The organism is Massilia sp. LXY-6 (assembly GCF_051233485.1).
Classification (GTDB): Bacteria; Pseudomonadota; Gammaproteobacteria; order Burkholderiales; family Burkholderiaceae_D; genus Telluria.
This window is the reverse complement of the sequence record NZ_JBKFGF010000009.1, coordinates 169,976-224,798: the sequence shown is the minus strand read 5'-3', so window position 1 is coordinate 224,798 and position 54,823 is coordinate 169,976. Positions and strand designations below refer to the sequence as shown.

The 54,823-nt window shown below is 66.3% G+C and carries 59 protein-coding genes (2 of these 59 cut by a window edge); 28 read left to right on the top strand and 31 right to left on the bottom strand.

Annotation, left to right across the window (positions count from 1 at the left end; genetic code table 11):
• The 18 genes from ACI48D_RS05430 to ACI48D_RS05345 all read left to right on the top strand — a co-directional run.
• On the top strand, positions 1-160 hold the 3' portion of the coding sequence (locus ACI48D_RS05430) for a hypothetical protein (protein WP_435570188.1). The gene continues 2 nt to the left of window position 1, outside the view; the window shows 160 of its 162 coding nt (coding positions 3-162); only part of the start codon is in view: it crosses the left edge, with 1 base visible at position 1; the stop codon is at positions 158-160.
• 60 nt (positions 161-220) lie between these two features.
• A complete protein-coding gene (locus ACI48D_RS05425) occupies positions 221-1,159 on the top strand; it encodes an ABC transporter permease (RefSeq protein WP_435570187.1) in 939 nt (312 codons plus the stop codon).
• A complete protein-coding gene (locus tag ACI48D_RS05420) occupies positions 1,156-2,172 on the top strand; it encodes an ABC transporter permease (RefSeq protein WP_435570186.1) in 1,017 nt (338 codons plus the stop codon). Before ACI48D_RS05425 ends, ACI48D_RS05420 begins: the two co-directional genes overlap by 4 nt.
• A gap of 7 nt (positions 2,173-2,179) precedes the next feature.
• On the top strand, positions 2,180-3,862 hold the full coding sequence (locus ACI48D_RS05415; RefSeq protein WP_435570185.1) for an ABC transporter ATP-binding protein: 1,683 nt from the start codon (positions 2,180-2,182) through the stop codon (positions 3,860-3,862).
• 137 nt (positions 3,863-3,999) lie between these two features.
• Complete coding sequence (locus tag ACI48D_RS05410; RefSeq protein ID WP_435570184.1) at positions 4,000-4,953, top strand: DedA family protein/thiosulfate sulfurtransferase GlpE; 954 nt, start codon at positions 4,000-4,002, stop codon at positions 4,951-4,953.
• A 146-nt stretch (positions 4,954-5,099) separates the two neighbouring features.
• Complete coding sequence (locus ACI48D_RS05405) at positions 5,100-6,152, top strand: glucokinase (RefSeq protein ID WP_435570183.1); 1,053 nt, start codon at positions 5,100-5,102, stop codon at positions 6,150-6,152.
• A 406-nt stretch (positions 6,153-6,558) separates the two neighbouring features.
• Positions 6,559-7,239 carry an SMC-Scp complex subunit ScpB gene (gene scpB, locus ACI48D_RS05400; protein ID WP_435570182.1) on the top strand — a complete coding sequence of 227 codons (681 nt, stop codon included), beginning with the start codon at positions 6,559-6,561 and terminating at the stop codon, positions 7,237-7,239.
• A gap of 34 nt (positions 7,240-7,273) precedes the next feature.
• Positions 7,274-9,361 (top strand): 23S rRNA pseudouridine(2605) synthase RluB, encoded by a 2,088-nt coding sequence (gene rluB, locus ACI48D_RS05395; protein WP_435570246.1) that lies wholly within the window; start codon positions 7,274-7,276, stop codon positions 9,359-9,361.
• A gap of 288 nt (positions 9,362-9,649) precedes the next feature.
• Complete coding sequence (gene rimP, locus ACI48D_RS05390; protein ID WP_435570181.1) at positions 9,650-10,138, top strand: ribosome maturation factor RimP; 489 nt, start codon at positions 9,650-9,652, stop codon at positions 10,136-10,138.
• Positions 10,135-11,700 (top strand): transcription termination factor NusA, encoded by a 1,566-nt coding sequence (gene nusA / locus ACI48D_RS05385; RefSeq protein ID WP_435570180.1) that lies wholly within the window; start codon positions 10,135-10,137, stop codon positions 11,698-11,700. The genes rimP and nusA overlap by 4 nt, the downstream gene beginning before the upstream one ends.
• A gap of 96 nt (positions 11,701-11,796) precedes the next feature.
• Positions 11,797-14,655, top strand: coding sequence for a translation initiation factor IF-2 (infB, locus tag ACI48D_RS05380; RefSeq protein WP_435570179.1), 2,859 nt, complete (start codon positions 11,797-11,799; stop codon positions 14,653-14,655).
• 93 nt (positions 14,656-14,748) lie between these two features.
• Positions 14,749-15,207 carry a 30S ribosome-binding factor RbfA gene (rbfA, locus tag ACI48D_RS05375; protein WP_435570178.1) on the top strand — a complete coding sequence of 153 codons (459 nt, stop codon included), beginning with the start codon at positions 14,749-14,751 and terminating at the stop codon, positions 15,205-15,207.
• Positions 15,204-16,124 carry a tRNA pseudouridine(55) synthase TruB gene (truB, locus tag ACI48D_RS05370; RefSeq protein ID WP_435570177.1) on the top strand — a complete coding sequence of 307 codons (921 nt, stop codon included), beginning with the start codon at positions 15,204-15,206 and terminating at the stop codon, positions 16,122-16,124. Before rbfA ends, truB begins: the two co-directional genes overlap by 4 nt.
• 231 nt (positions 16,125-16,355) lie before the next feature.
• Positions 16,356-18,191 carry a translational GTPase TypA gene (gene typA / locus ACI48D_RS05365; RefSeq protein WP_047824427.1) on the top strand — a complete coding sequence of 612 codons (1,836 nt, stop codon included), beginning with the start codon at positions 16,356-16,358 and terminating at the stop codon, positions 18,189-18,191.
• Between the two features lie 219 nt (positions 18,192-18,410).
• Positions 18,411-18,974: a DUF6160 family protein gene (locus ACI48D_RS05360; RefSeq protein ID WP_435570176.1), complete on the top strand. Its 564-nt coding sequence runs from the start codon at positions 18,411-18,413 to the stop codon at positions 18,972-18,974.
• Between the two features lie 76 nt (positions 18,975-19,050).
• Positions 19,051-19,848, top strand: coding sequence for a hypothetical protein (locus ACI48D_RS05355; protein ID WP_435570175.1), 798 nt, complete (start codon positions 19,051-19,053; stop codon positions 19,846-19,848).
• Entirely contained in the window at positions 19,848-20,702 is an 855-nt protein-coding gene (locus ACI48D_RS05350; protein ID WP_435570174.1) for a hypothetical protein, read from the top strand. Before ACI48D_RS05355 ends, ACI48D_RS05350 begins: the two co-directional genes overlap by 1 nt.
• Positions 20,699-21,154 carry a hypothetical protein gene (locus tag ACI48D_RS05345; protein WP_435570173.1) on the top strand — a complete coding sequence of 152 codons (456 nt, stop codon included), beginning with the start codon at positions 20,699-20,701 and terminating at the stop codon, positions 21,152-21,154. The genes ACI48D_RS05350 and ACI48D_RS05345 overlap by 4 nt, the downstream gene beginning before the upstream one ends.
• Here ACI48D_RS05345 and ACI48D_RS05340 read toward each other — a convergent pair.
• Both ACI48D_RS05340 and ACI48D_RS05335 read right to left on the bottom strand, forming a co-directional pair.
• Positions 21,099-22,160: an AraC family transcriptional regulator gene (locus ACI48D_RS05340; RefSeq protein WP_435570172.1), complete on the bottom strand. Its 1,062-nt coding sequence runs from the start codon at positions 22,158-22,160 to the stop codon at positions 21,099-21,101. The two genes, ACI48D_RS05345 and ACI48D_RS05340, sit on opposite strands and share 56 nt — an antisense overlap.
• A 117-nt stretch (positions 22,161-22,277) precedes the next feature.
• Positions 22,278-23,138 carry a helix-turn-helix domain-containing protein gene (locus tag ACI48D_RS05335; protein WP_435570171.1) on the bottom strand — a complete coding sequence of 287 codons (861 nt, stop codon included), beginning with the start codon at positions 23,136-23,138 and terminating at the stop codon, positions 22,278-22,280.
• Between the two features lie 127 nt (positions 23,139-23,265).
• Between ACI48D_RS05335 and ACI48D_RS05330 the strand changes: the two genes are divergently transcribed.
• From ACI48D_RS05330 to ACI48D_RS05310, 5 genes are read left to right on the top strand one after another with little or no spacing between them, the layout of a single operon-like run.
• Positions 23,266-24,027: a C39 family peptidase gene (locus ACI48D_RS05330; protein WP_435570170.1), complete on the top strand. Its 762-nt coding sequence runs from the start codon at positions 23,266-23,268 to the stop codon at positions 24,025-24,027.
• A gap of 25 nt (positions 24,028-24,052) precedes the next feature.
• A complete protein-coding gene (locus ACI48D_RS05325; protein WP_435570168.1) occupies positions 24,053-25,099 on the top strand; it encodes a transporter in 1,047 nt (348 codons plus the stop codon).
• Between the two features lie 8 nt (positions 25,100-25,107).
• Positions 25,108-26,718, top strand: a complete 1,611-nt coding sequence (locus ACI48D_RS05320) for an OmpP1/FadL family transporter (RefSeq protein WP_435570167.1) — start codon at positions 25,108-25,110, stop codon at positions 26,716-26,718.
• Between the two features lie 25 nt (positions 26,719-26,743).
• Positions 26,744-27,304, top strand: coding sequence for a DUF2059 domain-containing protein (locus ACI48D_RS05315; protein ID WP_435570166.1), 561 nt, complete (start codon positions 26,744-26,746; stop codon positions 27,302-27,304).
• Positions 27,305-27,320: 16 nt separating this feature from the next.
• A complete protein-coding gene (locus ACI48D_RS05310) occupies positions 27,321-28,085 on the top strand; it encodes a hypothetical protein (RefSeq protein ID WP_435570165.1) in 765 nt (254 codons plus the stop codon).
• Positions 28,086-28,094: 9 nt separating this feature from the next.
• Here the strand turns inward: ACI48D_RS05310 and ACI48D_RS05305 are convergent, their stop codons facing one another.
• From ACI48D_RS05305 to flgB, 12 genes are all read right to left on the bottom strand, one after another.
• Positions 28,095-29,135: a hypothetical protein gene (locus ACI48D_RS05305; protein WP_435570164.1), complete on the bottom strand. Its 1,041-nt coding sequence runs from the start codon at positions 29,133-29,135 to the stop codon at positions 28,095-28,097.
• Between the two features lie 5 nt (positions 29,136-29,140).
• A complete protein-coding gene (gene flgL / locus ACI48D_RS05300; protein ID WP_435570163.1) occupies positions 29,141-30,052 on the bottom strand; it encodes a flagellar hook-associated protein FlgL in 912 nt (303 codons plus the stop codon).
• Positions 30,053-30,068: 16 nt separating this feature from the next.
• Positions 30,069-31,439: a flagellar hook-associated protein FlgK gene (gene flgK / locus ACI48D_RS05295; RefSeq protein WP_435570162.1), complete on the bottom strand. Its 1,371-nt coding sequence runs from the start codon at positions 31,437-31,439 to the stop codon at positions 30,069-30,071.
• A gap of 53 nt (positions 31,440-31,492) precedes the next feature.
• Entirely contained in the window at positions 31,493-31,867 is a 375-nt protein-coding gene (locus tag ACI48D_RS05290) for a rod-binding protein (RefSeq protein WP_435570161.1), read from the bottom strand.
• Positions 31,867-32,919, bottom strand: a complete 1,053-nt coding sequence (locus tag ACI48D_RS05285) for a flagellar basal body P-ring protein FlgI (RefSeq protein ID WP_435570245.1) — start codon at positions 32,917-32,919, stop codon at positions 31,867-31,869. The genes ACI48D_RS05290 and ACI48D_RS05285 overlap by 1 nt, the downstream gene beginning before the upstream one ends.
• Before the next feature lie 155 nt (positions 32,920-33,074).
• Positions 33,075-33,743: a flagellar basal body L-ring protein FlgH gene (gene flgH / locus ACI48D_RS05280; protein WP_435570160.1), complete on the bottom strand. Its 669-nt coding sequence runs from the start codon at positions 33,741-33,743 to the stop codon at positions 33,075-33,077.
• 4 nt (positions 33,744-33,747) lie between these two features.
• Positions 33,748-34,533: a flagellar basal-body rod protein FlgG gene (gene flgG, locus ACI48D_RS05275; RefSeq protein WP_435570159.1), complete on the bottom strand. Its 786-nt coding sequence runs from the start codon at positions 34,531-34,533 to the stop codon at positions 33,748-33,750.
• Between the two features lie 28 nt (positions 34,534-34,561).
• Positions 34,562-35,287, bottom strand: coding sequence for a flagellar basal body rod protein FlgF (locus ACI48D_RS05270; RefSeq protein ID WP_435570158.1), 726 nt, complete (start codon positions 35,285-35,287; stop codon positions 34,562-34,564).
• On the bottom strand, positions 35,287-36,477 hold the full coding sequence (locus tag ACI48D_RS05265) for a flagellar hook protein FlgE (protein WP_435570157.1): 1,191 nt from the start codon (positions 36,475-36,477) through the stop codon (positions 35,287-35,289). Before ACI48D_RS05265 ends, ACI48D_RS05270 begins: the two co-directional genes overlap by 1 nt.
• Before the next feature lie 16 nt (positions 36,478-36,493).
• Positions 36,494-37,162 (bottom strand): flagellar hook capping FlgD N-terminal domain-containing protein, encoded by a 669-nt coding sequence (locus ACI48D_RS05260; RefSeq protein WP_435570156.1) that lies wholly within the window; start codon positions 37,160-37,162, stop codon positions 36,494-36,496.
• Positions 37,162-37,566, bottom strand: coding sequence for a flagellar basal body rod protein FlgC (flgC, locus tag ACI48D_RS05255; protein WP_435570155.1), 405 nt, complete (start codon positions 37,564-37,566; stop codon positions 37,162-37,164). The genes ACI48D_RS05260 and flgC overlap by 1 nt, the downstream gene beginning before the upstream one ends.
• 15 nt (positions 37,567-37,581) lie before the next feature.
• Complete coding sequence (flgB, locus tag ACI48D_RS05250) at positions 37,582-37,953, bottom strand: flagellar basal body rod protein FlgB (RefSeq protein WP_435570154.1); 372 nt, start codon at positions 37,951-37,953, stop codon at positions 37,582-37,584.
• Between the two features lie 160 nt (positions 37,954-38,113).
• Here flgB and flgA point away from each other — a divergent pair, with 160 nt between their 5' ends.
• The gene (gene flgA, locus ACI48D_RS05245; RefSeq protein WP_435570153.1) at positions 38,114-38,740 is read left to right on the top strand and encodes a flagellar basal body P-ring formation chaperone FlgA; all 627 of its coding nucleotides are present in this window, start codon (positions 38,114-38,116) and stop codon (positions 38,738-38,740) included.
• On the opposite strand, the gene ACI48D_RS05240 is transcribed toward flgA, so the two are convergent.
• From ACI48D_RS05240 to ACI48D_RS05160, 17 genes are read right to left on the bottom strand one after another with little or no spacing between them, the layout of a single operon-like run.
• Complete coding sequence (locus ACI48D_RS05240; protein ID WP_435570152.1) at positions 38,730-39,470, bottom strand: glycoside hydrolase family 73 protein; 741 nt, start codon at positions 39,468-39,470, stop codon at positions 38,730-38,732. The genes flgA and ACI48D_RS05240 overlap by 11 nt on opposite strands.
• Positions 39,457-39,885 (bottom strand): flagellar export chaperone FlgN, encoded by a 429-nt coding sequence (flgN, locus tag ACI48D_RS05235; protein ID WP_435570151.1) that lies wholly within the window; start codon positions 39,883-39,885, stop codon positions 39,457-39,459. The genes ACI48D_RS05240 and flgN overlap by 14 nt, the downstream gene beginning before the upstream one ends.
• 3 nt (positions 39,886-39,888) lie before the next feature.
• Entirely contained in the window at positions 39,889-40,158 is a 270-nt protein-coding gene (gene flgM / locus ACI48D_RS05230; protein WP_435570150.1) for a flagellar biosynthesis anti-sigma factor FlgM, read from the bottom strand.
• Positions 40,159-40,187: 29 nt separating this feature from the next.
• Positions 40,188-41,147: a flagellar motor protein MotB gene (locus ACI48D_RS05225; RefSeq protein WP_435570149.1), complete on the bottom strand. Its 960-nt coding sequence runs from the start codon at positions 41,145-41,147 to the stop codon at positions 40,188-40,190.
• 17 nt (positions 41,148-41,164) lie between these two features.
• Positions 41,165-42,058, bottom strand: a complete 894-nt coding sequence (gene motA, locus ACI48D_RS05220; protein WP_435570244.1) for a flagellar motor stator protein MotA — start codon at positions 42,056-42,058, stop codon at positions 41,165-41,167.
• Between the two features lie 14 nt (positions 42,059-42,072).
• On the bottom strand, positions 42,073-42,804 hold the full coding sequence (gene fliA, locus ACI48D_RS05215; RefSeq protein ID WP_435570243.1) for an RNA polymerase sigma factor FliA: 732 nt from the start codon (positions 42,802-42,804) through the stop codon (positions 42,073-42,075).
• A 23-nt stretch (positions 42,805-42,827) separates the two neighbouring features.
• Positions 42,828-43,286, bottom strand: coding sequence for a flagellar basal body-associated FliL family protein (locus tag ACI48D_RS05210; protein ID WP_435570148.1), 459 nt, complete (start codon positions 43,284-43,286; stop codon positions 42,828-42,830).
• Between the two features lie 21 nt (positions 43,287-43,307).
• The gene (locus tag ACI48D_RS05205; RefSeq protein ID WP_435570147.1) at positions 43,308-44,489 is read right to left on the bottom strand and encodes a flagellar hook-length control protein FliK; all 1,182 of its coding nucleotides are present in this window, start codon (positions 44,487-44,489) and stop codon (positions 43,308-43,310) included.
• Complete coding sequence (locus tag ACI48D_RS05200; RefSeq protein WP_435570146.1) at positions 44,486-44,803, bottom strand: hypothetical protein; 318 nt, start codon at positions 44,801-44,803, stop codon at positions 44,486-44,488. Before ACI48D_RS05200 ends, ACI48D_RS05205 begins: the two co-directional genes overlap by 4 nt.
• Positions 44,796-45,185, bottom strand: coding sequence for a flagellar export chaperone FliS (gene fliS / locus ACI48D_RS05195; protein WP_435570145.1), 390 nt, complete (start codon positions 45,183-45,185; stop codon positions 44,796-44,798). The genes ACI48D_RS05200 and fliS overlap by 8 nt, the downstream gene beginning before the upstream one ends.
• 11 nt (positions 45,186-45,196) lie before the next feature.
• Complete coding sequence (gene fliD, locus ACI48D_RS05190; RefSeq protein WP_435570144.1) at positions 45,197-46,582, bottom strand: flagellar filament capping protein FliD; 1,386 nt, start codon at positions 46,580-46,582, stop codon at positions 45,197-45,199.
• Positions 46,583-46,614: 32 nt separating this feature from the next.
• Positions 46,615-47,064: a flagellar FliJ family protein gene (locus ACI48D_RS05185; RefSeq protein WP_435570143.1), complete on the bottom strand. Its 450-nt coding sequence runs from the start codon at positions 47,062-47,064 to the stop codon at positions 46,615-46,617.
• Positions 47,061-48,377 (bottom strand): flagellar protein export ATPase FliI, encoded by a 1,317-nt coding sequence (gene fliI, locus ACI48D_RS05180; protein WP_435570142.1) that lies wholly within the window; start codon positions 48,375-48,377, stop codon positions 47,061-47,063. The genes ACI48D_RS05185 and fliI overlap by 4 nt, the downstream gene beginning before the upstream one ends.
• Complete coding sequence (gene fliH, locus ACI48D_RS05175) at positions 48,374-49,063, bottom strand: flagellar assembly protein FliH (protein ID WP_435570141.1); 690 nt, start codon at positions 49,061-49,063, stop codon at positions 48,374-48,376. The genes fliI and fliH overlap by 4 nt, the downstream gene beginning before the upstream one ends.
• Positions 49,060-50,082 carry a FliG C-terminal domain-containing protein gene (locus tag ACI48D_RS05170; RefSeq protein WP_435570140.1) on the bottom strand — a complete coding sequence of 341 codons (1,023 nt, stop codon included), beginning with the start codon at positions 50,080-50,082 and terminating at the stop codon, positions 49,060-49,062. The genes fliH and ACI48D_RS05170 overlap by 4 nt, the downstream gene beginning before the upstream one ends.
• Positions 50,063-51,823 (bottom strand): flagellar basal-body MS-ring/collar protein FliF, encoded by a 1,761-nt coding sequence (gene fliF / locus ACI48D_RS05165; RefSeq protein ID WP_435570139.1) that lies wholly within the window; start codon positions 51,821-51,823, stop codon positions 50,063-50,065. Before fliF ends, ACI48D_RS05170 begins: the two co-directional genes overlap by 20 nt.
• 17 nt (positions 51,824-51,840) lie before the next feature.
• Positions 51,841-52,185, bottom strand: a complete 345-nt coding sequence (locus ACI48D_RS05160) for a flagellar hook-basal body complex protein FliE (RefSeq protein WP_435570138.1) — start codon at positions 52,183-52,185, stop codon at positions 51,841-51,843.
• Positions 52,186-52,535: 350 nt separating this feature from the next.
• Between ACI48D_RS05160 and ACI48D_RS05155 the strand changes: the two genes are divergently transcribed.
• The 4 genes in view from ACI48D_RS05155 to fliQ are tightly spaced (at most 8 nt apart) and all read left to right on the top strand, a layout consistent with a single transcriptional unit that may run on beyond the window.
• On the top strand, positions 52,536-53,390 hold the full coding sequence (locus ACI48D_RS05155) for a FliM/FliN family flagellar motor switch protein (RefSeq protein ID WP_435570242.1): 855 nt from the start codon (positions 52,536-52,538) through the stop codon (positions 53,388-53,390).
• Entirely contained in the window at positions 53,391-53,756 is a 366-nt protein-coding gene (locus ACI48D_RS05150) for a FliM/FliN family flagellar motor switch protein (RefSeq protein ID WP_435570137.1), read from the top strand.
• Entirely contained in the window at positions 53,753-54,553 is an 801-nt protein-coding gene (fliP, locus tag ACI48D_RS05145) for a flagellar type III secretion system pore protein FliP (RefSeq protein ID WP_435570136.1), read from the top strand. The genes ACI48D_RS05150 and fliP overlap by 4 nt, the downstream gene beginning before the upstream one ends.
• Positions 54,554-54,561: 8 nt before the next feature.
• Positions 54,562-54,823: the 5' portion of a flagellar biosynthesis protein FliQ gene (gene fliQ / locus ACI48D_RS05140; RefSeq protein ID WP_435570135.1), read on the top strand. The gene runs 8 nt beyond the window's last position; only the first 262 of its 270 coding nucleotides appear in the window; it begins with the start codon at positions 54,562-54,564; its stop codon lies off the right edge, out of view.

Genomic DNA, 54,823 nt, shown 5'->3' with positions numbered 1-54,823 from the left:
GTCGCTTTTGCCCGGAAGAATATTGGTGTCAATGCTTGCCGAGCGAAGCAAGGCAGGTTTTGGTGGCGGCGCGCACTTGCAAAAAAATCGTATTCATGGCAAGACGCCGCTGCCGGCGGAAAGCGCGGATCGCCCGGCCCCCGCATCGAATATTTCATGAGGCAAGGCTTCGAAACTGGTCTATAGTTTCGTTTTGCCCCTGAGAATCACCAGAAATCCGATGTTTGCTTATATCCTTCGCCGCCTCTGGCAGATGCTGCCTACCATGGCGGGCGTCGTGGTGCTGGTCTTCGTGCTGTTCAACTGGGTAGGCGGCGATCCCTCCTACCTGCTGGCCGGGAAGATGGCGGATGCGCAGGCGATCGCCAGCATCCGCACCCAGCTCGGGCTGGACCAGCCCTGGTACGTGCAGCTCGGCATCTTCGTCAAACAGATCCTGAGCTTCGACTTCGGTAACGCCTGGAGCACCGGCGAGCCGGTCTCGCACATCCTCTCGACCCGGCTCGGCCCTTCGCTGACGGTGCTGGTGCCGCTCACCGTGCTGGAGACGCTGATCGGGATCGCGCTGGCGCTGGCCATCGCGTTCGTGCGTGGCTCGCTGACCGACCGCCTGGTGATGCTTGCCTGCACGGTCGGCATGTCGATCTCGATCCTGGTCTACATCATCGTGTTTCAGTACGGGCTGGCCTACAAGCTCGGGCTGTTCCCGGTGCAGGGCTGGGGCGACCATTTCCTGGAAAACCTGCTACGTTACGCCACGCTGCCGATCCTGATCGGCCTGACGGTCTCGGTGGCGCCGACCCTGCGCCTGTTCCGCAGCTTCGTGCTGGACGAGGTGGGCCAGGACTACGTGCGCACCGCGCGCGCCAAGGGCCTGTCCGAGCGCCGCATCGTCTGGGTCCACGTGCTGCGCAACGCCGCCATCCCGATCATCACCTACGTCATGGGGAACCTGCCGGCCCTGCTGATCGGCGCCTTCCTGCTCGAGCGCTTCTTCGGCATCCCGGGCATCGGGCGCGAGGTGATCCTGGCGGTCGAGCGCAGCGACTTCCCGGTGATCAAGGCGATCACGGTCTACGTGGCCGCCGCCACCATGGTGTTCAACCTGCTGGCCGACCTGATGTACCAGGCGGTGGACCCGAGGGTTCAGCTGAAATGAGGCAAATGAATCAAGCTGTCTCGCCCGGCCTGTGGGCGCTCGCCTGGCGGCGCCTGCGCGCCGACCGCGTCGCGATGGCATCGCTGGCGGTGGTGCTGCTGTTCCTGCTGTCGGTGCTGCTCTCCGGCGCCGGCCTGATTGCCGGCGACTGGGAAGACGAGGTGGCGGTGAACTATGCGCCGCCGACCTTGATGGGCCCCGATCCTTCCTTGGCGGCGCTGGCGCGCCCCGCAGCGCCGGCGCCGCCGAACGCCTTCGATCCGCTGGCGGCCGACATCGATGCGCTGAAGGCCGAACTGGCCCGCAAAGGGCGGGCGACGCAGGCCGTCAAGGCCGCCACGCTGCCGTTCGGCGCCGACAAATGGGGTCATGACGTCCTCAAGAAGACCATCAAGGGCGGCCAGACCTCGATCGTGGTCGGCCTGGTCGCGGCCCTGGTGGCGGTGGCCCTGGGCACGCTGTTCGGCGCCGTCTCCGGCTTCTACGGCGGCAAGGTGGACGACCTGTTCAACTGGTTCTACAGCATCTTTACCTCGATTCCGTCGATCCTGATGATCCTGACGGTGGCGGCGGTGCTGCAGACCAGGGGCGTGCTGACCATCGTGCTGATCCTGGGCCTGACCGGCTGGACCGGGCCCTACCGCCTGATGCGCGCCGAGTACATCAAGCACAAGGCACGCGAATACGTGATGGCGGCCGACGCCATCGGCGCATCCGGCTGGCGCCGCATGTTCTCGCACATCCTGCCGAACGTCTCGCACGTGGCGCTGGTGCAGATGTCGATCCTGGTGGTCGGCTTCATCAAGGCCGAAGTCATCCTATCCTTCCTGGGCTTCGGCGTGCCGGTGGGCGTCGTGTCCTGGGGCAGCATGCTGAACGAGGCGCAGAATGAACTCATCCTGGGCAAGTGGTGGCAGCTGGCGGCGGCGGCCAGCGCCATGGCGATCCTGGTGACGGCGTTCTCGCTGTTTGCCGACGCGCTGCGCGATGCGCTGGATCCGAAACTGAAGTGAGTTTTATATGACCCAGCCTTTACTTGAAGTCCGCGATCTGCGGGTCTCCTTCCGCATCGATAAAAAGAACACTTTCGAAGCGCTCAAGGGGATTTCCTTCAGCCTGCCGAAGAACGCGACCGTGGCCCTGGTGGGCGAATCCGGCAGCGGCAAGTCGGTCAGCTCGCTGGCGGTGATGGGCCTGCTGCCGCGGGAGACCACCATCATCCGCGAGGGCTCGTCGATCCGCTTCGACGGCCGCGAGCTGCTCGGGCAGTCCGTCGAGGAGCGCCGCAAACTGTGCGGCAAGGACATCGCGATGATCTTCCAGGAGCCGATGTCCTCGCTGAACCCGGTGTTCACGGTCGGCTTCCAGATCGGCGAAGTGCTGCGCCAGCACCTGGGCATGAACAAGCGCCAGGCGCGCGCCCGCACGCTCGCGCTGCTGGAGGAAGTCGGCATCCCCGATCCGGCCGACAAGATCGACGCCTACCCGAGCCAGATGTCGGGCGGCCAGCAGCAGCGCGTGATGATCGCGATGGCGATCGCCTGCGAGCCGAGGCTCCTCATCGCCGACGAACCGACCACGGCGCTGGACGTGACGATCCAGAAGCAGATCATGGAGCTGATCGCGCGGCTCCAGAAGAAGCACCAGATGTCGGTGCTGTTCATCACCCACGACCTCGGCCTGGTGGGGGAAATTGCCGACCGCGTGATCGTGATGCGCCACGGCGAGGTGAGGGAAGAGGGTTCGGCTGCGCAAGTCCTGCACGCGCCGGTGGATGCCTATACGCGCGCGCTGCTGCATTGCCGCCCGAAGCTGGACCAGCGGCCGGTCCGGCTGCCCGTCATCGACGATTACCTGAGCGGACGTTTTACCGCGGATGCCGAGCTGCCGCAGCGCTCGCGCGGGTATGCGCCCGGCGACGACAAGGTGCTGGTGGTCGAAGGCCTGCAGAAGAGTTTCTGGCTGCGCGAAGGCCTGTTCGGCAAGCGCGAGTTCAAGGCCGTGAAGGACGTGTCGTTCACGCTCCCGCGCGGCAAGACGCTGGGCGTGGTGGGCGAATCCGGTTCCGGCAAGACCACGGTCGGCCTGACCCTGCTGCGCCTGCACCGCGCCACCGGCGGCCGTGCCATGTTCGAGGGCCGCGACCTGCTGGCGATGAGCGACCGCGAGTACCAGGCCTATAAACGGCGCATCCAGATCATCTTCCAGAACCCGTACGCGTCGCTGAACCCGCGCTTCACGGTCGGCCAGATTTTGCTGGAACCGATGCGCATCCACCGCATCGGCGCCAACGATGCCGAGCGCACGCAGCATGCGCACTATTTATTGAAACGCGTCGGGCTGCCGGAGCAGGCCTTCCACCGCTATCCGCACGAATTCTCCGGCGGCCAGCGCCAGCGCATCGCGATCGCGCGCTGCCTGACGATGAAGCCGGAGATTCTGGTCTGCGACGAGTCGGTGTCGGCGCTGGACGTCTCGGTCCAGGCCCAGGTGCTGAACCTGCTGCAGGACCTGCAGGACGAGTACAAGATGAGCTACATCTTCATCTCGCACGACCTGTCGGTGGTGAAGTACATCTCCGACCGCGTGATGGTGATGCACCATGGCAGCGTGGTCGAGATGGCGGATTCGGACGAGCTGTACCGCAACCCGCAACACCCCTACACCCAGGCGCTATTGGCCGCCATCCCGCGCGGCGCCTAAGCTGAATCAGCATCAAACCGGGGTCAGACTCCGAATTTTGGAAATGTTCCGTTGGCTCTTTCCAAAATCGGGAGTCTGACCCCGGTTTGTTGTTAGTCAAGCCCGTGCGGGTCTGCCGTTTCCGATACCATACCGGCATGGCCCAGCTCTCCCACCTGATACATACGTACGGCGTGCTGATCGTGTTCGGCACCGTGCTGCTCGAACAGATCGGCCTGCCGATTCCCGCATTTCCCGTGCTGATCATCGCGGGCGCGCTGACGGTCGACCAGCATGCTCCCTGGCCCTTGTATCTGGCGGCCAGCATCGTGGCCTGCCTGATCAGCGATTATTTCTGGTTCCGCGCCGGCCGCTACTACGGCAAGCGCGTCCTGCGCCTGCTGTGCAGGATTTCACTGTCGCCCGATTCCTGCGTCAGCCAGACCGAGGACAACTTCAGCCGCTGGGGCGCCAAGTCGCTGGTGGTCGCCAAGTTCATCCCCGGCTTCAATACCATCGCGCCGCCGCTGGCCGGCGCGATGGGCACCAGCACGCAAGGCTTCATCTGGCTGTCGGTGGCGGGCGGCCTGCTGTGGAGCGGCGTCGGCATGGGCCTGGGCGCCTGGTTCCACGGCAGCGTCGACGACGTGATCGGCTGGTTCGAAGCCCTGGGCAGCACCGCGCTGATGGTGGTCGGCGCGCTGCTGGCCCTGTTCGTCCTGCTCAAGTACATCGAGCGCCGCCGTAACCTCGGCGCCGCCGAGTTGCCGCGCATCAGCGCCGATGAGCTGACATCCTTGCTCGAAGCCGGCCACGATCCGCTGATCGTCGATGCCCGCAGCCTCACCGCGCGCCAGATGGAAGCCGGCATCCCCGGCGCCCTCATCTATGGCGACGCCACGCCGGAACGCCTGATGGCCACCCTCGACCGCGAGCGCAACATCGTGGTCTATTGCACCTGCCCGAACGACATCACCGCGGCCCAGGTCGCGCAGACCTTCATCGCCAACGGTTTCCACCGCGCCCGTCCGCTGCGCGGCGGCCTCGACGCCTGGAACGCGCATTGCGCGGACGGCCGCACGGACGCCGGGCTCAGGTCCAAGGCTGGCTGAATTGGTAGCTCGACTACTCGCTTGTTTTGGAGAATTTTAGAGAGATTCCTAGATAAAAAACGGGTCCTGTACCTAAACTACAATAAACGCTTGCGCTGAAGCCAAGAAATCCTTAAGCTTCTGGAATCTGTTTTCGATTCCATGCCATGACCGTCGCACCCGCATCCATCGCTCTCCAGCCGACCTACGCCTCCTCGAATGCGACGGCGGAACACGCCAGCCCGCGCCTGCTCGCCGACATCGGCGGCACCAACGCGCGCTTCGCGCTGGAGCTGGGGCCGGGCCGGATCGCCCATATCGAAGTGCTGGCCTGCGCCGGCTACCCGACCCTGGCGGACGCCCTGCGCGCCTACCTGGCGCTGCCTGGCGTGGCCGAAGCGATGGCCGGCACGGGCACGGTGCGCCATGCGGCGATCGCGATCGCCAATCCGGTGATGGGCGACATGGTGCGGATGACCAATCACCACTGGGAGTTCTCGATCGAAGCGCTGCGCCGCGAGTGCGGCTTCGATACCTTTGTCGTGGTCAACGATTTTGAGGCGCTGGCGATGGCGCTGCCCTGGCTGCTTGACGGCGACAAGGTCCAGGTCGGCGGGGGCGCGGCGGTCGCCGGTGCGCCGATCGGCCTGCTGGGCGCCGGCACCGGGCTGGGCGTGTCCGGGCTGATCCCGGCACCGGACGGCAAAAGCTGGACCGCGCTGCGCAGCGAAGGCGGCCACGTGAGCTTTTCGCCGGCCAACCAGACCGAGGTCGCGATCCTGCAGTACGCCTGGCGCGAATTCGAGCACGTGTCGGCCGAGCGCCTGCTGTCGGGCGCAGGCGTCGAGTTGATCTACCGCGCGCTGGCGGATGTCCGCGGCCTTGGCGGTGAGGCGCTGGATGCGCCGGAGATCTCGCGCCGCGCCCTGGCCGGCGAATGCGCGCTGTGCGACGAGGTGGTCGAAACCTTCTGCGGCATGCTGGGCACGGTGGCAGGCAACCTTGCCGTCACGCTCGGCTCCCAGGGCGGGGTGTACATCGGCGGCGGCATCGTGCCGCGCCTGGGCGAGCGTTTCGAGCGCTCGTGCTTCCGCCGCCGCTTCGAGCAGAAGGGCCGTTTCGCGGCTTACCTGGCGGCGGTGCCGACTTATGTGATCACGGCCGACTACCCGGCCTTCCTGGGAGTTTCCGCGATCCTGGCCGAGCGGCTCGGCGTTTGAGCGGACGCAGCCCGGCGCCGCGCCGGGCGGGGCGCGCGCGTCCGCATGTGCATAGCATGTCCCTTTCCGGGTTTTATCGGGTACAATGGCCGCCAATTGGTAGAAACGATGTCGTTCGCTTGCCTGGCACGCCCGGAGCCTCGCCTCCACAGCCTGGTTTCTTCCTGCGCCAGCAGCCCCGTTTCTTCTGAAATTCAACCATTGCAGTCCGCTTTCCGGCGGGCTGCCGCGTGGCCGGCCTTGGCCCCCACGGTATTCCGCCCGGTGCCCGCCGCCGGGCCACGGAACCCAGTTTCAACGCGTGCTGTCTCATCCGGGCGTAAGTGCCTGTGTCGCTCCAACGACACGTCGTGACGGCGCATTGTGGCCGCTGAGCCGGTTTGTGTTTGCTTTTTTCTTTGCTGTTATGAACACTGATGAGGCCAAAAAGGTCCTCGAGACCGCCTTGCTGTGCGCACGCGAGCCGATGACGATCCACGGCATGAAGAAACTGTTCGCCGACGTCGACGCGAACGGCAGGCAGATCGGCGTGGGCGTGGGCGCCGACACGATCAAGATCCTGCTGGAAGAATTGCGCCAGGACTGGCGGGACCGCGGCATCGAGATCGTCAGCCTGGCTTCCGGCTGGCGCTTCCAGAGCCGGCCCGAGATGAAGCCCTATCTCGACCGGGTCGCGCCGGACAAGCCGCCGAAGTATTCGCGGGCGACGCTGGAGACGCTGGCGATCATCGCCTACCGCCAGCCGGTCACGCGCGGCGACATCGAAGAGATCCGCGGGGTCGCCGTGAACTCGCAGACGGTCAAGATGCTGGAAGACCGCGGCTGGATCGACGTGGTCGGCCATCGCGAGGTGCCGGGACGTCCGGCGCTGCTGGGCACGACCCGGCAGTTCCTCGACGACCTCGGCCTGGCATCGCTGTCGCAGCTGCCGCCGCTGCAGCAGGTGACCGATGGGGCCGATGGGCGCAGCCTGGCGGCGCTGGAAGCGGCTTTGCAACAATTTGACGACACTTCACCTGTTGAAGTCCCAGTGCGCGACATCGAGCACGAACCCGAGCAAGACCCTGCGCCCGCAACCGGCGGTTGATCTCGCGCCAGGTCAGCAAAAAACAATGAAACGAATGATGAATCCTACCGACACCACCGAGACGACCCCTGCCGACGCAGGGCTGGAGACGGCAGCCAAGCCGAAGCGCAAACCGCGCGCCCAGGCGGCGGCAGCCGACGGCGCGCAGCCGACCCTTGAAGCCAAACCGAAACGCACCCGCAAGGCCGCCGCCAAGCCGGCCGACGAGGCTGCGGCCCCGGCAGTCGCGCCGGCCGCCGAAGCGGCCCCGGCAGCGGAAGCCGCCAAGCCGGCCCGCAAGCCGCGCGCAAAGAAGCTTGTCGATGTGGCCGAGCAGGCCGCACCGGCTCCGGCCCCGGCGCCTGCCGTCGAAGCCGCGCCGGCCGCGCAGCAGGCTGCGCAAGCCACCGGTGACGGCCAGCGCAAGCCGCGCGGCCCGCGCCAGATGCGCGAGCAGCGCCAGGTGCGCGAAGCGACGGCCGCCGCGGTGGCTGCGCCGCGTGCGCAGGCCGATGGCAACGACGGCGCCGCAGTGGCGGCCCCGCCGGCCCAGCCCGATGCGGAGCAGGGCGAACGCCGCGACCAGCGTGCCGAACAACGCGGCGAGCAGCGCCGTGACGCGCGCACCGGCAAGCAGGATGGCCAGAAGAAGGCCAAGAAAGGCCAGCAGCAGGGCCAGCAAGGCCGTCAGCAGGGTCAGCAGGGTCAACAGGCCCAGCCTGGGCAGCCGGGCCAGCAGCAGGGTCAGCAGGCCCGACAACAGGCCAAGGGCAAGAACGCCCGTGGCGGCAAGGACACCCGGGGCGGCAAGCCGAACGATGCCGACGCCGTGTTCTCGTTCGTCACCTCGGATGCGTTCGACGCCAGCGAGGGCGGCCGTGGCCAGGCCCAGCCGTCCAAAGCGCGCCGCGACCTGACCGCCGACGATGATGCGCCGAAGCTGCACAAGGTGCTGGCCGAGGCCGGCCTCGGCTCGCGCCGCGACATGGAAGAGCTGATCATCGCCGGCCGCGTGTCGGTGAATGGCGAGCCGGCCCACATCGGCCAGCGCATCCTGCCGACCGATGCCGTGCGGATCAACGGCAAGCTGCTGCAGCGCCGCGTGAACAACAACAAGCCGCCGCGCGTGCTGGTGTACCACAAGCCGGCCGGCGAAATCGTCAGCGCGGACGATCCGGAAGGCCGTCCGTCGGTGTTCGACCGCCTGCCGACCATGAAGACCGGCAAATGGCTGGCCGTCGGCCGCCTCGACTTCAACACCGAGGGCCTGCTGCTGTTCACGAATTCCGGTGACCTGGCGAACCGCCTGATGCACCCGCGCTACAACATCGACCGCGAGTATGCCGTGCGCACCCTGGGCGAGCTGGAAGAAGGCATGCGCCAGAAGCTGCTGGCCGGGGTCGAGCTGGAAGACGGCCTGGCGTCCTTCACCAAGATCGTCGACGGCGGCGGCGAAGGCGTGAACCGCTGGTACCGCGTGGTGATCGGCGAAGGCCGCAACCGCGAGGTGCGCCGCATGTTCGAGGCGGTCGGCCTGACCGTCTCGCGCCTGATCCGTACCCGCTACGGCGCGATGACCCTGCCGACCGGCCTGAAGCGCGGCCGCTGGGAAGAGCTCGAGGAAAACGATGTGCGCAGCTTCATGACCGCCTTCGGCATCGAGAAGAAGGGCGGCGCGGCTCAGGGATCGGCACAAGGCCAGGGCCAGAAGCCGAAGCAGGGCGGCGGCAACCGGATGCGCGATGACGAGGATCGCCAGAATAACGGCAACCGCATCGACCGCGCCGACGCCAACCGCAATGTCGATCCGTTCGGCCCGCCGGTAGTCCGTGTCGGCGCCCAGCAGGGTGGCCGCGGCCAGTCCGGTATCCTGGGCGGTCCGCAGGGGCGCGGCGGGAACGGCTTCGGCGGCGGCCAGGGCCGCAACGGTGGTCAGGGTGGCCAAGGCCGCAACGGCGGGCAGGGCGGCCAGGGGCGCACCGGCGGCCAAGGGCGTAGCGGTGGCGGTGGCGGCAGCAAGGGCCCGCGCCAGCCGGATCCGCTGCAGACCACCTTCGGCTTTGCCGGTGCCGGCCAGAGCCGCCGTCCCCAGGGACCGCGGGTCAGCGACAACGGCATGCCGCGCCGCGGCCGCCGCAGCTGAGTTTCGGGCGATTCGGACGCCGCATGCAAGCCTGAAAACGGCGCGCCTGCGGCGCTTCGCCAGCCGAAGGTGTAAACTGTTGCATGCCTGTTCATTTTGCAGGGCGGCGATTGCGAGCCGCCCCGTATCGGGTTATAATTCGAAACCAACCCAAGTTCTCCCCAGCGTTTTGTTTGGTTCGAGGATGTCGGTCTGGTGAGGAATATAAGAAGATGGGCAGTTGCCCATTTTTTTTTTGTTGAATCGTTTTAAGACGTCCGGCGCCTTGCCGGCGATCTGGAGAAATCAGTGCAGCTGTTTGATTTGATTGCCACGACAGTCGGTGGACTGGGCTACGACCTCGTCGATATCGAACGGGCCGAGCGAGGCATCCTGCGCGTGTTCATCGATTTCCCGGCCGCGGTGGCGGACGAAAAGGGACCGATCTCGGTCGAAGATTGCGCCACGGTGAGCCACCAGCTGTCGCACGTGCTGATGGTCGAAAACGTCGACTACGAGCGCCTGGAAGTGTCGTCGCCCGGACTGGATCGTCCGGTGCGCACCCTGGCCGACTTCGAGCGCTTTGCCGGCAACGAATGCACGGTCAAGCTGCGCGTCGCGATGCCGGGCACCGCGAACCGCAAGACCTATACGGGCATCCTGCATGCACCGCAGGGCGACAAGGTCGGATTGGAATTTGAAAGCACGGATGGGCCGGCGTTATTGGAATTTACGCTGGCCGAACTGGACAAGGCACGTTTGGTGCCGAAGGTGGATTTTAGGAGTCGCAAAGCATGAGTCGCGAAATTTTGTTACTGGTTGATGCGCTGGCGCGCGAAAAAAACGTCGATAAAGAGGTCGTCTTCGGCGCGCTCGAGTTCGCACTGGCGCAGGCCACGAAAAAACGCTACGAGGGCGAGGTCGACATCCGCGTGAGCATCGACCGCGACAGCGGCGAATTCGAAACCTTCCGCCGCTGGCACGTGGTGCCGGACGAAGCCGGCCTGCAGCTGCCCGACCAGGAAATCCTGCATTTCGAAGCAAAAGAGCAAATCCCCGACATCGAAGTCGACGAATACATCGAAGAGCCGATCGAGTCGGTCGAGTTCGGCCGCCGTTTCGCCCAGGACACCAAGCAGGTCGTGCTGCAGCGCGTGCGCGACGCCGAGCGCGAGCAGATCCTGCAGGACTTCCTGGAGCGCGGCGACGCCCTCGTCACCGGTACCATCAAGCGCATGGAGCGCGGCGATGCGATCGTCGAGTCGGGCAAGATCGAAGCGCGCCTGCCGCGCGACCAGATGATCCCGAAGGAAAACCTGCGCATCGGCGACCGCGTCCGTGCCTACATTCTGCGCGTGGACCGCAACATGCGCGGCCCGCAGGTGATCCTGTCGCGCACCGCGCCGGAATTCATCATGAAGCTGTTCGAGCTGGAAGTGCCGGAAATCGAGCAGGGCCTCCTGCAGATCAAGTCGGCCGCCCGCGACCCGGGCGTGCGCGCCAAGATCGCCGTGTTCACGGCCGACAAGCGCATCGACCCGATCGGTACCTGCGTCGGCATGCGCGGTTCGCGCGTGCAGGCCGTGACCGGCGAGCTGGGCGGCGAGCGTGTGGACATCGTGCTGTGGTCGGAAGACCCGGCCCAGTTCGTGATCGGTGCGCTGGCCCCGGCCAACGTGTCGTCGATCATGGTCGACGAAGAGAAGCACGCGATGGACGTCGTGGTCGACGAGGAAAACCTGGCGATCGCGATCGGCCGTTCGGGCCAGAACGTGCGTCTGGCGTCCGAGCTGACCGGCTGGAAAATCAACATCATGACGGCCGAGGAATCGGCCAACAAGGCTGAACAGGAAACGGCCGCCGTGCGCGCGCTGTTCATGGAAAAGCTGGATGTGGACGAGGAAGTGGCGAATATCCTGGTCGAGGAAGGTTTCTCGAGCCTTGAAGAAATCGCTTACGTTCCCATTTCGGAAATGCTCGAAATCGAATCGTTCGACGAAGACACCGTCAACGAACTGCGCACCCGCGCCCGCGATGCGCTGGTGACTGAAGCGATCGCTTCCGAAGAAGGCCTCGAGGGTATGGAAGAGGCGCTGGTCAACCTGGAAGGGATGGACCGCACCACCGCCGGCAAGCTTGGCCTGGCCGGCATCAAGACCCTCGAGCAATTCGCAGGCCTGGCCTACGACGAGTTCAGCGCCATCCTGGCGTTGCCGACCGACCGCGCCCGTGAACTGATCAAGAACGCATTTAATGATGTGACCGACGATGAGATGAAACTGGTCGACGCCAAGTACGACGACCGGGCCAAGGCCCTTCAGGCGAAAGCCTGGAGCCAAGTGGAAACGGCCAAGGCATAAGGGTAGATGCAAAGACCGGGGCGGTGCCGCGGTCTTTGTCTTTCCAACCCAAGCAAATTTCTTTATCATCGCGCGACACATAGAAAAGAGGACTGAATGGCGAGTAACAACGTAGCCCAATTTGCCACCGAACTGAAGATGCCTGCAGATTTGCTGCTGACGCAGCTGCGTTCTGCTGGCGTCGAGAAAAGTTCGACGTCAGATCCCTTGTCCAAGGATGATAAGGATAAGCTGCTGAACCACCTGCGCCGTACCCACGGGGCCGGCGAGTCGGGCGAAAAGAAGAAGATCACGGTGACCCGCAAGGAAACCTCCGAGATCAAGCAGGCTGACGCGAGCGGTAAATCGCGCACGATCCAGGTCGAAGTACGCAAGAAGCGCACCTTCGTGCAGCGCGACGACCTGGTCACCACCCCGGCCACCCCGGCCCCGGTGATCGACGCCGCCGAGCAGGCACGTCGTGACGAGGAAGCGCGCCGCCAGTCGGAACTGCTGGCGCGCCAGGAAGCGGAACTGCGTGAAAAGCAGGAACGCCTGGCCAAGCTCGAATCCGAAAAGGCCGAGCAGGCCAAGGCGGCTGAAGAGCAGGCCAAGCGCGATGCCGAAGAGCGCGCCCAGCGTGACGCGGCGGCCGCGGCCCAGGCATCCGCCGAAGCTGCGGCAGGCGCGGCCGATGTGGCCGCCGAAGCCAAGCGCACCGCCGCCGAGGACGCCAAGAAGGCAGCCGCCGAGGAAGCCAAGCGCAAATCCGACGAAGCCGCCAAGGAAGCTGCCGAGCGCGCCGCCGCCACCGAGCGTGCGCGCAAGGCCGTGGCCGACGAAGTGGCCCAGATCAAGGCCATGATGGCCCAGCCGCGCCGCGTGATCAAGGCGCCGGAAGTGCCGGCACCGAAGCCGAAGGCGGCCGAGCCGGCAACGCTGCACAAGCCTGCCGACAAGAAGCCTGGCGAAGCCAAGCCGGCCGACGCGACCACCAATGGCGCACGTCCGAAACCGGGCGACAAGAAGTCGATCAAGTCGGCCAATGTGGCCTCGACCTGGTCGGACGACAAGAAACGCGGCGCTCCGGGCGGCGGCATGAAGGGCCGTGGCGCCCCCTCGACCGGCGGCCGTGACGGCTGGCGTGCGGGCGGTGGACGTGGCGGCCGTCGTGGCCACGACGATCGCGAAACCAACTTCCAGGCCCCGACCGAGGCGATCGTCAAGGACGTCCACGTCCCTGAAACGATCACCGTGGCCGAACTGGCGCACAAGATGTCCGTGAAGGCATCGGAAGTCATCAAGCAGCTGATGAAGCTGGGTCAGATGTGCACCATCAACCAGGTGCTGGACCAGGAAACCGCGATGATCGTGGTGGAAGAGATGGGCCACAAGGCCTTCGCCGCCGCCGAGGATGATCCGGAAGCGCTGCTGGCCGACCAGGGCGAGCATGCCGAGTTCGAGTCGAAGCCGCGCGCTCCGGTCGTGACCGTCATGGGCCACGTCGACCACGGCAAGACCTCGCTGCTGGACTACATCCGCCGCGCCAAGGTCGCCGCGGGCGAAGCCGGCGGTATTACCCAGCACATCGGTGCTTACCACGTGGACACCCCGCGTGGCATGGTCACCTTCCTGGATACCCCGGGTCACGAGGCGTTCACCGCCATGCGTGCCCGTGGTGCCAAGGCGACCGACATCGTCATCCTGGTGGTGGCGGCTGACGACGGCGTGATGCCGCAGACCAAGGAAGCAATCGCTCACGCGAAAGCGGCCGGCGTTCCCCTGGTCGTGGCGATCAACAAGATCGACAAGCAGGGCGCGAATCCCGACCGCGTGACCCAGGAGCTGGTGGCCGAAGGCGTGGTGCCGGAAGAATACGGTGGCGATTCGCCGTTCGTCCAGGTGTCGGCGAAAACCGGCCAGGGCATCGACGACCTGCTGGAAAACGTGCTGCTGCAGGCCGAAGTGCTGGAACTGAAAGCGCCGGTGGAATCGCTGGCCCGTGGCCTGGTGGTCGAAGCCCGCCTGGACAAGGGCCGCGGCCCGGTCGCCACCATCCTGGTGCAGTCGGGTACGCTGCGCCGCGGCGACGTCGTGCTGGCGGGTTCGTCCTTCGGCCGCGTCCGTGCGATGCTGGACGAGAACGGCAAGTCGGTAAGCGAAGCCGGTCCGTCCTTCCCGGTCGAGATCCAGGGCCTGACCGAAGTGCCGAGCGCCGGCGAGGAAGTCATGGTCATGGCCGACGAGCGCAAAGCGCGCGAAATCGCACTGTTCCGTCAAGGTAAGTTCCGCGACGTGAAGCTGGCCAAGCAGCAGGCAGCGAAGCTGGAGAACATTCTCGACCAGATGGGCGAAGGCGAAGTCAAGAACCTGCCGCTCATCGTCAAGACGGACGTGCAGGGTTCGCAGGAAGCGCTGGTCGGTTCGCTGCAGAAGCTGTCGACCTCGGAAGTGCGTGTGCAGATCGTGCACGCGGCCGTGGGCGGCATCACCGAGTCGGACGTCAACCTGGCGACCGCGTCGAAGGCAGTCATCATCGGCTTCAACGCCCGTGCCGACGCCCAGGCGCGCAAGCTGGCCGAGACCAACGGCGTCGACATCCGTTACTACAGCATCATTTACGATGCGATCGACGAGATCAAGACGGCACTGTCGGGCATGCTGGCGCCGGAGAAGCGCGAGCACATCACCGGCCAGGTCGAAATCCGCCAGGTCATCCTGGTGTCGAAGGTCGGCGCGATCGCGGGCTGCCTGGTCACCGATGGCGTGGTCAAGCGTACCTCCTCGGTTCGCCTGCTGCGCAACAACATCGTGATCTGGACCGGCGAGATCGATTCGCTGAAACGCTTCAAGGACGACGTAAAAGAAGTGCGCGCCGGCCTCGAGTGCGGCCTGTCGCTGAAGGGCAACAACGAAATCCAGGTCGGCGACGTCCTGGAAGTGTTCGAAGTCCAGGAAGTGGCCCGCACGCTGTAATTGCCAGCTTGGAGTCATGAAGTAGTACCATGGGGCCAGTCCTCCCGCGCCAGTGGCGCCGGAGGACTGGCCCCAAGTTTTTTAAGAATAACTATGCCAAAACACAGTAAAAGCATTCCGTCGCGCGGCCTGCGCGTCGCCGACCAGATCCAGAAGGACCTGTCGGAACTCATCGCGTACGAGCTGAAGGATCCGCGCGTGGGAATGGTCACCATCAGCGAGGTCAAGCTGACCCCGGACTACGCGCACGCGAAGGTCTGGTTCACGCTGCTGAAGGACAGCCCGGAAGAGGTCAAGCAGACCCTGGAAGGCCTGAACAAGGCGGCTGGCTACCTGCGCAACCTGCTCGGCAAGCGCCTGCATATCCACACGCTGCCGACCCTGCATTTCCTGCACGACACCTCGACCAGTCGCGGCCTCGCCATGTCGGCCCTGATTGACCAGGCCAACGCGACCCGGGCGAAGGACGATCTGGCCGACAGCGGCCACGCCGAAGCCGGTGGCGGGGTTCCCGCCGCGGCGGACACTGACGAAGACGCGGACTCCGAGTGAACGCACGGCCGCCGAAAAAGCCCCGCGACCTGGTCGACGGGGTACTCCTCATCGACAAGCCGGTCGGCCTGTCCTCGAATGACGCGCTGACCAGGGCAAAACGCATCGTCAACGCGAAGAAGGCCGGGCACACCGGCACCCTCGATCCGTTCGCCACCGGCCTGCTGCCGCTGTGCTTCGGCGAGGCGACCAAGTTTTCGCAGGACCTGCTGGAAGCGGATAAGACCTATCTCGCCACCGTCCACTTCGGCATCAGCACGACCACCGGCGACACCGAAGGCGAGGTGCTCGAGACCCGCGACGTGGACGTGACGGCCGAGCAGATCGAAGCCGCGCTGGCGCGCTTCCGCGGCCCGATCCTGCAGGTGCCGCCCATGTATTCGGCCCTCAAGCGCGACGGCAAGGCGCTGTACGAGTATGCGCGCGAAGGCGTCGTGCTGGAGAGGGACGCGCGCCCGGTCACCATCCACGAGCTGGAACTAATTGCCTACGCGGCGCCGTTCCTGACGATCCGCGTCACCTGCAGCAAGGGCACCTATGTGCGCGTGCTGGGCGAGGACATCGGCGCGGCGCTCGGTTGCGGCGCCCACCTGAGCGCGCTGCGCCGGGTGCAGGTCGGCGCCCTGACAACCGCGAACATGGTCACGCTGGAAGAGCTGCAGGCACACGAGAATCCGCTGTCGCTGCTGGCCCCGGTCGATGCATTGCTGTCGAGCTTCCCGCGGGTCGACCTGACGCCCGAGCTGGCGGCGCGCTTCCTGAACGGCCAGCGCCTGGCGCTCGGCAAGGAAGCGGTGGCCCTGCCTTCGGAGCTGGGCAGGGTGCGCGTGTATGACGACGGCAAACTGTTGGGCACCGCCACCCTGCAGGAATACGCGATCCTGGCGCCAGAACGACTGATCGCCGCGAAACAATAAGGAGAATCCTCCAAATCGTCCCGGCCCGTCCGGGACGTCATCATCGTTTAACATTTCGCCGCCAAGCTGCTTGTTGGCAGCAAACCGTTGAAAATTCAGGGCCTTTCTCGTCGCTGCAACGCAGCAAGCAGAATCCGCGTGCTATACTAGCGGGTTCTGGAAATCGGTAATGCCGACCGCTTCTCGCCGGGACCCCTTCCATCACGCAACATTCACTGTTGAATAACGCATATGTCAGACACCAAACGCGCGATTCGTAATATCGCAATCATCGCCCACGTTGACCACGGCAAGACCACTCTCGTGGACCAGCTGCTGCGCCAATCGGGCACTTTCCGTGAAAACCAGGCGGTCGACACCCGCGTGATGGACTCCAACGACCTCGAAAAGGAACGTGGCATCACGATCCTGTCGAAGAACTGCGCGGTCGAGTACGAAGGCACCCACATCAACATCGTCGACACTCCAGGCCACGCCGACTTCGGCGGCGAGGTCGAGCGCGTGCTGTCGATGGTCGACTCGGTGCTGCTGCTGGTCGATGCCCAGGAAGGCCCGATGCCGCAGACCCGTTTCGTGACCCGCAAGGCGCTGGCCCTGGGCCTGAAGCCGATCGTGGTCGTCAACAAGGTCGACCGTCCGGGCGCGCGCGCCGACTGGGCGATCAACCAGACCTTCGAACTGTTCGACAAGCTCGGCGCCAACGACGAGCAGCTGGACTTCCCGATCGTCTATGCCTCGGGCCTGAACGGCTATGCCGGCCTGACCGAAGACGTGCGTAGCGGCGACATGAAGCCGCTGTTCGACGCCATCCTGAAATACGTGCCGGTGCGTGACGACAATCCGGACGGCCCGCTGCAGATGCAGATCACCTCGCTGGACTACTCGTCCTACGTGGGCAAGATCGGCATCGGCCGTGTCAACCGCGGCCGCGTCAAGACCGGCCAGGATGTGATCGTCCTGAACGGTCCGGATTCGACCCCGATCAAGGGCCGCATCAACCAGGTGCTGAACTTCAAGGGCCTGGAGCGCGTGCTGGTTGATGAAGCCGTCGCCGGCGACATCTGCCTGATCAACGGTATCGAAGACATCGGCATCGGTTCGACCGTCTGCGCCGTGGACACCCCGGAAGCGCTGCCGATGCTGACCGTCGACGAGCCGACCCTGACCATGAACTTCATGGTCAACAATTCTCCGCTGGCCGGCCGCGAAGGCAAGTTCGTCACCAGCCGCCAGCTGCGCGAGCGTCTCGAGCGCGAACTGAAGGCCAACGTGGCGCTGCGCGTGCTGCCGACCCCGGACGACACCGTGTTCGAAGTGTCGGGCCGCGGCGAACTGCACCTGACGATCCTGCTGGAAAACATGCGCCGCGAAGGTTTCGAACTGGCCGTGTCGCGTCCGCGCGTGGTCTACAAGATGGTCGATGGCGTGCGCCACGAGCCGTACGAGAACCTGACCGTCGACGTGGAAGAAGTCAACCAGGGCGGCGTGATGGAAGAACTGGGCCGCCGCCGTGGCGACCTGCAGAACATGGAATCGGACGGCAAGGGCCGTGTCCGTCTTGAATACCTGATCCCGGCACGTGGCCTGATCGGCTTCCAGGGCGAATTCATGACCCTGACCCGCGGTACCGGCCTGATGAGCCACGTGTTCCACGAGTACGCGCCGGTCGACAACAGCAAAGGCGAACTCGCCGGCCGCCGCAACGGCGTGCTGATCTCGCAGGATGACGGCGCTGCCGTTGCCTACGCGATCTGGAAGCTGCAGGACCGCGGCCGCATGTTCGTCGAGCACAACACCCCGGTGTACGAAGGCATGATCATCGGTATCCACTCGCGCGACAACGACCTGGTCGTGAACCCGATCAAGGGCAAGCAGCTGACCAACGTGCGCTCGTCGGGTACCGACGAAGCCGTGCGCCTGGTGCCGCCGATCCAGATGTCGCTCGAATACGCCGTGGAATTCATCGAGGACGACGAACTGGTCGAGATCACCCCGAAGAGCATCCGCCTGCGCAAGCGCCACCTGAAAGAGCACGAGCGCAAGAAGGCCAGCCGCGAAGCTGCGTAATCGCGCTTCCCGCTGATCCGGATCGAAAAAACCCGCTGCCTGCAGCGGGTTTTTTTATGTCCGCGTCAAACGACTGGCTCAGGAATCCATCGATTTGGCTCGCCGAGGCAGGACAAAAAATGCATTCGATGAAACGAAAGTAATAACATGATTACCACTTAATTGACTTCCGATTAAGAAACGAGACACCCGTCGAACACAATAATTACTGGAGATACCATGAAACTGCTGAAACAACTCGCCGTCGTCGCCGCCCTGTCCTCGATCGCTTCGTACGCGTCGGCCCTGACCCCGATCGCCGACAGCGACCTGTCCAAGGTGTCCGGCCGTGACGGTGTGTCGATTGCTGCCGACCTGCATATCAACATCGGTTCGTTCGTCTATACCGATACCGACAAGACCGGTGGTTCCGTGAGCTTCAACAACATCGCCATCACCGGTGCGATCGCTGCCACGATCGACATCGTGAACAATGCTACCTTCCAAGGCGAAGTCAGCGCTTACAATGCCGACGGCACCAAGAACGACAACACCACCTTGGGCGTCATCCCGCAATTCGCCGATGCGGCCGGTACTGTCGCAACCGGCAAGAGCACCGGCCTGGCCGCCTTCGCACCGAAAGGCGACGTGGTCAAGATCGCGATCCCACTGGTCGACACGACCAAGAACCTGGCAATGAGCGTCGACTCGATCAAGATGGGCAACTCGGATGCTTCCTTCGGCAAGTTCGAAATGAAGGACATCAAACTGCAAGGCACCACCGTCTACATCTGGGCGCACTGATCCCAGCTTGACGAAGAAACGGTCCGCGGGCATAACCCCGGGCCGTTTTTTGACTTCCACGCTCGTTGGGATCTTCATGGGCAGACCGTTTTTCTCTTCCTGCGCAGGCTGGTTTGCCCCGGCGCTGGCCGCGCTCGCCCTGCTGGTGGCAGGACAGGCCGCGGCCCAGATGCGCCCGCTGTCGGACAGCGAGATGTCCGGCGTGAGCGGGCAGGGCCTGTTCAGCGTCAGTAATTCCAGCTATAACGGCTTCGATTTCACCCGCATCGCGCTCGATGCCGACGTCACCTTGAACGCCAACCTGGCGAACCTGCGCCTGGGCGAATACAACTACGGCCCGCGCAACGGCGGCGGCGCCGACCTCGACATCACCGCCCTGCGCTTCGGCCGCAGCGACGCCGGCGACGCCCGGCGCCTGGTACAGATCAGCAATCCGTATTTCGAATTCGTGTACCGGAACACCGCCGTTGCCGGCCAGCGCGAAGTCGTGGGCATGCGCCTGGGCTTCGACGGGATTTCCGGCGACATCGGCATGAAGATCGCGACCCTGTCCGGCGCGATGCGCATCGATGCCGGCAGCGCCGGCGTGATCGATACCGCGCTCGACCCGGGCGGCGGCAAGCGCTGGGATGGCAGCTGCACCGGCTGCGCGCTCAGCCTGTCGCAGGTGGGTGGAGTCTCTGCCGGCGACGCGTCCGGCCCGAGCCGAGATTTCTGGATCTCGGTGCTGAAGACGCCGGTGCAGTTCCAGGCCGCGCCCGGCATGCCCGCCCTGACCGAGGCGCAGGCCGGGATCTGGCTGAACTGGCGCGACAAGCTGGCGGCCCTGAACCTGACCGGCCTGGTGCCGGCAAACAGCGCGCCGGGGCACTGATGCGCGCCGCGAATCCGCTCCTGCTGCTCCTGATCCTTCCGCTGCTGCCGGGCCTCGCGCGCGCGCTCGAGCCGCTGCCGGACAGCGTGCTGTCCAACATCGGCGGGCGTGACGGCATGAGCTTCAACCTGTCGAATTTCGCGGTATCCGGGAATGCGGTGCTGCGTTATTACACGCCGGACAAGCGCAGCAGCATCGGCATCGGCAACCTGGCTGCGTCACGTTCCGACAACCTCGATGCGCCCTTCGCCGACCCCTACCGGCTCGACGTGATTTCCCGGGGGGCGGGCAGGGCGGACATCGTCAACATCGCGATGCCGCAGAACCTGGCCGGGCGTGAAGCCTGGCAGATCGCCCTCGACTTCGACGTCGACGACGGCGGCTTCGTGGTCAAGGGCGGCAGCGTGATCCTGAAGGACCTGGTCTATTACGGCGGCGGTTTCCAGTGGTCGACGCCGGCGTCGGGCGACGGCCTGGCCTTCGGCCTGTCGACCCGCATGGAAATCGGCAGCCTGGCGCTGCAGCCGAACGGCCGCGATGCCGTGGGCGAGGCAATGGTGCTGTCGAAGCTGCGCATCGGTGCCGCCACGGAAGACGGCTCGGCGCCGGTGGCGCCGTGGCGCCTGGCCGACGTCAGCGGCCAGGCCGGGATCTTCAACGTCCGCACCGACGACGCCGGCAATGCGCGCCTGCACATCGGCATCAACTGGCCGGACGCCGGCGTGCAGGCGGCCGCGGGCACGCTCCAGATCGGGAATATCTCCTTCCGCAGCGATGCCGGCAACGTCGACCTCGGCAGCTCGCGCATCGGCTCGATTCAGCTGCAGTACCTCGACATCAAGTTCCGGCCATGAAGCGGCTGCTCGCGATCTTCATGCTGCCGCTGTGCGCCGCCGCGAGCGCCGGACCGCAGGCGCTGCCCGACAGCGAACTGGCGCAGGTCAGCGGCGCCGACGGCATCAGCTTCGCGATCAAGCTGAATTTAAACCGCCAGCCCGACAACACGACCGGCGACAGCCGCCTGACCATCGCGCAGAAGGTCGACGGCCGCACCACCTACATGGTGGTCAGGAACATCGGCGGGGTGATCACGATGGTGGGCCTGAACATCAGCCCGCAGACGTCTACCGACGGCAGCAATTATGTGGCGCTGACCCTGCCGGCCTATGCCCGCTTCACGGACACCGGCTTCGATTCGATCAGCGTGCAGGCCGACCCGCACGGGCCGGTGAGCGGCAACCTGGGGCGGGTCAGTCTGAACGGCGAGATGACGATGCAGGGGCAACTGCGCCTGTGGTCGCATTGACTTTCTGCTGGAATTCGCCGGGCGCCTTGCCGAACCAGCGCAGGCAGGCGCGGTGGAAGGCGCTGGGGTCCGAAAACCCGAGTTTGTAGCTGAGGTTCTTTACGCTGATGCGGTCGCTGCCCAGGTATTGCTGGGCGATGGTGCGCCGCACTTCGTCGACCAGGGTCGAGAAGTCGGTACCCTCGTCGGCCAGGCGCCGCTGCAGGGTGCGCTCGCTGATCGCGAGGCGCCGGGCCACGGCATCGCGCAGCGCGCCGCCCTGGTCGATCATGGCCGGCAGCATCTCGCGCACGCGCGCCGCGAAGCTGCTGCGCTCGGCCTGCGCCAGGCGTTCGTCGAGCAGGCGGAACAGGCCCTCGGCCGCCAGCGGACTGGCGGTCGGGATCGGCGTGGTGATGTCGGCGTTGGCGAATTCGAGGGCATTGGCCGGCGCGCCGAAACGCACCGGACAGCCGAAGCGCTCGGACCAGGGCGCGCCGTCGGCCGGGGGCGGGTAGGCGTATTCGACCACGGCCGGCTTCAGGTCCGGGCGGCCGCCGACGAAGCGCAAGGTGGTCAGCAGCAGGTTCCAGGTGAAGTCGTAGCGCTGCACCGGCACCGGGCGCACGCCGCCGACCAGGTTCAGGCCGACGCGCACGCGGTCGCTCTTCGGTTCGATGGTGGCGCGCACCACCGGCGACACCAGCGGCATGTAGCGCATCAGGTTGTCCGCGGCCTGCCGCAGGGTCGGCGAGGCCAGCATCAGGTGGCCCAGCACGCCCAGCCAGCTGAGCGGGTCGGGGGCGAACACGCGGAAGCCGATCAGCGGGTCGCCGCTGGCCAGCGCCAGCCCTTCCCACAGCTGGCTGAAATGATCGGACAGCGCCAGCAGGTCCGCCGCTCGCTCCGTACCCTGCTCGAACCATCCGAGGGCGGCGCGGCTGAACAGGCCCTCGACGTCGACACCCTCGGCCGAGAGGCAGCTCTTGATGCGCTGCACGACGTCCGTGGCCGACAAATACTTCACGCTGGGCCTCGTGCTGTGTCCATGCTTGTCTCCTTGTTTTTTTTATTATGTGTGCATGCGAAATCCCGGCGCGTCGAAAAATGATCCTCTCTTTTTCAAAAAACGCTCATTGTTCCGCTACATCCGCGACTGCTGGCGCGCGCGCGCCGGCGTGATCCCGTACGCCGCCGAGAAGCAGGATGTCATGTGGCTCTGGCTGTTGAAGCCGCATTGCGCCGCGACGCGGGCGATCGAAAAACTGGTGCGGGTCAGCAGTTCGTGCACCCGCTCCAGGCGCAGGCGCAGCACGTAGCGGTGCGGCGTCATGCCCATCGCTTCCTGGAAGATGCGGCGGAAGTGCGATTCGGAGACGCCGGCCCGTTCAGCCAGTTCGGCGTTCGACAATTCGTTCGACAGGTTCTCGCCGATCCACTCCAGCACGCCCTGCAGGCGCCCCAGCTGCAAGGCATCCGGCGGCACGTGGCGCCCGGTCTTCCCCTCCAGCACGCGGCAGGTCTGCTCGACCATCAGGTGGGCCAGGCGGTTCACGAAGCCGTGCTCCGTGAAGTTGGGCGCGGTGGTGCGCGCCAGTTCGCCGAGCAGTTGCTGGGCGCTGGCGTTGACCAGCCGGTCGGAGAAGGGCGGGGCCTTGGTACGCGCGGTCAACAGGCGCTGCAGGTGGCGCACCAGCTCGTGGCCGGGGTCGAGGAAGTGGAACATCGCCATGTCGATCGCGCCGCAGAAGGTCCAGCGGCTGGCGAAGCCCGGCTGGAACACGGTCGAGGACCCGGCCAGGAAGTCGAACGAGCGCCCGGCACTGCGCCCGGCGGTGGCGCGCGCTCCGCCCAGGTGGCAGGCCAGCACCAGCGAATCCAGCGGCGGAACCTCGCAGCCGCCAAGCTGGAAGATGTAGCGCTCGGCGCGCAGCGGCACCCCGCCGATCTCGACGCTGGTCACCGGTTCTCCCAAGGCGGTACTGATCCTGTCCCAGCTGTTCATCGACAACTTTCGAATGAGCGGTTTTTTACAAAATCGACAGCGTTTTATAACATCAAGAAACCTTTCCTGCATACAAAATATAGAAAAACTGCAATAAACGTGGCCAAAACGCCACGAGGAGACAAGAATGATCGCAGTCCTGCTGGGCATCCTGGCCGTCGTGCTGGGAGGATCGGGCGTGCTGGCCAAGCATGAGGCCAAGGACCGTCCGCTCGACCACTTCGATATCCCGACCACCATGTCGGTGGCGGGCGCCGGCGTGCAGAACGTCGCCATCGAGCCGTTCTCCGAACTCAAGTACAAGAACATCGTCCACCAGGCCTACGACTACAGCTGCGGCTCGGCGGCCCTGGTCACCATCCTCAAGTACCACCTCGGCATCGACGTCACCGAACAGCAGTCGATGGAAGGCATGATGGCCTTCGGCGAGAAGGACAAGATCATCGAGCGGCGCGGCTTTTCGCTGCTCGACATGAAGCGCTACCTGACATCGCTGAACGTGCAGAGCGCGGGCTTCCGCGCCGAGATGGCCGACCTCGTGGCCCTCGACCAGCCGGGCATCGTGCCGATCGACTACGCCGGCTTCAAGCACTTCGTCGTACTGCGCGGCGTGCGCGGCGGCCTGGTGTTCCTGGCCGATCCGGCGATGGGCAACATCACCTTCCCGGTCGAAGAATTCGCCACCCTGTGGGACCGCAACACGCTGTTCCTCGCCTATCCGCTGAAAGACAGGCCGCCGGTCATGAAACTGGCCCTGTCCGACAACGAACTGGGCGTGGCGGACATGGACCGCGTGCGCGAACGCGGCCTGCTGCGCCCGATCGACAACCAGCTGCAGATGGAGCGCCTGCTGAACGGCTTTGGCGGCGTCTCGATCCGGAAACAATAGAAACAGACCACCACGAAGGACCACCATGAAGATTCGTTCCCTGCTGGCGCTGGCCGTTTGCGGCCTGTTCGTCCAAGCCCTGGCCCAGGCCCAGCAGTCGTCCACGCCGGCTGGCTCCGCGCCGTCTTCCGCGCCGTCTTCCGATGCGGTGCGCGACGCGCTCGCAAAGAAGGAAGGCGACGCCGACAACACCACTCTGCTGAAGGAAACCCTGACCGCGGTCGACAAGCAGTACTCGCTGATCCGCAAGGGCCAGGTCCAGGTGAACTACGAGCTGGGCTACACCTACATCGGCCAGGAAAAGATCAACACCAACCTGAGCTCCGGGCAGGCGACCCTGTTCTCGATCGAGAACAGCAACTCGCATACCATCACCAACACCCTGATGCTCGACTACGGCCTGCGCAATAACCTGACCGCGAACGTCAGCATGCCCTTCATCAGCCGCTATGCCGACAATGCCGGCTACTCGGGGGTGTCGCACACGCTCGGCGACCTTGGCCTGAACGTGCGCTGGCAGCCGCTCGAGGTCAAGCGCGACGAGCCGACCTTCACCCTTACCGGCGGCGTGCGCCTGGCGACCGGCGAAAGCCCGTTCAAGGTCGACAGCGAGAAAGGCCTGGCGACCGGCTCCGGCATCAACACCTTCAACGTGGGCGCCAACGTGACCCGCATCGTCGACCCGGTCGCGTTGTTCGGCTCCCTCAACCTCGGCTACGGCCTGAAGGCGAAACACCTGAACCAGCAGCTGTACAACGCCACCCTGCGCGAAGTGAAGCCGGGTGCCAGCGTCGGCTTCGGCCTCGGCTTCGCGTATGCGCTGTCGTACAAGATCACGACCTCGTTCTCGTTCCAGGAATCGATCTCGGCCGGCTCCACGCTGTCCTTCGACAATGCCAATGGCGCGCGTACCCAGGCCAAGACCCAGACCCAAAGCGCCGGCATCCTGTCGATCGGCCTGGGCTACCGCTTCACGCCCAAGACCACGGTCAACGTCACCGTCGGCGCCGGCCTGACTGCGGCGGCGCCGAACCTGGCCCTGACCATGAGCGTGCCGCTGCTGCTGAAGTGAGGCCCGCCTTGACGTTCGCCCGCCTGTCCGCTCCGCTCGCGCTTGCCGCGGGCTTGTCCGCAGCCCTGCCGACGGCACGGGCCGGCGTCACCGACAACCTGGCCACCAGCGCGACCGCGATGGCGATGGGGAACGCGGTGACCGCCGATCCGCCCGGGATCGAGTCGATCCACTTCAATCCCGCCGGCCTGGCGCGCCTGACCGGCAGCCACCACATCGACACCATCTTCGTCGCCTCGATCCGCAACCCGAACCGGTTCGTGAGCGCGCCGGATATCGACATCGGCGGCTTCAAGGAGGACCCGATCAACGGCATGTCGAGCGGCCAGGTGCGGCAGGCGGTGGCGCTGCCTTTCCTCGGCATCCCGAAGGCGCGCCTGCCGGCGGTGGCGGTGCCGGGGCTGGGCTTCTCGTACAACGCGCCCGGCTCGCGCTGGACCTTCGGCACCATGGTCTACCTGTCGCAGGCGATGAGCGTGGACCGCAGCAAGGACCCGAACGACCCGGCGCGCTTCGACGGCCGCCTGATCCAGCTGCAGCGCCTGAACTACCTGTCGCCGACCGCCGCCTACAAGATCTCCGACACGCTGCAGGTCGGCCTGGCGGTGCCGATCGCGTACGCCAACTTCGCGATCAACACCGACTTCCGCGCGCCGAACAAGCTGCTCGGCACGGTCGGCCAGCTGCAGAAGGCGCTTTGCCCGGACGGCAACGGCACGGTGATCGACACGCTCACCTTCGGCCTGTGCGGCGGCGGCCCGCAAGGCATGGTCGATCCCTTCAAGCGGGCGGCCAACATCGACTTCGACATGCACGCCTCGTTCGATCCCAGCTTCAACATCGGCATCCTGTGGGAGCCGAAGAAGTGGCTCGCGCTGGGCCTGGTGTATCAGGGCGGCGCCAACACGACCTACACCGGCCGCTACCAGGTCCACGCCGACCCGATGCTGCGCAGCTTCGTGCGCGGCCTGAATTCGAGCCTGCTCGGACCGGTGGTCGGCGCCGTCACCGGCCTGCCGGCGGATATTCCCGAGTACCAGGGCGGCAACATGAGCGCCAGGATTCCCTTCCCGTGGCGGGTGCAGGCCGGGATCAAGCTGATGGCGACCGACTACGTGCAGCTGAACGCCGACGTCAGCTACTCCGACTGGGCCAAGTGGAACCAGCTGACCTTCGAGTTCGACCAGAGCGTCAAGCTGCTCGAGATGGCGCGCCTGTTCGGCTATGCGAACTCGCACCAGGCGAGCTTCAAGATGGGCTTCAAGAGTGTGGTCAACTACAGCTTCGGCACCCAGGTCAACCTGACCAGAAAGCTGTCGCTGCGGGCCGGCTACGAGCCGCGCAAGAGCTCGATCCCGGGCGACAAGATGAGCCTCCTGGCCCCGCTGCCCGACACCAAACTCAAGAGCCTGGGCCTGCGCTATCGCTTCGACAGCGGCGCCGAAGTGAACCTCACGGGCAGCTACATCAAGGGCAGCTACAACATCCCGGCGCGCAGCGACTGCAACCTCAACTGCGACGATTTCTTCAACCTGATCTACAACCCGTACGCGGCGACCAGTGTGTCGGGTAGCCTGATCGTGCGCTACTTCGGTGCGTCTTATACGCGCCCGTTCTGAACCGTTTCATTCAGTGGAGATGACGATGTCCCGATCGATGTTCGTAATGCGTGTGGCCGGTATGGCGATCGGTCTGAGCGTGGCCGGCGGCGCCTGCGCCCAGGCAGCTTCCGCGGTGCCGGCCGAGAAGCAGGCGCTGGTGAGCCGTGTGCTGGCCAAGATGGCGCTCGATTCCATCGGCACGCAGATGCTGCAGGCCCCGGTGGCCGAGATGATTCGCCAGTCGCGCGTGGTGGTGACCAGCCGGGTGCCGGCCGAGAAGCAGGAGGCCGCGATGAAAGACGTGACGGCCGAGGCGAGCAAATTCCTGGAACAGGAGACGCCGCCGCTGCGCGCCAGCACCCAGGCGGTGGTACAGGCCAACGTGGCGCCGCTGCTGGCACAGAAGTTCAGCACGGAAGAACTCAGGCAGCTGGCCGACATCCTCGACTCGCCGGTGCTGGCTAAGTTCGAGACCCTGGTGCCGGAGATGAAGAAGACGGTCGGCGAGAACGTGGCCAAGGCCCATGCCGCGCAGATCCAGCCGAAGATGACGGAGCTGCAGAACCGCGTCGGCTTGCGCCTGCGGGCGGCGGTTGGCCAATGAGCCGGAGGGGCGGACGATGGACTGGATGAGGCAGCGCCGCGAAAAATCGCAGCTGGGGCAGATCCTGCTCGGCAAGAAGCTGATCTCGGAAGCGCAGCTCGATGCGGCGATCCGCGAACAGGGCCGCAGTGGACGCCGGCTGGGCGAGATCCTGGCCGACATGAAGCTGATCACCGAGGCCCAGGTGCGCGGCGCGATCCGGCGCCAGCGCAATGTGCGGATGGCGACGGCGCTGGCGACGGCCTTGCTTGGACCATTGCATGCCTATGCCGCGGTGACGGCGGCGCCGGCCGCCGCGGCTTCCGCTCGCGCATTCGGCGAACGTTTGCTGCGCGAGCTGTCGGACGAGGAGCTGGGGCAGATCATGGCGCAGGGAGCGAGTAAAGGCGGGGACGACGACGCCCTGCGCGACCAGGCGCGCCAGGCCGAGCTGCGCCTGGCAGCCCTCAGCGGCCGGAGCGGCGTACAGGCCGCCCGGGACATGCAGCATGCGCTGCCCGACGGCGGCGTGCGCGTGCTCGGCGAGCTGGCCCAGGTCTTCAATCCGCTGGCGATGCTGCTGTCGGCCGACACGAAGGTAGCCGACGTGACCTATGACGCAGCGAATTCGCACGCGGTGATCAACAAGGACGGGTCGATCACGCTGCGCCTGCCCAGCACCATCGGCGAGATCAGCTTCCGCAACATCCGCGTGGGCAGCGCGCCGGGGTCGAGCTTCGGCAGCGTCGAGATCCGCGATATCGATTTGCGCGGGACGACGATCAGCGTGAAGCCACGCTGATCGTAAAGATCAGCGCAGGCCCAGCAGCGCCAGCACGCGCTCGCGGCTGACACCCACCAGCGCCGAGGTCAGCGACAGCAACGACTCGTAGTCGGGATTCGCGGCGGTGGTCGCGAATTCCTGGGCCGCTTGCTCGGCTGCCGGAGGCGGAGTGGTGACGCGGGTCATTTCCACCGTGGCGGCCGACAAGGAATTGCTGGCGGCGTCGCGTGAACGGCGCACGCGTTCGAGCGCCTGCACCACTTCGCGCAGGCTTGCGCGCAGGGCGTCGCCGCTGCCGGCGTTCCACTGCTGCGGCGCCAGTTCGGCCGGGACTTCGTCGGTGCTCACGCGGCCGCGGCCACTGATGGCGATGCTGTCCTTGATCGCCGGCCAGTTTGCCTCCGGCGTGGAGAACACCAGGCCGCCCTGGCCGTCAAGGCCGGCGCGCACGCCCATCGGTGCCATCGCACGGTCGACCGCGGCGGCGATCTCGTCGTCGCTCATGCCGGCGCCGATCTCGACCGACAGCTGCGGGCCGCCGTTGCCGCCGACCGAGAAGGCCAGGCTTTGCGGACCGCCGCTGCGCAGCGCATCGAGGTCCAGGCCGCGGATGCGGAAGCGCTGGGTGGCCGGCTTGCCGTTGAAATTCAGGTCGCCGTCGACGCCGCCGCCGGCGCTTTTCCGGCGCGACGCGAGGGTCGCGGCCAGCTGGCGCACCTGGGCGCCGAGCTTGGCGTTCGCCTGGCCGTCCGCCTGCTGGCGCGCCGCGCCGCGGCTGCCGGCCAATCTGGAAGTCAGTTCGCCCTTCAGCGATTCGAGCTGGCCCTGCACCTGGTCGAGGTAATCGAGCGCCTGCTGGGCGCGGGCGACCTGGTCCTGCAGCGCAGCGCCGATGCTGGCGGCGTTGCGACGCAGGAGAGCGGGGCCGGCGGCGGCCGCCGTGGCCCGGCCGGTCTCGCTGCGTTCAGCCGTGGGTCCGGCCGCGCGCGGCTGGTCCAGGCGCGTAGCGACGCCGGCGCGCGTGCCGAGGGCGCCGCCGGCAGTCGTCGTACGTAATGTCGTTTCCATTGCCATCAGAGCGCTGCGAACAGGGAGAGATTACCGATCTTGCTGTAGGCCTTGTAGCTGGCCTGGAGGGCGGTCGAATAGCCGTTCAGTTCGATCGCCGCGGCGCCCACGTCCAGCTGGCCGATGTCGATAATCGCCGTCTGGTTCGACAGGCTGACGTTCTCGTGGTTGGCATCGATCGTCTTGAGGATGTTCTGCTGGCCGCCGAGCACCGCGACCTTGCCCGACAACAGGTTCATGGCGTCGTCGAAGCCGTCCAGGTTGGCCGAGATGGTGCTGCGCACGGCCGGGTCGTTGGCGCTGACGCCCGGCGCCGACAGCGTGGCGATGGTCTGGTCGAGCTGGTTGAGCAGCTTTTCCATGCCGCTCAGGTTCTGGTTCGCGACCTGGGTGATGCCGTTGCCGACCACTACGGTCTGGTCCTGGGTGTTGCCGGCGTAGCTGTAGCGCGAGCCCAGCGGCGCCTTGGCGTCGTAGGCGATCGGCGCGGTGGCGGTGGCGGTGCCGGCGAAGATGCTGCGGCCTTCCTGGTCGATCGAATTGGAGGTGTACATCAGGCTGTCGCGCAGGGCGCTCAGCGAGGTCACCATCGCGTGCAGGTCGTCCGGCGCATTGCTGCCGTCCGCGGCCCAGACCAGCAGGTCGCGGCCCGAATTCATGTCGTTGACCATGTTGCTCAGGTAGCCTTCGTTCTTCGACATGCGCTGCTTCACCGCGGCGATGTTGTCGCGGTATTGGGCGATGGCGGCTTCCTCGCGCTTCAGGCGCGAGATGCGCACGCTGTCGACCGGGTCGTCCGACGGCACCTGGATACGGTTGCCATTGGCCATCTGCTGGGTCAGCTCGCTGATGCGCGCCTGGTTCTTCTGCAGCGACTGGTTCATCATCGCCTGGTACTGGCTGGTCGCGATACGCATGATTCTCTCTCTTGTCTTAGCCCATCATCGCCAGGGTGGCGTCGAACAGCGCGTTCGCGACCGACATTACCTTCATGTTGGCCTGGTACATATTCTGGTATTCGACGAGGTGCACGGCTTCCTCGTCCTGGTTGACGCCGCTGGTCGATTGCCAGTCCTGTTCGGCCTGGTCGCGCATGCTCTGGTAGGTGTCGAGCGCGCCCTTGTTCTGCTGGCTGTCGACCGCCAGCTTGCCGACCAGCTGGGTGTCGGCGTCGCCGAGCAGCACCGAGCCGAGGCCGGTGAGGGTGACGGACTGATTCTTGATGGCGGCCAGCTTCTGCAGGTTGCCGGTGTCGCCGGGCGTGCCGTCGCCGGAAAAGGCCAGATCGGCGGTCTGGAAGCCGCCCGCCACCTGCAGCATGCTCGAGGTGTTGCCCGTGTTGTAGACGAACAGCGGCTTGCCCGGCTTGCCATCCATCGTGTAGCCGGCCCCCAGCTGGGCGTTGACCTTGTCGGCGATCTGCTGGGCCATCTCGGCGACGTTGTTCTGCAGCGGCAGCAGCACATCCTTTTCGTACGAGGACAGCCCGCCCAGCTGGCCGCCGGCGCGGGTGACGTCGAGGTCGAAGGTGCTGCCGGCGAAGCTCAGGCTGAAGGACAGGTCGGCGCCGCCGCTGACCGACAGCTTGCCGGCCACGCTGCCCAGCACCAGTGACTGGCCGGACTTCAGCGAGACGTTGCGGGTGCCGTCCGGCTGGTCGCTGACTTCGAGCCCCATCTGGGTGGAGAGGCTGTCGATCGCCTGGTCGCGCTGGTCGATCAGCGACGAGGCATTGCTGCCGGTGGCATTCGCGTTGGCGATGCGGGCGTTCAGCGTGGCGATCGCGGCGATCGCGGTGTTGGCCGAATCGACGATCGCGCTGCGCTGCTGGCGCACCGACTGCAGCTGCGAGTTGTAGACGTTGTTCAGGCTGTTGAAGCGCTGGGCCAGCAGGCCGGCCGCGGTCACGACCTGCTGGCGCAGCGGGGTCGAGGTCGGGTCGACGCCGGCCACCGCGTTCAGGGACGCGAAGAATTTGTCGATTCCGCCCGACAGGCTGGCATCGTCGTTGCCCATGACGGTTTCCAGCTGGGTCAGGTAGGGCTGGGTCTGGGCATGCTGGCCCAGGTCGGACGCGGTGCGCCACAATTGCTGGGTCTTGTAGTTGTCCGAAAAACGCAGCAGCGCGGTGACGCGCACGCCGTTGCCGGCCTGGGTCGAGCCGGCCGCGGGCGCGACGGCGCTCAGCAGCGCCGACTGGCGCGTATAGCCCTTGGTCTGCAGGTTGGCGATGTTCTGGCTGCTCGATGACAGCGCCAGTTGCGAGGCCAGCGCGCCGGACAGTGCATTGTTCAGGATGCTCATTGCGTGTCTTTCTTGTGCGGGTCAGTAACCCATCAATGACTAAGGGCGACCGTTCAGCCGGCTTTATTAAGGCCTGGAGGCAACAATTGCTTGAGAATTGCGTCGGCCACGCCGAAAGCGCGCTGGCCCGCCAGGTGACCGGCCAGCAGCTTGTCGGCCATGTCCAGCATGTCGCTGTTGACCGGGTCCTTCAAGGGGCTGTCTTCGGGCGCCAGGGCGCGCGCGCTTTCGCGCATCTGCTGCAGCATGTGCGAGATGAAGAAGCTCTCGAATTCGACGGCGGCCTTGGTGGCCTTTTTGACGTAGGCGGGGTCCGCCACCGCGGGGGCGGGCGCGTTGGCGGCGGCTGCGACCGGGGCCAGGTTCGGATCGGCGGCATCGGCCTGCGCCGGCGCCGGCGCGTTCAGGGGAGTCAGTTTATCGAGCATCAGATCACCACCAGTTCGCCTTCGATCGCGCCGGCCTGGTCAAGCGCCTGCAGGATTGCCATGATGTCGTCCGGCGACGCGCCCAGGCTGTTGACCACGTCGATGATGGTCTGCAGCTTCGCGCCGGCCGGCCAGTGGAACATCTGGCCCGAGCCCTGGTCCACCGAGACTTTCGATTGCGGCGTGACCGCGGTCTGGCCCTTCGAGAACGGGCCCGGCTGGCTGACCGCCGAGCTTTCCGAGATCACGACCTTCAGCGCGCCATGGGTGATGGCGGCCGACTTCACGCGCAGGCCGTCGGAGATCACCACGGTGCCGGTGCGCGAGTTGAACACTACCTTCGGCACTTCGGCGCCGGCTTCGACCGGCATGTTTTCCAGCTTGGCCACGAAGGCCACGCGCTCGGTCGGATTGGTGGGCGCGACCACTTCGACGCTGGTGCCGTCGGCGGTGGTGGCGACCGGCCCGAAGCGTCGGTTGATCGCTTCCACGACATTGGTGGCGGTGTCGAAGTTCGGATGGCGCAGGCGCAGCACGACCTGCTGGCGGGTCGCGAAGTCGGTCGGGATCTCGCGCTCGATCATGGCGCCGTTCGGGATGCGGCCGCCGGTCGGCGTATTCACCGTCACCGAGGAGCCGCTCTTGCCGGACGCCGCCAGGCCGCCGACCACCAGGTTGCCCTGTGCCAGCGCGTAGACTTCGTTGTCGGCCGCGCGCAGCTGGGTCAGCAGCAGGGTGCCGCCGCGCAGGCTTTTCGCATCGCCGAGCGAGGACACGGTGACGTCGATCGCCTGGCCGCGGCGGTACCCCGGCGGGAACACGGCCGACACCATCACGGCGGCGACGTTCTTGTTCTTCGCCTCTTCGCCGTCCGGCAGCTTGACGCCGAACTGCTTGAGCATGTTGACCACCGACTGGCTTGAATACTTCACCTGGGTCGAGTCGCCGCTGCCGTTCAGGCCGACCACCAGGCCGTAGCCGACCAGCGGGTTGTCGCGCACGCCTTCGACGCTGGCCAGGTTGCGCAGCGGCTGGACGCGCGGCTGCGGCATCGCCTCCGCGCGTGGCGTGCGGGCCACCGAGGCGGCCGGCGCGGCCAGCGCGGGCAGCGCAGGCAGCGCGAAGGACGCCGCCAGCAGCGCGGAAGTGATACGGAAAATCGAGCCAGTAGCGGAAATTCGAATCATGGTTTGCCTTGGAAGGACGCTTAGAACGGCATCAGCGGACCGGTGAAGAACCGGGTCAGCCAGCCGGGCGTATTGGCGTCGGCCAGCGAACCCTGGCCGGAGAAGGCGATACGGGCGTTCGCCACGCGCAGCGAGGACACCTGGTTGTCGTTGTCGATGTCGGCGGCGCGCAGGTAGCCGGCCAGGCGCAGGTATTCCTCGCCCTGGTTCAGCTGCAGGCGCTTTTCGCCGGCCACGCGCAGCAGGCCGTTCGGCAGCACTTCCTGCACGAGCACGGTGACGGCGCCGGACAGCGCGTTCTGCTGGGTGCTGGTAGAGTCGCCCTGGAAGCTGCGGTCGGCGCTGGCGCTGACGCCGGTGCGGCCGAAGGTCTTGCCGAGCAGGCCGATCGGATTCACGGACGCGCTCGACCCTTTCGAGAAGCTGGTGCCGGCTTTCTTGCTGGCCTGGGTGGTTTCCTGCAGCAGCACGGTGACCACGTCGCCGACGCGGAACGCGCGCGCGTCCGAGGTCAGCGACACGGTATCGGCCGAGAACACGCCGCCGGAGATGCCGGCGCGCGCGGCCGATGCCTTCGGCAGGGCCAGCGCGTCGTCGACCGGTTTGGTGTCGTTCAGGGGGACGCGCGACGCGCAGCCCGTGAGCAGTAAAGCAAATGCGGCTACTGCCGCGGAGGTGAGACGGATCATGTGATCAGCGCGATGCCGAAGCCAGGTATTGCAGCATATTGTCGGCGGCCGACAGCACCTTGGTATTCATCTCGTAGGTGCGCTGGGCGGCGATCATGTCGACCATCTCTTCGACCACCTGCACGTTCGAGCCTTCCAGCGCGCCCTGCTTGATCTTGCCGAAGGCGCCGTCGCCGGCCTTGCCTTCGTTCGGGTTGCCGCTGGCGGCGGTTTCCTGGAACAGGTTCTCGCCCAGCGCCTGCAGACCGGCCGGGTTGACGAAGGAGGTCAGGGTCAGCTGCCCTAGTTCGGTCGGGGCGATCGAACCCGGAACGGTCGCGCTGACCATGCCGTTTTCGCCGATGGTGATGCCGGTTGCGTTGTTCGGCACCGTGATCTGCGGCACCAGGGGCAGGCCCTGGGCGTTGGTCAGCACGCCGTTGGCGTCGACCTGCAGCTGGCCGGCGCGGGTATAGGCCGGCTGGCCGTCCGGACGGCGCACCTGCAGGAAGCCGTTGCCGGAGATCGCCACGTCAAGCGACTGGCCGGTGGTCTGGATGCTGCCGTTGGTGAAGACCTTCTGGGTGCCGACGATGTGCGTGCCGTTGCCGAGCTGGACGCCGTTGGAGACGGTGTTGTCCGCGGTCTGGGCGCCCGGCTGCTTGTCGATCTGGTAGAACAGGTCTTCGAACACCACCCGGTCGCGCTTGAAGCCGACCGTGTTCACGTTCGCCAGGTTGTTGGCGATGGCCTGCAGTTTCGCGTCCTGTGCCTGCACGCCGGTCTTGCTGATCCACATTGCTGGATTCATGTTCTCTCCTTGTAGGGTCGTGGCGTGATTACGCGCCGAGAAGGCGGTTGCCCGCCTCGTTCATGCTGTCGCTGGCCTTGAACAGGCGCATCTGGATTTCGAAGCTGCGGTTCAGGCTCATGGTCGCAACCATCTCCTCCACCGCCGAGACGTTCGAGCCTTCGAGGGCGCGCGGCTTCACGCTGACCGCCGGGTCGGCCGGCAACGGAGCGCCGTCGCGCGCCACGATCAGGCCGGCCTCGTTCTTGGTGAGCTCGGCGCCTTCGGCGTTCACCAGGCGCAGCTTGTCGACCACCTGCATCTGGGCCGCGCCTTCGGTCAGCACCGAGATGGTGCCGTCGGTGCCGATCTCCACCGCGGTGTGCGGCGGCAGGGTGATCGGGCCGCCTTCGCCGAGCAATGGACGGCCGTGCACCATGAGTGCGCCGTTGGCGTCGATGTCGATCTCGCCCGAGCGGGTGTAGGCTTCGTTGTCGCCGAACTGCACGGCGAGGTAGCCCTTGCCGCCGATGGCGACATCCAGCGGACGCCCGGTCTCGCGCACCGAGCCGGCGCGGGTCGAGACGGTGTCGGACTGCATGGTCGACAGGTGGCGGTCGTCGTAGCCGAAGCCGCCGAGTTCCGTGTTGCCGGCCACTTCCATGCTGGCGCGGAAGCCCGAGGTGTCCATGTTCGCCAGGTTGTTGGCGTGGACCTGCTGCGAGCGCAGCAGGCGCTCGGCGCCGGAGACGGCGGTGAAGATCAGCTTGTCCATTACATGGCCTGCATCAGGGCCTGCATCATCTGGCTCTCGGTGGTCAGCACCTTCGAGTTGGCCTGGTAGTTGCGCTGCGAGGTCATCAGGCCGACCAGTTCCGAGGTGATGTCGACGTTCGAGCCTTCCAGCGCGCCGGTGCTCAGCTTGCCCGACAGGCCCACGCCAGGCACGTTGTACAGGGCGGCGCCGGAATCGGCGTTGGCGACCCAGCTCGTGTCGCTGATCGGCTTCAGCGCGCTTTCGTTGGCGAAGGTCGCGATGGCGACGGTGCCGACCACCTGTGACTGGTCGTTGCTGTACTTGGCGACCAGCGAGCCGTCGGCGGCCAGTTCGACGCCGACGAAGGCGCCCGAGGCATAGCCGTCGCTGCGGTTGGTGGTGGTGGTGGCTTCGCCGGCGAAGCGGGTGGTGCCGGTGTAGTCGATGGAGATGCTGCCGCCGGCCGCGCCGGTCCCCGCCGGAATCGCCAGGGTGGCGCTGCTGGTGCCGCTCAGTTTGCCGTCGGTGCCGAAGCTCAGGGTCGTGTTCGGGGTGGTGGTCGAGGCCGGAGCGGCGCCGTCCAGCGCGTAGAACACGTTGACCGCGTTGTCGTCCTTCTTCACGAAGTACTGCGACACGGTGTGCTGGGTGCCCAGCGAGTCATACACGACCGACTGCTTGACCATGTTGTAGGTGGTCGACTTGGAAGGGTCGAAGGCGGCGGCCGGCGCTTTCCAGTCGGCCGACAGGTTGCCGATAAAGGCGATGTTGGTGGTGGCGACGGCCGGGATCTGGCCGGTCGGCACCTGCAGGTCGCCCATCGTGCCCAGCGCGCCGCCGTTGCTCGGCCCGTAGCCCTGCACCTTCTTGCCGTTGCTGTCGATCAGGTAGCCCTTGGTGTCGGTCGAGAAGATGCCGACCCGGGTATAGGTCAGGCCGCCCTGCGGATCGCGGCTGACGAAGAAGCCACGGCCGTCGATGGCGGCATCCAGGCCGCGGCCGGTGGTCTGGGTCGAGCCATTCTGGCCGATGGTCTGGGTCAGCGAACCGATTTCCACGCCGTTGGCGGAGGTGCCGGCGTAGACCGAGGCGAAGTTCGCGCGGCTGCTCTTGAAGCCGTAGGTGGCGACGTTGGCGATGTTGTTCGAGACGGTTTCCAGCGATGTGTTGATGGCCTGGATGCCGGACAGTGCGATGTCGAAGCTCATGTCGATTCCTTGTTCTTTAAGATTCGGTTTTACCGTTGAAGCCGGTGATGGACGAGGGATCGACCTCGCCGATGTTCGCCACCCGCAGCACCACGCCGCCGTTCGCGACGCGCACGCTGTTCAGGCGCGCGGCGATCTCGATCTGCGGGGAGCTGCCGTCCGACGGCTTGGCCTGGATCGCATAGCTTCCCGGCGGCAGGCCAAGCGCGTCCGGGTCGATCGTGAACGACTGCGTACCGGAGCCGTGGGCGCCCAGGTCGACCGTGTGCTGCTGGCCATCGAGGCCGGTCAGCACCAGCGTGGTGGCGCTGCTGGCGCCGTTCAGCTGGATCGTGCCGTTGACCTTGCCGCCGTCCAGCTTGAGGGTATTGGTCGCGACCGTGACCTCGGAGCCGACCTGGCTGCCCATCGCCAGCGTCTGCATGCTCTGCAGGATGCTGGCGTTCGCGGTGGTCATCTGCGACAGGTTCTGCAGCGCCTCGGTCTGCGACAGCTGCGACAGCTGGTTGACGTAGGCGGTCGGGTCCTGCGGCGCCAGCGGATCCTGATTCTGGATCTGGGCCACCAGCAGCTTGGTGAACATGTCGCGGTTCTCGTTGGTCGCGGCCTGGGTGGCGACCTTGGCGGAAGCCTGCGCGCCGGTGTTGCCGGCCAGGTTGTTCGAGGTGGATGCGGTGGCGACCATTAGCCTTCTCCCAGCTTCAGCAGCGACTGCTGCATCGACTTGATGCGGCCCAGCACCTCGACGTTGGTCTCGAACGCGCGCGAGGCCGACATCATGTCCGCCATTTCGGCCACTTCGTTGACGTTGGTGTAATAGACTATGCCTTCGGCGTCGGCCTTCGGATTGTCCGGCTCGTGCACGCGGCGCAGCGGCTCGGCGCTTTGCACCACGTCCAGCACGCGCACGCCGCCGCCGGCGGCATTGCCCATCACGGCCGCGAACACCGGCTTGCGCGCACGGTAGGCTTCGGCTTCGGAGCCGGCCGCCACGTCGGCATTGGCCAGATTGCTGGCGATCGTGTTCAGGCGCACCGACTGCGCCGCCATCGCCGAGCCGGCGATCTGGGAAATGTCCTTGAAACCCATGCTGATTGTCCCGCCTTATTGACCGTTGATCGCTTTTGCCAGACCGCGCAGCTGCATGTTGATGAAAGTGAGACTGGTATTGAAGTCGGAGGCGTTCTGCGAAAACGCGGCCTGCTCGACGCCGATTTCGACGGTGTTGCCATCGGCGCTCGGGTGGTAGGGTACGCGGTACAGCGGCGAATCGCCGCTGAGGCTGAGCTGGCCGCTCATCTGACCAGCTTCGGCATCCTGGCGTTCCTGCAGCATGGCGCCGAAGTCGAGGTCGCGTGCGGTAAAGCCCGGCGTGCTCTCGTTCGCGATGTTGGCGGCCAACACCTTGGTGCGCTCGGCGCGCAACGCGAGCGCGTCGGCATGCACTCCCAGCGCGTCCTTGAAGTTAATTGTCATGTGCAGGAACCTCCGTGATGGGTACTTCAGTGTGATTGGTTAGAATCAGGTTTTTCGCTGACGCTATTTTCTAATGATTGCTTTCCGTAAGGCAACCCTTGTTGCTTCTTCATTTGTGCTGGTTTATGCGTTCGCGCAAGCCGCTCCCCAATCGCTTCCAGTGCAAATTGAACAAGCCGCGCGTGCCGAACTGGACCGGCAGATGGCTGCCGCCGGCTTGACCGAACCGCAATTCGAGGTCTCGGTCGTGACTGCCCGCGCCGCGCCGCCATGTGCCCGGAATGTGGTCATCGAGGCGCTCGACACCCGTTCTCCCCAGCGAATGCGCTTCCTGGCGCGCTGCAACGACAGCCCCGGGTGGCGGTACGAGTACCTCGTCCGGGCCCGCGTGACGGCGATGGTGGCGACCGCCGCGGCGCCGGTGGCGGCCAACGAAGCCTTGACGGATGCACAAGTCACCATCGAGCGCCGTGACATTTCAAACATTGCCGATCCGATCAGTTCGCCTGACGAAGCGGTCGGAAAAATGTCACGCCGCATGTTGCGTCCAGGAGACATTTTGCGCAGCGGGCAACTCAGCGCCCCGGTCCTGGTCAAGCGCGGCGATGCGGTCCTGATGGTGGCGCGCCGCGAAGGCATCGAGGTCAGCACGGCCGGCGAGGCGCTGGACGCGGGCGCGCGCGGCGCCCTGGTCCGGGTGCGCAACGCCGGCAGCGGCCAGGTGGTGCGCATGCGCGTGGCCGGGCCGGGTACCGTCGAGCCCATCGACAGCGGCATCAGCCGCTGATCCCTTGTAACTTGCCGGCTAGCCGCGACAGCTTGGCCGCGTAGGCCGGATCGGTCGCATAGCCGCCCTTGGCCAGCCCCGAGGCGAAGGCGTGGGCGTTGCTGCCGGCGCCGAGGGCGGCGCGGAAACGCGGGTTCTCGATGAGCATCTGCGCGTAGTCGCGGAACGCGCTGGCCTGGTCCGGATAGGCGCGGAAGCGCGCGCTGGTCTTGAGCGCGGCGCCGCCGACGTACTCGGTGGTGGCGGATTCGGCGACATCGCCGTCCCAGCCTTTGCCGGCCTTGATGCCGAACAGGTTGTAGGTCGAGCTGCCGTCGCTGTTGCGCAGGGGGCGCTGGCCCCAGCCCGATTCCAGTGCTGCGTGGGCCGACACCAGCTCGGGCGCCACGCCCAGCTTGTCGGCCGCTTCCCTGGCCCAGGGCGCGATGCTGTCCAAGAACGCCTTCTGGTCGGGGGACTTGTCGTTGGCGTCAGCGCCGACGATGGCGTTGGCGGCCTGGCTGGCGCGTGCCTGCCAGATGCTGCCTTCGGGGCTCAGGGAGGCGCTTGCGCCGGCACTGAAGCCGTCGCCGCCGCCATTCTGGATGAAGGATGCGACTTCTTCCTGCACGGAGCCGAAGGTGGCGCCGAACTGCGCGCCGACACCGCCGCCGATGCCCGCGGTAGGGCGGGTCGGGGCGGTCGGCGTCGTCGCCGGCATCGAAGCGGTATTGAATTCAGCGTGGCGCATACAGCTGCTCCTCGCCATGCAGCACGCGCTGCATCACCGTGTATTGGTCGGCCATCAGGTTGCCGTTGCGGGCGGTCGCCTGCTTGCAGTCGCGTACCAGATGTTCCAGGCGCTCCCAGTCCGCCGCGGCGCGCGTACGCTGCGGGCCCGGCAGGGCATTCATCAGGTCGTCCATGGTGGCGGTGCCGCCATGCAGGGCGCGTACCAGCTGCACGCGCTGCTGGCGGCGCTGCTCCATGGCGTCGAGCTGGGGCATGAGTTCTTCGGCCAGCGCACCGAGTTCGGCGCCGCGGTGGCGCAGGGCGGCCTGGAACTGGCGCTCCAGCAGGGTGCGGATGGCGCCGCAGGCTTGCAGGTCGTCCTGGATGCCGTCCAGCAGGCGGGCGATCGCCTGGTCGCGGGTAAGTCGGCCCATCGCTCAGCCCTGGCTGCCGTGGAAGCGCTGGATCAGGCCCGCCAGGCGGCCGGCGTCGAACGGCAGCTCACCCTTTTGCAGGGCGTCGCGCAGTTCGGCGACCTTGGCGGCGTCGAAGTCGGGCAGGGCTTTCAGCGCACCTTGGGCCGGCTGCAGCACGCTTGACTCGAGCGCTTCGTTGGCACTGGATGGCACGACGGCCGGCGCGGCCGCAGGGCCGCCGGCTTGCGGCGCGATCGTGATGGAAGAGGTGGAGGCGCCAGTGATCTTCATTCGGGATCCTCGGGTTTTGGATTGAATCGTCATGGTTTCTTCGGCAATTGGCTGCGCAGTTCCTTGAGCGCGTCCTCGCCCGGCTTGGTGATCGAGACGTCCTTGCCCAGATCTTCGACCTGGGCGGGCATGCCGAACATCGCGGTGACGGCGGCGGCCTGTTTCGATGTCAGGATCAGCAGTTCGATGCGGCGGTTGACGGAGGCGTCGGGTTTGGCGGCATCGATCGGTGCGCGGTCGGCCATGCCGACCACTTGCAGGATGCTTTCCTTGCGCATGCCGCCGATGAGGAGCTGGGAGCGCGCAGCCAGCGCACGGTGAGCCGACAGGCTCCAGTTGGAGTAGCTGTTCGGGTCGCTGCTAGTGTACTGCAGGGAGTCGGTGTGGCCTACGACCAGCATTTGATTTTCCATTTTTTCGAACAGCGGCGCCATGGCGCGCAACAGTTTCGAGAAACGGTCGGTCGGAATCGGGCTGCCGCGCACGAACATGCCCTGGCGGTCGGTATCGTGCAGCATCACGCGCAGGCCGTCCGGCGTGATCACGGTGGCAAGGTTCGATGCCAGTCCGGCATCGGCGCTCATCTCCTGCAGGGCGTGGGCCAGCGCCGCCAGCTCGGACGGTGATTCGTACCTGGTGCGGACAGCGGTGGACTTGCCGCCGCTGGCCGGGCCTTGCGCGCCGCCGTTCGCCTTCGGCATCGGGAAGCGTTCGATCAGGCTGCCGCTCGGATTGCCGGAGATCTCGGGCTTGCCGCCGCTGCCTTCGATCAGGCCGGCGGCGGTGTTGTCGCGCACGATGTTCTTGAGCGCCGAAGCTTCGCGCGCGGCGATCAGCCACAGCACCAGGAACAGTGCCATCAGCGCCATGCAGAAGTCGGCGAACGCGACTTTCCAGGCGCCGCCGTGCTCGTCGTCGTGCTGCCTGCCGCCGCCACGCTTGACGATGGTCTCTTCGTGGTGCTTGTCGCCTTTTTTAGCTGCTTGCATGCTGGTCGATCCAATCCTTACGCGCGCTTGCGGGCCGCGCCGGCGTCTTCGCCGTCGGCCATGGCGTTGATCCAGGTTTCCAGCTGGGCGAAGCTGGGCTTGGTGTTCAGCTGGATCAGGCGGCGCCCGGCGTCGATCGCCAGCAGCGGCGGTTTGCCGGCCACGTGGGTGCACAGCACGACCTTCACGGTCTCCATGGTCGAGGCTTCCGAATTCACCAGCTGCTTCATCATGTTCGAGATCGGGTCCAGCACGCCGTAGCAGAAGAAGATGCCGATGAAGGTGCCGACCATGGCGGCGCCGATGTGCTCCGCGATCTCGGCGGTGTCGGCGCCGCCGCCGACCGAGTTCATGGTCATCACGATGCCCAGCACCGCGGCCAGGATGCCGAAGCCCGGCATCGCCTCGGCGATCTTGTGCAAGGACTTCGACGGCTGCATCAGTTCCTCGTGGATCGCATCCAGCTCCTGCTCCAGCACGCCCTCCAGTTCGTGGGCGTTGATCTTACCCATCGCCATCAGGCGGAAGTTGTCGACGATGAAGGCCAGCAGTTTCGGCTCTTCCAGGATCAGCGGATAGCGCTGGAACATCGGGCTTTCCTTGGGCGCCTCGACGTGGGCGTCGAGCGCCTTCAGGCCGCCGGCGGCGGTCTGCAGCAGCTCGTACATCAGCAGCAGCAGCTGGCGCTGGAATTCCGAATCGTGCCTGTTGCGCCCGATGATCTTCTTGACCTGGACCAGCAGCTCGGACAGCACGTGCTTGGGGTTGCCCACCACCAGGGCGCCGACCGCTGCGCCGACGATGATGAGCATTTCGATCGGCTGCCAGATGGCGCCGACGGTGCCGCCCATGAAGGCAAAGCCGCCGAAGACGGCGCCGAGCACGATGAGGATGCCGAGAATTTGCATGATGTTGTTTCCTTTTCTTAGGCCTGGGCCAGCGCGGCCTTCATCTTGGCCAGTGCGCTCTTGTTGAGTTGGCAGACGCGGGCATCGGACAGGTCGAGCACGGCCGCGATTTCCTTGTAGCTGAGCTCGAATTCGTAAATCATCTGGATCACGCGCTGCTCGCGCTCCGACAGGGCGTTCAGGGCCTGCTCGAGGCTGCGGCGCACCATGAACTGCTCTTCCGGGCCGGGCGCGCTGTGGGCGCGTTCGCTCGCTTCCTGCAGGATGTCGTCGAAGCTGAGCAGCTCCTCGGCGCAGTCGTCCAGCAGGAATTGGCGCCACGCTTCCTGGGTGAGGCCGAGGGCCTCCGCGGCTTCCCGGTCGTTCGGCTCGCGGCCCAGCTTGCGGGTGAGGGCGCGCACGGCGTCGCGCATCTTGTGGCTTTCCTGGCGCACGGCGCGCGGACGCCAGTCCTGGCGGCGCAGTTCGTCGAGGATCGCGCCACGCACGCGCAGGCCGGCGTAGCTGGCGAAACCGGCGTCCGGCGTGCCGTAGCGGCGCAGCGCTTCCAGCAGGCCGATCAGCCCGATCTGTTCCATGTCCTCGCGTCCCATCGCGCCCGACACCTGCGAGCCCAGCTGGCGGGCGATGCGCTTGACCAGCGGCGCGTAGGCGACCAGGTGGCGCTGCTCGTCCCTGGCGCTCATCGCCGCGTGCACGGCGGCGCCGGCATACTCGGTGCTGGCGTAACTGTCGGCGTAGTCGGTCATGTAACCCACGGTGTCCCCGGCTGCTATTCGATGATCAGCTTGCCGATCATGACTTCCTCGAACGGCTTTTCCGCGCGCGTCTGCTCATAATTGGCGTTGAAGGCATGGTTCAGCTGCTCGGCGTATTTCTCGACCGTCATCGACGACGCCTCGGCCATCGTGTAGCTCGACAGCGTGCGGACGGCCAGGCTGCGCAGCAGCGGCAGGTGTTCCTTGGTTTCCTTTTCCTTGGACGGCTCGGTGGCCAGCACCAGGTCGGTCGACAGGTAATGGCTCTCGGCCTCGTTCGGACCACGGCGCAGCATCACGATCACCTTGTCGAGGGTGACGTACTTGACCGGCTTGGCCTCCTTCGGCTTTTGCGCTTCCTTCTTTTCCGTGCCCGCGGCGGCGGCCGGTTTCGGCATGAACCACCAGACCGCGCCACCCGCGCAGGCGGCGCTCAGGATCACGGCGCCGGCGATGGCGATCATCGTTTTCATTTTGCTCATCATTGTCGTGCTTTAGTCGCGTCCGCCCAGCGAAAAGGCGGACGGGTTGTTACTTGCTTCGGCCAGGGCGCGGCCGGGCTCCTGGTCCTCCTGCTCGCGGCCCTGCTGGCGGCCGCGGCCCTGCTGCGGATCGCCGAACGGTGCCGCGCCGTTCTTCGGCGCCGGGGCGACCGTTACCGCGACCTCGGTGAACTGGCGCTGCGACAGGTCGCTGCGCAGGTTGTCGCTGACGGTCTGCAGCTGGCGCAGCACCTCGCCGTTGGTAGCCGAGATGTTCACTTCCAGCATGCCGGCGCTGTGGCGGATCGCGATGTCGATGCGGCCCAACTGGGGCGGCTCGAGACGGATCACGGCCTGTTCCATGTTCTTGCCGACCTGGACGTTCAGGCGCTCGCCCAGCGCTTCCTGCAGGCTCTGGCGCCAAGCGGTCGGCGGCCCGGCCAGCTTGACGGTGTCGGCGGCCGGGGCATTCGCCGCCGGCTGGGCGGGAATCGCGCCGGCAAGCGGGGCGGCCGGGGCGCCGTTGCCGGCATGGTCGGCGCCGCCGTCCTGGGTGCCGGTATTCGCAGCAGCTGCGTTCGCCTGCGCATGGACGGCGAAACGCGTCGAGGGCGCGGCATCGGCCTGGGCCGGGCGCGCAGCCTGGGCGGATGCGCCGTCCGCCGCCGGCGGCAGGGCGGGGCCGCGGTCGAGCGTGGCGGCGTGGCGGCCGCCATCGCCGGCGATGCCGTGGCCCGGCACGCCGGCGACGGCCGGGGTATCGGCGGCCGGGGTGGCGTCCCCATCGCCGCGCGCAGCGGACGGCTGCGCGGCCTGCACGGCCTGCGCCACCTGGGCCGGGGTCAGCGGCATCAGCGGCATCGCCATCGCGGCCAGCAGCGCGCCGTCCTGCGGCGCCGAAGTGGCAGCGGTATCGTCGGCGGGGCCATCCGGCGCGGCGGCGTCCTTGCCCTTGCCAGCGGCGATGTCCGATGCCGCGCCGTCGTCGGGCCGACCGGCCTGGGCCGCGCGCGCGGCAGCCTGGGCCTGATTGCCGAGCCAGGCGGCGAACGGCTGGGCGCTTGCGCCGGCTTGCGTGGAGGCGTTCGGCTGCGCGCCGGCGCCGGCGTCGGACGTGGCCTGGGCCGGTTTGGCGTCGGCGTTCTTTGGCGCAGCCGCGGCGGACTGGGAGACGGTATTCATCATCATGGTCATGCCTGGCTCGTGGCCGATTCGGTTGTATCGTGCATCGCGTAGGCGAGCCAGCCTTCCTTGTTGGCGCGCATGTCGTCCATGCGGGTCTGCAGCGCCCGGGCGGCGACGGCGACCGCATCGAAGGCATGGTCGTGGGCCTCGCGCAGGCATTGCAGGGCGGCGCGTTCGGCCGGGGTCAGCGGACCGCTGACGGCGAGCGCGTCGAGCTGCGGGGCCAGCGTGCGCGTCATCTGCGCCACCTGGTCCCAAGCGGCACCGTCGGCGGCGCCGCGCAGCGACTCGGCGATCCGGAGCAGGGCGGCCGACTTATCCATTGCGCGCCTGTACGCCGCCCCAGCCCTGGCGGATGGTGGTCATGATCTTCACGACTTCGTCGACCATCTTAGGATCCTGCTTGACGCCGGCCGCATTCAGGTGCTGGACGCAGAACTCGTACAGGTTGGCCAGGTTGGCGACGACCTCGCCGCCGCTCTCGAAATCGAGGGAGCTGGACAGGCCGTTGATGATGTCGGTGCATTTGTTGATGCTGGCGGCGCGGGCTTCGTACCGCTTGCCGACGATGTGGGCGCGGGCCCGCGCCAGCTCTTCGAGCAGGCCGTCGGTAAGAAGCAGTACCAGTTCGATCGGCGAGGCGCGCGAGGTTTGCGCGTCCAGGTTCGTCGCGTGATAGCTGCTGTAGGCTTCTTGATAAGACATCGGAATATCTCTTAGTTGGACTTGTTGCTGAACAGGGCGTCGAAAAGCGACACGTTCGAGTTCATCTGGCTCTGCAGGGCTTGCAGCTGCGTGAATTGCTGGAGGTAGCGCTGGTAGGCCGCGTCATAGCGGCGGTCCAGATCGTCCTGACGGGTGGCCAGGGTCGACTTCAGTTTCGTATTGTCGTCCTGACGGTGCTGGAGCTGGCCGGTGCTGCCGCTCCATTGGTTCAGGTAGGTGTTCAGGGTGCTCGCGATGCCGCTGGGGCCGCTGGCGGCCGTACTGCCGAGTATGCGGTCCAGGCCGTCAGGCGTCAGCGCGAGCTGCTTCGAAAGCTTGCCCGTGTCGAGTGCGAGGGTGCCGTCGCGCTGGGATGTGATGCCGAAGCTAGACAGTGAGGTGCTGCTGCCGCCCGGACGCAACATACTGATCAGGCGTTCCTGCAACGCCTTGATGCCGGCGTCGCCGGCGAAGGCGCCGCTTGCCGCGCCGGTGTTGCCGTCGGCCGGGGCAACCATGTCGTCGATGGTCGACTTCAGCTTGTTGTAGGCGTCGACGAAAGCCTGGGCGTGGGCGGTGGTGGCGCTGGTATCGGTCTTGACCGTCACCGTCAGATTGGGATCGGTGCTGGCCTGGGCCTTGGTGAAGGTGACGGCCAAGCCATCGACGTTGGTGAACGTGTTCGATGGCTGCGTCACCGGGGCCCCGCTCCGGTTACCGATATAGACGATGGCGTCCTGCGGCACATTGGCGCTGACGTTGGCGGTGTTCTGCAGGTTGGTCTTCAGCGTGCCGTTGCCCATCGCCGACAGGTCGAGCGACACGCCGGTGGCGGCGCCGGTCCTGGTCGAGGTTAGAATCAGCTGGGTGTTGGTGCCGAAGCTCACCACCGAGGCCGACACCTGGCCGGCATTGCCGGTGGCGTTGTTGATCGCCGCCGCCAGTGCGCGCACGGTCAGGGTGCCGTTAGCGTCTGAGGCGCTGGCCAGATCGACGTCGATGCCGGTGGCGCTGCCGCCCAGCAGCACGCTCAGCGTGCCGGTGTTGCGGGTGGTATCGGTCAAGTTGCTGTAGGTCGTCTTGCCGGCGGTTGCGATCTGCTCGGCGAAGAAGTCGTAGGTGCCGGCAACCGCGTGGCCGGTCGCGCTGGCGCTGCCGAAGCTGGTGTCGCTGAGGGTGGCGGTCTGCGCCAGCATCGTGGAACTCGCGCCGGTCAGGCTCGACAGGCTGCTCTGGAAGCTGCTGATCGCCGTGCTCAGGCTGCTCAGGGCGGTGGTCACGGCCTTTGCCTGGTTGGTCTGGCTGGTCAGCGCGGACTGCGCCGACGCGGTGTACTTCTGCGCGAGCGCGGTGGCGGTCGTGGTCGGGTCGTAGGTTGGGGCGGTAATACTCGACATGTCTGCTCCTTATTCCAAATTAGACGGCGGAGTTACCCGGTCCGTCCTGCCAGCCACGACTGCGTGGCGATGTCATCTTCCTGTTTGCGCTGCGCGCGGTCCTGCTCGCGCGCGAACGCGGCCTCATGCTGCGACAGCACCTTGCCGAGCAACTCGCGCCGGGTCCAGGCCTGGGTCAGGTTGCGCTGCGAGACCGCCATGTTGGCCTCGTGCAGGTGCAGGTCGGTGCGCTGGGTGTCGGCCAGCGCAAACACCGCCTGCTTGTAATTGCCGCAGTTGAGCGCCAGCGCTGGCGACAGCTTCGTCTCCGGCCTGGCCGACGGACCGCTGCCGACCGCGAGGTCGGTCAGGCGCTCGACGGTGGCCTGGTAGCGTGCGCGCATTGTTTCCTGCCTGGCCAGGTCGGCCTGCAGGCGTTCGACTTCGGTGCTGCGCAGGCGCACCAGGGTGCCGAGGCTGGCGATCGTATTCTGCTTGCTCATGCCATCATCGCTTTCAACTGGTCGACGCAGGGCTTGAGCGGCGCGTCTTCGCGCGTGCCCTGGCACAGGAAGGCTTCGATGTGCGGATGCAGCTTCACCGCGCGGTCGGTTTCCGGATCGGCGCCCGGCTGGTAGGCGCCGAGCGGGATCAGGTCGCGCACGCGCGCGTGCTTCGCCATCGCGGCCTTCAGCCTGCGCGCCGCCTGGGAGTGCTCCGGCGTGACCACCTGGGCCATGCAGCGGCTGATCGACTGGGCGACATCGATCGCCGGATAGTGGCCGCGCTCTGCCAGCTCGCGGGTCAGTACGATGTGGCCGTCGAGGATCGCGCGCGCGCTGTCGACCACCGGGTCCTGCTGGTCGTCGCCTTCGGCCAGCACCGTATAGATGGCGCTCATGCTGCCGGAGGCGTTCTCGCCGTTGCCGGCCGATTCGCACAGTTGTGGCAGGTTCGAGAATACCGACGGCGGATAGCCGCGCGTGGCCGGCGGCTCGCCCAGCGACAGCGCCACTTCGCGCAGCGCCATCGCGTAGCGGGTCAGCGAATCGCACAGCAGCAGCACGTTCTGGCCGCGGTCGCGGAAGTGCGCCGCGATCGAATGGCACAGTTGCGTCGCCATCACCCGCATCAGCGGACTTTCGTCGGCCGGCGCCACCACCAGCACGGCGCGTTTCAGGCCTTCGGGGCCGAGCGATTTCTCGACGAATTCGCGCACCTCGCGGTTACGTTCGCCGATCAGGCCGACCACGATCACGTCGGCCACGGTCTGGCGCGTGATCAGGCCGAGCAGCACCGACTTGCCGACGCCGGAGCCGGCCATCAGGCCGACCCGCTGGCCCTTGCCGAGCGTGAGCATCGCATTGATCGCGCGTACGCCGACGTCCAGCGGCTCCTCGACCGGGGTCTTCTTCAGCGGATTCACCTTGGGCGGGGTGGTCGAAAGAAGCTGGTCGCCGCCGAGGCGGCCCAGGCCGTCGATCGGCTCGCCCAGGCCATTCACCATCCGCCCCATCCACGATGGGCCGATCTGGATGCTGGACGGGCCGGCGGCCGGCAGCACGCGCGCGCCGGTCACCAGGCCGTCGGCCTTCTTGAACGGCATCAGGTAGGTCACCTTGTCGCGGAAGCCCACGACCTGCGCGTCCAGCCAGTCGCCGTCGACCAGCTCGACGCGGCAGCGCTGGCCGGTGTGCAGGCGCACGCCAACGCTCTCGAGCAGCAGGCCCTGCACCGCGACCAGGCGCCCGGTGGGCGTGGCCACCGGCACCGTGCCGATGTCGAGCGAACGCAGGGTTTCGGCCAGTGCGCTCACGCGGCTTCCTCCTGGTCGGCGGCAGCCAGCCCCTCACGCACCTGCTCCATGCAGGCGGCAAGACGGCCCTGGCAGCCGGCGTCGACTTCGTGGTCGCCGGCCCTGACGCGGCACTCGCCCGGCTCGAGGGCGGGGTCGGCCAGCAGGTTCCATTTCCTGGCGCGCTTCGGGTCCAGTTCCTGGATGCGCTTCATCTCTTCGGGGTTGAGCATCACCTCGACCTCGTCGCGGGTCGGCGGCATCGCCGACAGGGCTTCGTCGACCAGGGCCAGCATCTGCACCGGCTGCAGCGCCAGTTCGGCGCGGATCACCTGGCGGGCGATCTTGCCGACCAGGTCCACGACTTCCTTGCGCTGGGCATTCTTGTATTCGGTCTTCAGCTTCTTCAGCCCGCGCAGCATGGCGTCGACCGGCTTGGCCAGCGCTTCCAGTTCGGCGAGCGCCTGCTGGCGGCCTTCTTCGAGGCCGCGCGCCAGGCCTTCCGCATGGCCGGCGTCATGGCCGTCGCTGCGGCCCTGCTCGACGCCGACGTCGTAGCCGTCCTGCTGGCCCTGGCGGAAACCGTCGGCCATCGCACCCTGCCAGTCCTCTTCCGGCGTGGACGAGGACGGCGAGGGCGCGGCGCTGCCCTTGGCCGCCAGGAATTGCGACAGGGGCGGGAAGTGATAAGGCCGGAACTGCTTCATTCGGCGGTCGCCTCGGCGAACAGCTGGACTTCGATTTCGCCGTTGTCGGCCAGGTCCTTCACGGACGCCATGATCTCGCGGCGGGTCTGCAAGATGCGCGACATCGGCACCGGGCCGGAACGGCGCATCAGGTCTTCGAAGCTCTGCGCCTGGCGCTTCGGCATCGCACCCAGGATGGCGTCGCGCAGGAGCGGCTCGGCGCCCTTGAGGGCAACGGCCCACTGCTCCAGCGGGATCTCGTCCAGCAGGCGCGTGATGGTCTGTTCGGTCTGTTTCGACAGGATGAAGAAGTCGTACATCGACATCTCGATCTGCGACACGACTTCCGGATCGTGGGCGCGCAGCAGCTCGACCATGGTGGCGCGGTTGTTCGGCAGGCGATTCAGGATCTCGGCCGCCTGGCGCACGCCTTCCACGGTGGCGCTCTGGGTGTCGAGCGCGGACAGGCAGCGCTGCACCAGCTCTTCCAGTTCGGCCAGCAGCTCGCGGTCGATCTCTTCCAGGCGCGCCAGGTTCAGCAGCACCAGCTCGCGGCCTTCTTCCGGCAGCGCGTCGATGATCTGGCCGGCCAGCGCGGGCGGCAGGAAGGCCAGGAACACGGCCTGCATCTGCACGTGCTCGGCGGCGATGTAGTCGGCCAGCCACTTCGGCGAGGCGTACTGCAGGCGCGCCATCATCGGACGGATGGCGTCGCCGTAGATCGTGTTGAGCACGCTGTTGGCGATCTCGCTGCCCAGCGCCAGGTCGAGCGAGCGCTTCAGGTAGTTGCGCGAGGCGCCGTGCAGGCCGCTCTGCTGGCGGTAGTCGTCGAAGAACTTCTGGATCGAGGACTTCACGGCGTCGACCTTGATGCCGCTCATCCGGCTCATCACCTGGGTCAGCTCGATCAATTCCTCGCGCTCGAGGCAGCGCAGCACGGCGGCCGCCGGTTCCTCGCCGATCGACAACAGCACGATCGCGGCCTGTTCGACCGGGGTCAGCGCCACTTCCTGCACGTCGTTATTGTTCAGATCCGCCATTTTTCTTCTGCACCCATTGTTTGACCACTTCCGCCACCCGCTCCGGCTCCTTGCCGGCCAATACCTTCAGGTGGTCGACCATTACGTCCACGGCCGAACCGGCCGGTGGCAAATCATAGTTTTCCAGCAGCGACTGGACCGGCATCGCGCCGCCCAGCATTGGTGCGCCCGCGCCCGCGCTTGCCGGCAGGGCTGCTGCCGCGCTTCCCGGCACAGCCTGCGTGCCCGGTGCGGCCAGCGCACCGGCCGCGCCGTTCACCGCCGCGCCGCCCGGAAGGTGGAGGGCGGACGCCGCATGCGGCGTGCCCTGCGCGCCTTGCGGCGTGCCGCGCTTGGTCAGCATGCGCATCAGCGGACGCAGCACCGCGAACCAGGCGAACAGGGCGCCGACGATCCAGGCGGCCCAGCCGGTCATGTCGACCACGTTGTCGCGTTGCTGGTACCACGGCTCGACCGGGGCCGGGGCCGGGAAGCTCAGCGAGGACACCGCCAGCACGTCGCCGCGCTTGGTGTCGATGCCCAGGCCGCCGCGCAGGATCTTGTCGATGTTGGCGATTTCGGCCGGGGTCCAGCCGGTCTTCGGCGAGGCGGCCTGGGCGTTGTTCAGCACCACCGCCACCGACAGCTTGCGGAGTCTCCCGCGCGAGCGCTTGATCTGGGTGATCGCGCGGTCGTAGGCGTACTGGCGGGTGGTGGCGTTCTTGCGCGCGCTGCCGTCGTCAGCCTTGGCCGCGTTCGGATCGGCGGCGGCGTTGGCGGCATTCGGGTCGGCCGGGTTGGCCGCAACCGGCGGACGGTTCGACAGCGTGCCCGGCACGCCCAGCGCCATGCGGTTCTTCTCCATCTCTTCGCGCATCGCTTCGCTGGTGACCTTCGGCGCTTCGCCGTACTTCTCCTGGGTTTCCTCGATCTTGTCGTTGTCGACGTCGGCGGTCACGCTGACCTTGAAGTTGGTGGCGCCGAGGACCGGGCCGAGCAGCTCGTTGACGTTGGCGCGCACCTCGTCCTGGAAGCGCTTGGCGGCGGCGTCGCCCTGGGCGGCACCGTCGAAGCCGTCGCTCAGGTCGACGCGCGAGGACAGGTAGTTGCCGTTCTGGTCGACCAGCGAAACCCGGTTCGGCGCCAGGCTGGCGACGCTGCCCGAGACCAGGTTGACGATCGCGGCGATCTGCTCGTTCGACAGGGTATGGCCCGGCTTGACCGCGACCATTACCGAGGCCGAGGACTTGTCGCCGTCGCTGGCCACGAAACTGGTCGACTTGGCGATCGCCAGGTGCACGCGCGCCGAGGCGATCGCGTCGATCGTCAGGATCGACTGCGACAGCTCGCCTTCCAGGCCGCGCCGGAAGCGCACGTCCTGCACGAACTGCGACACGCCCAGCGGGTCGCTCTTGTCCATCAGCTCCAGACCGGCCGGCAGCTGGGCGGTCACGCCCTTTGCCGCCAGCAGCATCCGTACCTTGCCAAGCTGGGAGGCCGGCACCAGCACCTGGCCGCTGTCCGGGTGGACGCGGTAGGACACGTGCTCGGCTTCGAGGACGCTCATCATGTCGGAAGCGGCGACCTTTTCGCGCGCGCCGAAGACCGGCTTGTAGTCGGCCTGGTCCTTCCACATGTAGAGGGTGAGCGCGGCGGTGATGGCGATCGCCAGCACCAGCATCGGAGTCAGGTTTTTCGACAGCCCCGGCGGCAGTGCCGGCAGGCGTTTCCCGCCGATGGCGGATTTGAGGGCGGCAATCACGATGTGCTTTTTCCTGATCAGACGGGGAGCTTGAGCAGCTCGTCGACGGCGCCCATGACCTTGTTACGGACCTGCATCAGCATCGAGAACGACAGGTTGGCCTGCTGCGAGGAGAGCATGGCGCCGACCAGGTCGTCGCTCTTGCCGCTGTCGACGGCCGCCATCTTGTCGGTGGCGATGCGCTCTTCATTGTCGACGCTGACCAGTGCATTCTTCATGCTCTGCGCGAACGAAAAGTTGCCAGTGGCATGCTCCTGGGTCAGTTGCCCGGCGTCGAGCGCCGGCGCCACGGCAAGACGGCTGGCGTCATTGGTCAGGGCGGCCAGATCGGCACGGATCAGACCAGCAAGTTCAGTTCCCATCGTGTTTCCCACTCCCATGCGTAGATATTTTTGAGTAAAGGTAGGTATAGATTTGACAGTGTTTCTTTGTGTCAATGTGTCGCAATTTTGGTTGCGATATAGAAATTGTTAAATTCTTAGCTTCTTCCAGAGACTTGGTTTCCGTCGCGAAACCGGAGAGAATACCGACGTCGTCTGGCTTTACCCAGTAAAAATTTCCGCAATTCAGCACTGAATACGATCATATTACCGTACGGCAATGACGAATTCAAAGAGGAATCTCAAGCATTGCGACACAATTTAAAGGGTATAATAGTTGCCTTGAGGAATGAAAAGACATCATTCCCGCTTATTGAATTGTTAATTTGAACATGCCGATCGGAACCCCTGACACCACCTCGCAGCACCAAGTGCTCGACCCCTGCCTGCTGGGGCGTCCGGTGCATCTGCTGCCCCAGTTCGCAGTGCGCCTGCAGGACGACCTCGACGCTGCGATGCAGGGCCCGGCGCGCCGTTATTGGGGCGGCTGGCGCCTCGGCAGTGTCGAATTCGGCCGTGCGCCGCAGGACGGCAGCTTGCGCTGGATGGCTGCCGCCGGTGCCATGGGCACGGTCTCGGTGGCGTTCGAGCGTGGTTTATTACTGACACTGTTGGAACGGCGCTACGGTGGACGTAGCGCAACCGCAACGCCGCGCGATCCGGATAGCGAGCGCGTGACGGCGACGGAAGAGCGTCTCATCGTGGTACTGACGCAACAGATGATCGACCTGTTGTATGGGCGCGTCGCTATCAGTATGGCAATGGACGTCGCACCGGCGGCGGTGCCGGCCGGCGCCGTGAACGCTTCGACAATGCCGGGCAAGAGCGCCTGGACGGTATGCGCGACGCTACGCGATGCCAACGGGGCAACGGGCCGGTTCTGGATTGCTCCGGACCAGGCCCTGATGGCGGCGATCCTGAGCAGCCTGCGCCCGGATCATCCGCGCGCCCATGCGGTCCGCGGGCCAAGCGAGCCGCTGTCGTCGAAGCTGCAGGTCAAGCTCGACGGCCGCCTGGTCAGCAAGGCAATCACGCTGGGCACGCTGTTCGACCTGAAAATCGGGGACGTGATTCCGGTCAGTGTGGGCCGGGCCGACGTCCTGCTCGACGAGGCGCGCCTGTTTACGGCCGCCGTCGCCGAGCACAAGGGAAAGCTGTGTTTAACCTCTTTTGAAGATGCCGAATAAATGGACATGAACCTGAACGAGCAGATCGCCGGTGGCGGCGACATCATCATCGACGACCTGGCGGACTTTGACGCCGCCGTTCCCGCAACGAGCGGGGCGGCCAAGGCGGCGCGCCTGCCGCAGATGATGCGCCGCATCCCGGTGACCCTGACGCTGGAAGTGGGCTCGGCCCGCATCTCGCTGCAGGAGCTGATGGAGATCGGCCCGTCCTCCGTGCTGCCGCTCGACGCGCTGGCCGGGGAGCCGCTGCTCATCAAGGTCAACGGCGCCGCCATCGGCCGCGCCGAAGTGGTGGTCGCGGGCGAGCAGTACGGCCTGAAAGTGATCGATCTCGATGGCCTCAACCTGGACCTGATCGCACCATGACGTTCAAGCTGGACGGCGCGCATTGTCGCAATGCGTTGCGCCGCCATGCGCCGGCACTCGCCGGCGTTTTCCTTTTGCTGATCGCCGGCGCCGCCGCGAATTGCGCCCATGCGGCGCCGCAGAATCCGGACGTCCTGCCCGGGATCATCCCCGGCACCGGCAGTGGCCTCACCGTGAAGTCGCAGATCCTGGTCCTGATGACCATCCTCGGGCTGCTGCCCGTGATCGTCATGATGATGACCAGCTTCACGCGCTTCGTGATCGTGCTGTCGCTGCTGCGCCAGGCCCTCGGGCTGCAATCGGGCCTGCCGAACCGGATCGTCACCGGGGTCGCGCTGATTTTGACATTGCTGGTGATGCGCCCGGTCGGCGAGCAGGTCTGGAAGGAAGCCTTCGTCCCTTACGACAAGGACAAGATCACGCTCGAGCAGGCGCTCAAGACCGCCGAGGTGCCGCTGTCGCGCTTCATGCTGGCCCAGACCAGCAAGGCGGCGCTGGCCCAGGTCGCGCACCTGGCCGGCGAACCGCCCGAGATGGCGCCGATGGCGCGCGGCTTCACCGTCAAGCTGGCGGCCTTCGTGCTGTCCGAGCTGAAGAGCGCGTTCCAGATCGGCTGCATGCTGTTCATTCCCTTCCTGATCATCGACCTGGTGGTGTCGTCGGTGCTGATGGCGATGGGCATGATGATGCTGTCGCCGCTCGTGATCTCGCTGCCTTTCAAGCTGCTGCTGTTCGTGCTGGTCGACGGCTGGACCCTGACCGTGAACACGCTGGTCGGCAGCATCCACGGATACTGATTAGAGATATGACTCCCGATATCGCTGTCGACATCATCGTCGAGGCCCTGCAGCTGGTGATGCTGCTGGCGGCCGTGCTGGTGCTCCCCGGTCTGGTAACCGGCGTGATCGTCGCGGTCTTCCAGGCCGCCACCTCGATCAACGAGCAGACCCTGAGCTTCCTGCCGCGCCTGCTGGTGACGCTGCTGGCGCTGATCGTGGCCGGCCACTGGATGACCGCCAAACTGATGGACTACTGCGTGTCCGTGTTCCAGCGCGCAGCGACGCTGG

Bases quoted from the DNA above. Each gene is read 5' to 3' on its own strand.
- ACI48D_RS05425 (WP_435570187.1), top strand. From the start codon at position 221: ATGTTTGCTTATATCCTTCGCCGCCTCTGGCAGATGCTGCCTACCATG.
- ACI48D_RS05420 (WP_435570186.1), top strand. From the start codon at position 1,156: ATGAGGCAAATGAATCAAGCTGTCTCGCCCGGCCTGTGGGCGCTCGCC.
- ACI48D_RS05415 (WP_435570185.1), top strand. From the start codon at position 2,180: ATGACCCAGCCTTTACTTGAAGTCCGCGATCTGCGGGTCTCCTTCCGC.
- ACI48D_RS05410 (WP_435570184.1), top strand. From the start codon at position 4,000: ATGGCCCAGCTCTCCCACCTGATACATACGTACGGCGTGCTGATCGTG.
- ACI48D_RS05405 (WP_435570183.1), top strand. From the start codon at position 5,100: ATGACCGTCGCACCCGCATCCATCGCTCTCCAGCCGACCTACGCCTCC.
- scpB (WP_435570182.1), top strand. From the start codon at position 6,559: ATGAACACTGATGAGGCCAAAAAGGTCCTCGAGACCGCCTTGCTGTGC.
- rluB (WP_435570246.1), top strand. From the start codon at position 7,274: ATGATGAATCCTACCGACACCACCGAGACGACCCCTGCCGACGCAGGG.
- nusA (WP_435570180.1), top strand. From the start codon at position 10,135: ATGAGTCGCGAAATTTTGTTACTGGTTGATGCGCTGGCGCGCGAAAAA.
- infB (WP_435570179.1), top strand. From the start codon at position 11,797: ATGGCGAGTAACAACGTAGCCCAATTTGCCACCGAACTGAAGATGCCT.
- rbfA (WP_435570178.1), top strand. From the start codon at position 14,749: ATGCCAAAACACAGTAAAAGCATTCCGTCGCGCGGCCTGCGCGTCGCC.
- typA (WP_047824427.1), top strand. From the start codon at position 16,356: ATGTCAGACACCAAACGCGCGATTCGTAATATCGCAATCATCGCCCAC.
- ACI48D_RS05360 (WP_435570176.1), top strand. From the start codon at position 18,411: ATGAAACTGCTGAAACAACTCGCCGTCGTCGCCGCCCTGTCCTCGATC.
- ACI48D_RS05355 (WP_435570175.1), top strand. From the start codon at position 19,051: ATGGGCAGACCGTTTTTCTCTTCCTGCGCAGGCTGGTTTGCCCCGGCG.
- ACI48D_RS05350 (WP_435570174.1), top strand. From the start codon at position 19,848: ATGCGCGCCGCGAATCCGCTCCTGCTGCTCCTGATCCTTCCGCTGCTG.
- ACI48D_RS05345 (WP_435570173.1), top strand. From the start codon at position 20,699: ATGAAGCGGCTGCTCGCGATCTTCATGCTGCCGCTGTGCGCCGCCGCG.
- ACI48D_RS05335 (WP_435570171.1), bottom strand. From the start codon at position 23,138: ATGAACAGCTGGGACAGGATCAGTACCGCCTTGGGAGAACCGGTGACC.
- ACI48D_RS05330 (WP_435570170.1), top strand. From the start codon at position 23,266: ATGATCGCAGTCCTGCTGGGCATCCTGGCCGTCGTGCTGGGAGGATCG.
- ACI48D_RS05325 (WP_435570168.1), top strand. From the start codon at position 24,053: ATGAAGATTCGTTCCCTGCTGGCGCTGGCCGTTTGCGGCCTGTTCGTC.
- ACI48D_RS05315 (WP_435570166.1), top strand. From the start codon at position 26,744: ATGTCCCGATCGATGTTCGTAATGCGTGTGGCCGGTATGGCGATCGGT.
- ACI48D_RS05310 (WP_435570165.1), top strand. From the start codon at position 27,321: ATGGACTGGATGAGGCAGCGCCGCGAAAAATCGCAGCTGGGGCAGATC.
- ACI48D_RS05305 (WP_435570164.1), bottom strand. From the start codon at position 29,135: ATGGAAACGACATTACGTACGACGACTGCCGGCGGCGCCCTCGGCACG.
- flgL (WP_435570163.1), bottom strand. From the start codon at position 30,052: ATGCGTATCGCGACCAGCCAGTACCAGGCGATGATGAACCAGTCGCTG.
- flgK (WP_435570162.1), bottom strand. From the start codon at position 31,439: ATGAGCATCCTGAACAATGCACTGTCCGGCGCGCTGGCCTCGCAACTG.
- ACI48D_RS05290 (WP_435570161.1), bottom strand. From the start codon at position 31,867: ATGCTCGATAAACTGACTCCCCTGAACGCGCCGGCGCCGGCGCAGGCC.
- ACI48D_RS05285 (WP_435570245.1), bottom strand. From the start codon at position 32,919: ATGCCGCAGCCGCGCGTCCAGCCGCTGCGCAACCTGGCCAGCGTCGAA.
- flgH (WP_435570160.1), bottom strand. From the start codon at position 33,743: ATGATCCGTCTCACCTCCGCGGCAGTAGCCGCATTTGCTTTACTGCTC.
- flgG (WP_435570159.1), bottom strand. From the start codon at position 34,533: ATGAATCCAGCAATGTGGATCAGCAAGACCGGCGTGCAGGCACAGGAC.
- ACI48D_RS05270 (WP_435570158.1), bottom strand. From the start codon at position 35,287: ATGGACAAGCTGATCTTCACCGCCGTCTCCGGCGCCGAGCGCCTGCTG.
- ACI48D_RS05265 (WP_435570157.1), bottom strand. From the start codon at position 36,477: ATGAGCTTCGACATCGCACTGTCCGGCATCCAGGCCATCAACACATCG.
- ACI48D_RS05260 (WP_435570156.1), bottom strand. From the start codon at position 37,162: ATGGTCGCCACCGCATCCACCTCGAACAACCTGGCCGGCAACACCGGC.
- flgC (WP_435570155.1), bottom strand. From the start codon at position 37,566: ATGGGTTTCAAGGACATTTCCCAGATCGCCGGCTCGGCGATGGCGGCG.
- flgB (WP_435570154.1), bottom strand. From the start codon at position 37,953: ATGACAATTAACTTCAAGGACGCGCTGGGAGTGCATGCCGACGCGCTC.
- ACI48D_RS05240 (WP_435570152.1), bottom strand. From the start codon at position 39,470: ATGCGCCACGCTGAATTCAATACCGCTTCGATGCCGGCGACGACGCCG.
- flgN (WP_435570151.1), bottom strand. From the start codon at position 39,885: ATGGGCCGACTTACCCGCGACCAGGCGATCGCCCGCCTGCTGGACGGC.
- flgM (WP_435570150.1), bottom strand. From the start codon at position 40,158: ATGAAGATCACTGGCGCCTCCACCTCTTCCATCACGATCGCGCCGCAA.
- ACI48D_RS05225 (WP_435570149.1), bottom strand. From the start codon at position 41,147: ATGCAAGCAGCTAAAAAAGGCGACAAGCACCACGAAGAGACCATCGTC.
- fliA (WP_435570243.1), bottom strand. From the start codon at position 42,804: ATGACCGACTACGCCGACAGTTACGCCAGCACCGAGTATGCCGGCGCC.
- ACI48D_RS05210 (WP_435570148.1), bottom strand. From the start codon at position 43,286: ATGAAAACGATGATCGCCATCGCCGGCGCCGTGATCCTGAGCGCCGCC.
- ACI48D_RS05205 (WP_435570147.1), bottom strand. From the start codon at position 44,489: ATGACCATGATGATGAATACCGTCTCCCAGTCCGCCGCGGCTGCGCCA.
- ACI48D_RS05200 (WP_435570146.1), bottom strand. From the start codon at position 44,803: ATGGATAAGTCGGCCGCCCTGCTCCGGATCGCCGAGTCGCTGCGCGGC.
- fliS (WP_435570145.1), bottom strand. From the start codon at position 45,185: ATGTCTTATCAAGAAGCCTACAGCAGCTATCACGCGACGAACCTGGAC.
- fliD (WP_435570144.1), bottom strand. From the start codon at position 46,582: ATGTCGAGTATTACCGCCCCAACCTACGACCCGACCACGACCGCCACC.
- ACI48D_RS05185 (WP_435570143.1), bottom strand. From the start codon at position 47,064: ATGAGCAAGCAGAATACGATCGCCAGCCTCGGCACCCTGGTGCGCCTG.
- fliH (WP_435570141.1), bottom strand. From the start codon at position 49,063: ATGAAGCAGTTCCGGCCTTATCACTTCCCGCCCCTGTCGCAATTCCTG.
- ACI48D_RS05170 (WP_435570140.1), bottom strand. From the start codon at position 50,082: ATGGCGGATCTGAACAATAACGACGTGCAGGAAGTGGCGCTGACCCCG.
- ACI48D_RS05160 (WP_435570138.1), bottom strand. From the start codon at position 52,185: ATGGGAACTGAACTTGCTGGTCTGATCCGTGCCGATCTGGCCGCCCTG.
- ACI48D_RS05155 (WP_435570242.1), top strand. From the start codon at position 52,536: ATGCCGATCGGAACCCCTGACACCACCTCGCAGCACCAAGTGCTCGAC.
- ACI48D_RS05150 (WP_435570137.1), top strand. From the start codon at position 53,391: ATGGACATGAACCTGAACGAGCAGATCGCCGGTGGCGGCGACATCATC.
- fliP (WP_435570136.1), top strand. From the start codon at position 53,753: ATGACGTTCAAGCTGGACGGCGCGCATTGTCGCAATGCGTTGCGCCGC.